This window comes from Burkholderia sp. YIM B11467, assembly GCF_052952715.1.
The window spans coordinates 55128-112798 of sequence record NZ_JBQVSQ010000014.1 but is presented as its reverse complement, the minus strand read 5'-3'; the positions used below and the strand labels follow the sequence as shown (position 1 = coordinate 112798).

51 protein-coding genes, 1 tRNA gene and 3 pseudogenes (2 of these 55 cut by a window edge) are annotated in these 57671 nt (G+C 63.2%); 41 read left to right on the top strand and 14 right to left on the bottom strand.

Annotated elements, in window-relative coordinates; genetic code table 11:
- The 3 genes in view from tatA to tatC are tightly spaced (at most 41 nt apart) and all read left to right on the top strand, a layout consistent with a single transcriptional unit that may run on beyond the window.
- Nucleotides 1-117, top strand: the 3' portion of a protein-coding gene (gene tatA, locus ACTRWB_RS33585) for a Sec-independent protein translocase subunit TatA (protein ID WP_059232563.1). 114 nt of this gene lie to the left of the window's left edge; the window shows 117 of its 231 coding nt (coding positions 115-231); its start codon lies beyond the left edge, outside the window; its stop codon occupies nt 115-117.
- Nucleotides 118-141: 24 nt separating this feature from the next.
- Nucleotides 142-672, top strand: a complete 531-nt coding sequence (gene tatB, locus ACTRWB_RS33580) for a Sec-independent protein translocase protein TatB (protein WP_048251401.1) — start codon at nt 142-144, stop codon at nt 670-672.
- A 41-nt stretch (nt 673-713) separates the two neighbouring features.
- Nucleotides 714-1502: a twin-arginine translocase subunit TatC gene (gene tatC / locus ACTRWB_RS33575; RefSeq protein WP_048251400.1), complete on the top strand. Its 789-nt coding sequence runs from the start codon at nt 714-716 to the stop codon at nt 1500-1502.
- A gap of 208 nt (nt 1503-1710) precedes the next feature.
- On the opposite strand, the gene ACTRWB_RS33570 is transcribed toward tatC, so the two are convergent.
- A complete protein-coding gene (locus ACTRWB_RS33570; protein ID WP_128847719.1) occupies nt 1711-2916 on the bottom strand; it encodes a Do family serine endopeptidase in 1206 nt (401 codons plus the stop codon).
- 21 nt (nt 2917-2937) lie between these two features.
- On the opposite strand from ACTRWB_RS33570, the gene ACTRWB_RS33565 reads away from it, so the two are divergent.
- The 12 genes from ACTRWB_RS33565 to ACTRWB_RS33510 all read left to right on the top strand — a co-directional run bounded on the left by ACTRWB_RS33565 (nt 2938) and on the right by ACTRWB_RS33510 (nt 15742).
- Nucleotides 2938-3684 carry a Nif3-like dinuclear metal center hexameric protein gene (locus ACTRWB_RS33565; protein WP_446904426.1) on the top strand — a complete coding sequence of 249 codons (747 nt, stop codon included), beginning with the start codon at nt 2938-2940 and terminating at the stop codon, nt 3682-3684.
- A 218-nt stretch (nt 3685-3902) separates the two neighbouring features.
- On the top strand, nt 3903-4523 hold the full coding sequence (gene petA / locus ACTRWB_RS33560; protein ID WP_129514728.1) for a ubiquinol-cytochrome c reductase iron-sulfur subunit: 621 nt from the start codon (nt 3903-3905) through the stop codon (nt 4521-4523).
- The gene (locus ACTRWB_RS33555; RefSeq protein ID WP_129513560.1) at nt 4523-5905 is read left to right on the top strand and encodes a cytochrome b; all 1383 of its coding nucleotides are present in this window, start codon (nt 4523-4525) and stop codon (nt 5903-5905) included. The genes petA and ACTRWB_RS33555 overlap by 1 nt, the downstream gene beginning before the upstream one ends.
- Nucleotides 5906-5926: 21 nt before the next feature.
- A complete protein-coding gene (locus tag ACTRWB_RS33550) occupies nt 5927-6685 on the top strand; it encodes a cytochrome c1 (protein ID WP_129513561.1) in 759 nt (252 codons plus the stop codon).
- A 94-nt stretch (nt 6686-6779) separates the two neighbouring features.
- A complete protein-coding gene (locus tag ACTRWB_RS33545; RefSeq protein ID WP_014898290.1) occupies nt 6780-7391 on the top strand; it encodes a glutathione S-transferase N-terminal domain-containing protein in 612 nt (203 codons plus the stop codon).
- 60 nt (nt 7392-7451) lie between these two features.
- A complete protein-coding gene (locus ACTRWB_RS33540) occupies nt 7452-7973 on the top strand; it encodes a ClpXP protease specificity-enhancing factor (protein ID WP_193097516.1) in 522 nt (173 codons plus the stop codon).
- A gap of 19 nt (nt 7974-7992) precedes the next feature.
- Nucleotides 7993-8068: transfer RNA gene (locus ACTRWB_RS33535), tRNA-Thr, on the top strand.
- Between the two features lie 248 nt (nt 8069-8316).
- Nucleotides 8317-8604 carry a pyridoxal-phosphate dependent enzyme gene (locus tag ACTRWB_RS33530; RefSeq protein WP_446904449.1) on the top strand — a complete coding sequence of 96 codons (288 nt, stop codon included), beginning with the start codon at nt 8317-8319 and terminating at the stop codon, nt 8602-8604.
- 308 nt (nt 8605-8912) lie between these two features.
- Nucleotides 8913-11663, top strand: coding sequence for a type VI secretion system Vgr family protein (locus ACTRWB_RS33525; RefSeq protein ID WP_446904425.1), 2751 nt, complete (start codon nt 8913-8915; stop codon nt 11661-11663).
- A 19-nt stretch (nt 11664-11682) separates the two neighbouring features.
- Entirely contained in the window at nt 11683-13992 is a 2310-nt protein-coding gene (locus tag ACTRWB_RS33520; RefSeq protein WP_446904424.1) for a T6SS effector phospholipase Tle3 domain-containing protein, read from the top strand.
- Entirely contained in the window at nt 13989-15470 is a 1482-nt protein-coding gene (locus ACTRWB_RS33515) for a virulence factor (protein ID WP_446904423.1), read from the top strand. Before ACTRWB_RS33520 ends, ACTRWB_RS33515 begins: the two co-directional genes overlap by 4 nt.
- Before the next feature lie 14 nt (nt 15471-15484).
- Nucleotides 15485-15742 (top strand): PAAR domain-containing protein, encoded by a 258-nt coding sequence (locus tag ACTRWB_RS33510; RefSeq protein WP_446904422.1) that lies wholly within the window; start codon nt 15485-15487, stop codon nt 15740-15742.
- 77 nt (nt 15743-15819) lie between these two features.
- Here ACTRWB_RS33510 and ACTRWB_RS33505 read toward each other — a convergent pair whose 3' ends face one another.
- The 3 genes and pseudogenes from ACTRWB_RS33505 to ACTRWB_RS33495 form a co-directional block, all read right to left on the bottom strand.
- Nucleotides 15820-16407, bottom strand: coding sequence for a hypothetical protein (locus ACTRWB_RS33505; RefSeq protein WP_446904421.1), 588 nt, complete (start codon nt 16405-16407; stop codon nt 15820-15822).
- A gap of 41 nt (nt 16408-16448) precedes the next feature.
- Nucleotides 16449-16700, bottom strand: a pseudogene (locus tag ACTRWB_RS33500) (LytR/AlgR family response regulator transcription factor); the annotation flags it as partial.
- A gap of 1 nt (nt 16701) precedes the next feature.
- Nucleotides 16702-16836, bottom strand: a pseudogene (locus ACTRWB_RS33495) (histidine kinase); the annotation flags it as partial.
- Nucleotides 16837-17363: 527 nt separating this feature from the next.
- Here ACTRWB_RS33495 and ACTRWB_RS33490 point away from each other — a divergent pair.
- A complete protein-coding gene (locus ACTRWB_RS33490) occupies nt 17364-17567 on the top strand; it encodes a hypothetical protein (protein ID WP_048251442.1) in 204 nt (67 codons plus the stop codon).
- 58 nt (nt 17568-17625) lie between these two features.
- Here the strand turns inward: ACTRWB_RS33490 and ACTRWB_RS33485 are convergent, their stop codons facing one another.
- The gene (locus ACTRWB_RS33485) at nt 17626-18426 is read right to left on the bottom strand and encodes a transporter substrate-binding domain-containing protein (protein ID WP_129513568.1); all 801 of its coding nucleotides are present in this window, start codon (nt 18424-18426) and stop codon (nt 17626-17628) included.
- 327 nt (nt 18427-18753) lie between these two features.
- On the opposite strand from ACTRWB_RS33485, the gene tssI reads away from it, so the two are divergent.
- The 13 genes and pseudogenes from tssI (at nt 18754) to ACTRWB_RS33420 (ending at nt 32817) form a co-directional block, all read left to right on the top strand.
- The gene (tssI, locus tag ACTRWB_RS33480) at nt 18754-21933 is read left to right on the top strand and encodes a type VI secretion system tip protein TssI/VgrG (RefSeq protein WP_446904420.1); all 3180 of its coding nucleotides are present in this window, start codon (nt 18754-18756) and stop codon (nt 21931-21933) included.
- A 57-nt stretch (nt 21934-21990) separates the two neighbouring features.
- Nucleotides 21991-26658, top strand: a complete 4668-nt coding sequence (locus tag ACTRWB_RS33475) for an RHS repeat-associated core domain-containing protein (protein ID WP_446904419.1) — start codon at nt 21991-21993, stop codon at nt 26656-26658.
- 1 nt (nt 26659) lies between these two features.
- Nucleotides 26660-27046 (top strand): hypothetical protein, encoded by a 387-nt coding sequence (locus ACTRWB_RS33470; RefSeq protein WP_446904418.1) that lies wholly within the window; start codon nt 26660-26662, stop codon nt 27044-27046.
- Between the two features lie 31 nt (nt 27047-27077).
- Complete coding sequence (locus ACTRWB_RS33465; RefSeq protein WP_446904417.1) at nt 27078-27656, top strand: hypothetical protein; 579 nt, start codon at nt 27078-27080, stop codon at nt 27654-27656.
- 288 nt (nt 27657-27944) lie between these two features.
- Nucleotides 27945-28603 (top strand): annotated as a pseudogene (locus ACTRWB_RS33460) (RHS repeat-associated core domain-containing protein).
- A gap of 47 nt (nt 28604-28650) precedes the next feature.
- Nucleotides 28651-28977 carry a hypothetical protein gene (locus ACTRWB_RS33455; protein WP_446904416.1) on the top strand — a complete coding sequence of 109 codons (327 nt, stop codon included), beginning with the start codon at nt 28651-28653 and terminating at the stop codon, nt 28975-28977.
- A complete protein-coding gene (locus ACTRWB_RS33450; protein WP_446904415.1) occupies nt 28977-29705 on the top strand; it encodes a hypothetical protein in 729 nt (242 codons plus the stop codon). Before ACTRWB_RS33455 ends, ACTRWB_RS33450 begins: the two co-directional genes overlap by 1 nt.
- Nucleotides 29706-29768: 63 nt before the next feature.
- Nucleotides 29769-30365 (top strand): hypothetical protein, encoded by a 597-nt coding sequence (locus ACTRWB_RS33445; protein ID WP_446904414.1) that lies wholly within the window; start codon nt 29769-29771, stop codon nt 30363-30365.
- A gap of 15 nt (nt 30366-30380) precedes the next feature.
- Complete coding sequence (locus ACTRWB_RS33440; protein ID WP_446904413.1) at nt 30381-30719, top strand: hypothetical protein; 339 nt, start codon at nt 30381-30383, stop codon at nt 30717-30719.
- A 167-nt stretch (nt 30720-30886) separates the two neighbouring features.
- Nucleotides 30887-31210, top strand: coding sequence for a DUF7716 domain-containing protein (locus ACTRWB_RS33435; protein WP_446904412.1), 324 nt, complete (start codon nt 30887-30889; stop codon nt 31208-31210).
- 104 nt (nt 31211-31314) lie between these two features.
- Complete coding sequence (locus ACTRWB_RS33430; protein WP_446904411.1) at nt 31315-31752, top strand: hypothetical protein; 438 nt, start codon at nt 31315-31317, stop codon at nt 31750-31752.
- Between the two features lie 106 nt (nt 31753-31858).
- Nucleotides 31859-32344, top strand: coding sequence for a DUF4265 domain-containing protein (locus ACTRWB_RS33425; protein ID WP_446904410.1), 486 nt, complete (start codon nt 31859-31861; stop codon nt 32342-32344).
- A gap of 104 nt (nt 32345-32448) precedes the next feature.
- Nucleotides 32449-32817: an immunity protein Imm33 domain-containing protein gene (locus ACTRWB_RS33420; protein WP_446904409.1), complete on the top strand. Its 369-nt coding sequence runs from the start codon at nt 32449-32451 to the stop codon at nt 32815-32817.
- An 81-nt stretch (nt 32818-32898) separates the two neighbouring features.
- On the opposite strand, the gene icmH is transcribed toward ACTRWB_RS33420, so the two are convergent.
- The 3 genes from icmH to tssJ all read right to left on the bottom strand — a co-directional run bounded on the left by icmH (nt 32899) and on the right by tssJ (nt 35738).
- Nucleotides 32899-33681, bottom strand: coding sequence for a type IVB secretion system protein IcmH/DotU (icmH, locus tag ACTRWB_RS33415; protein WP_048251034.1), 783 nt, complete (start codon nt 33679-33681; stop codon nt 32899-32901).
- The gene (tssK, locus tag ACTRWB_RS33410; RefSeq protein WP_343494127.1) at nt 33678-35024 is read right to left on the bottom strand and encodes a type VI secretion system baseplate subunit TssK; all 1347 of its coding nucleotides are present in this window, start codon (nt 35022-35024) and stop codon (nt 33678-33680) included. The genes icmH and tssK overlap by 4 nt, the downstream gene beginning before the upstream one ends.
- Nucleotides 35025-35126: 102 nt before the next feature.
- Nucleotides 35127-35738: a type VI secretion system lipoprotein TssJ gene (gene tssJ, locus ACTRWB_RS33405; RefSeq protein ID WP_048251032.1), complete on the bottom strand. Its 612-nt coding sequence runs from the start codon at nt 35736-35738 to the stop codon at nt 35127-35129.
- Between the two features lie 373 nt (nt 35739-36111).
- Between tssJ and ACTRWB_RS33400 the strand changes: the two genes are divergently transcribed.
- From ACTRWB_RS33400 to tssA, 9 genes are all read left to right on the top strand, one after another.
- Nucleotides 36112-36741, top strand: a complete 630-nt coding sequence (locus tag ACTRWB_RS33400; RefSeq protein WP_419686043.1) for a tetratricopeptide repeat protein — start codon at nt 36112-36114, stop codon at nt 36739-36741.
- A gap of 32 nt (nt 36742-36773) precedes the next feature.
- Nucleotides 36774-37289 carry a type VI secretion system contractile sheath small subunit gene (tssB, locus tag ACTRWB_RS33395; protein ID WP_006484395.1) on the top strand — a complete coding sequence of 172 codons (516 nt, stop codon included), beginning with the start codon at nt 36774-36776 and terminating at the stop codon, nt 37287-37289.
- 15 nt (nt 37290-37304) lie between these two features.
- Entirely contained in the window at nt 37305-38795 is a 1491-nt protein-coding gene (gene tssC / locus ACTRWB_RS33390; RefSeq protein ID WP_048251030.1) for a type VI secretion system contractile sheath large subunit, read from the top strand.
- Between the two features lie 71 nt (nt 38796-38866).
- Nucleotides 38867-39370, top strand: a complete 504-nt coding sequence (locus ACTRWB_RS33385; RefSeq protein WP_048251029.1) for an Hcp family type VI secretion system effector — start codon at nt 38867-38869, stop codon at nt 39368-39370.
- A 62-nt stretch (nt 39371-39432) separates the two neighbouring features.
- Nucleotides 39433-39918, top strand: coding sequence for a type VI secretion system baseplate subunit TssE (gene tssE / locus ACTRWB_RS33380; RefSeq protein ID WP_048251028.1), 486 nt, complete (start codon nt 39433-39435; stop codon nt 39916-39918).
- Nucleotides 39919-39994: 76 nt separating this feature from the next.
- A complete protein-coding gene (gene tssF / locus ACTRWB_RS33375; protein WP_129513577.1) occupies nt 39995-41830 on the top strand; it encodes a type VI secretion system baseplate subunit TssF in 1836 nt (611 codons plus the stop codon).
- Nucleotides 41794-42894 carry a type VI secretion system baseplate subunit TssG gene (gene tssG, locus ACTRWB_RS33370; RefSeq protein ID WP_412022574.1) on the top strand — a complete coding sequence of 367 codons (1101 nt, stop codon included), beginning with the start codon at nt 41794-41796 and terminating at the stop codon, nt 42892-42894. The genes tssF and tssG overlap by 37 nt, the downstream gene beginning before the upstream one ends.
- Before the next feature lie 43 nt (nt 42895-42937).
- A complete protein-coding gene (gene tssH, locus ACTRWB_RS33365; RefSeq protein WP_446904408.1) occupies nt 42938-45607 on the top strand; it encodes a type VI secretion system ATPase TssH in 2670 nt (889 codons plus the stop codon).
- Between the two features lie 41 nt (nt 45608-45648).
- Complete coding sequence (gene tssA, locus ACTRWB_RS33360) at nt 45649-46770, top strand: type VI secretion system protein TssA (RefSeq protein ID WP_129513580.1); 1122 nt, start codon at nt 45649-45651, stop codon at nt 46768-46770.
- Between the two features lie 79 nt (nt 46771-46849).
- Here the strand turns inward: tssA and ACTRWB_RS33355 are convergent, their stop codons facing one another.
- The 4 genes from ACTRWB_RS33355 to ACTRWB_RS33340 all read right to left on the bottom strand — a co-directional run bounded on the left by ACTRWB_RS33355 (nt 46850) and on the right by ACTRWB_RS33340 (nt 53885).
- Nucleotides 46850-47800, bottom strand: a complete 951-nt coding sequence (locus ACTRWB_RS33355; RefSeq protein WP_446904407.1) for an OmpA family protein — start codon at nt 47798-47800, stop codon at nt 46850-46852.
- A gap of 4 nt (nt 47801-47804) precedes the next feature.
- Nucleotides 47805-48794 (bottom strand): type VI secretion system-associated protein TagF, encoded by a 990-nt coding sequence (gene tagF / locus ACTRWB_RS33350; protein WP_048251022.1) that lies wholly within the window; start codon nt 48792-48794, stop codon nt 47805-47807.
- Entirely contained in the window at nt 48791-52735 is a 3945-nt protein-coding gene (gene tssM, locus ACTRWB_RS33345; protein ID WP_419686052.1) for a type VI secretion system membrane subunit TssM, read from the bottom strand. The genes tagF and tssM overlap by 4 nt, the downstream gene beginning before the upstream one ends.
- A 304-nt stretch (nt 52736-53039) precedes the next feature.
- Nucleotides 53040-53885, bottom strand: coding sequence for a M15 family metallopeptidase (locus ACTRWB_RS33340; protein ID WP_129513586.1), 846 nt, complete (start codon nt 53883-53885; stop codon nt 53040-53042).
- 121 nt (nt 53886-54006) lie between these two features.
- On the opposite strand from ACTRWB_RS33340, the gene ACTRWB_RS33335 reads away from it, so the two are divergent.
- Together ACTRWB_RS33335 and ACTRWB_RS33330 are read left to right on the top strand one after the other, a co-directional pair.
- A complete protein-coding gene (locus ACTRWB_RS33335; RefSeq protein ID WP_446904406.1) occupies nt 54007-54960 on the top strand; it encodes a phage tail protein in 954 nt (317 codons plus the stop codon).
- 206 nt (nt 54961-55166) lie between these two features.
- Nucleotides 55167-56195 carry a transporter gene (locus tag ACTRWB_RS33330; protein WP_446904405.1) on the top strand — a complete coding sequence of 343 codons (1029 nt, stop codon included), beginning with the start codon at nt 55167-55169 and terminating at the stop codon, nt 56193-56195.
- A 21-nt stretch (nt 56196-56216) separates the two neighbouring features.
- Here ACTRWB_RS33330 and ACTRWB_RS33325 read toward each other — a convergent pair whose 3' ends face one another.
- A complete protein-coding gene (locus ACTRWB_RS33325) occupies nt 56217-56369 on the bottom strand; it encodes a DUF1427 family protein (protein WP_446904404.1) in 153 nt (50 codons plus the stop codon).
- A 24-nt stretch (nt 56370-56393) separates the two neighbouring features.
- A complete protein-coding gene (locus ACTRWB_RS33320) occupies nt 56394-57371 on the bottom strand; it encodes a quinone oxidoreductase family protein (protein ID WP_446904403.1) in 978 nt (325 codons plus the stop codon).
- Between the two features lie 160 nt (nt 57372-57531).
- Between ACTRWB_RS33320 and ACTRWB_RS33315 the strand changes: the two genes are divergently transcribed.
- A protein-coding gene (locus ACTRWB_RS33315; protein ID WP_446904402.1) for a LysR family transcriptional regulator crosses the window boundary here: on the top strand, nt 57532-57671 show its beginning. It continues 781 nt past the right edge of the window; 140 of the gene's 921 nt are visible here — the first part of the coding sequence; its start codon is at nt 57532-57534; the stop codon falls past the right edge of the window.

Below are 57671 nucleotides of genomic sequence, written 5' to 3'. Positions count from 1 at the left end.
TTCAAGGACGGCATGAAGGAAGGCGAGACGCCGGCGGACGCGCAGCAACTGCCGCGCACGGGCTCGGTCGACGTCAACGCGAAGGAAACGACGCGTTCCGATTCGAACAAGGCGTAACGCCCGTACGCTGACAGGCTCGCGATGCTGGATCTCGGTCTTTCGAAGATGGCGCTGATCGGCGTCGTCGCGCTCGTGGTGCTCGGCCCCGAGCGCCTGCCGCGCGTCGCGCGTACGGCAGGCGCATTGTTCGGCCGCGCGCAGCGGTACATCAACGACGTGAAGGCCGAGGTCTCGCGCGAAATCGAACTCGACGCGCTGCGGACGATGAAGACCGATTTCGAGTCGGCCGCGCGCAATGTCGAGACGACGATTCACGACAACCTGCGCGAGCACGAAAAGGAACTGAACGACACGTGGCATTCCGCGGTCGGCGGTCTTAACGAAGGCTCCGGCGATGCCGGGTCCTACGGTTCCGACACACCCGCGGCGCCGTCGTGGCGCGGCAGCATGACCGCACTTGCGCCGAAGCGCCGCAACTGGCGCGTCAAGCAGGCGGCGACGCCTGTCTGGTACAAGCGCGCGACCACCCGCCGCACGCACGTGCAGTCGGGCGCCGCGCGTGTCGCGCGCCACCAGCCGGCCAGCCTGCGCCGGCCGACGCGCTTCTTCTGAGCCGAGCGCATGCTCGCACGTTTATCCTACCGAGGGCCGGCGTGAGCGACCCCCAGCAGAACCCGGGCGACGCCCCGGAAGAAACCTTCATTTCCCATCTCGTCGAGCTTCGCGATCGCATCATTCGCGCGGGGCTGGCCGTGATCGTCGTGTTCCTCGGGCTCGTCTACTGGGCGCCCGACATCTTCAAGCTGCTCGCGCGGCCGTTGATGCAGAACCTGCCGAAGGACGGCAAGATGATCGTGACCGACGTCACCGGCTCGTTCTTCGTGCCGATGAAGGTCACGATGCTCGTCGCGCTCGTGATCGCGCTGCCGGTCGTGCTGTACCAGATCTGGGCGTTCGTCGCGCCGGGGCTGTACCAGCACGAGAAGAAGCTCGTCGTGCCGCTCGTCGGCAGCAGCTACTTCCTGTTCCTGTGCGGGATGGCGTTCGCGTACTTCCTCGTGTTCCCGACGATCTTCCGCGTGATGGCGCACTACAACGCGCCGCTCGGCGCCGAGATGACGACCGACATCGACAACTACCTGAGCTTCGTGCTCGGGATGTTCATCGCATTCGGGGTCACGTTCGAGGTGCCGATCGTCGTCGTGCTGCTCGTCCGGATGGGCGTGCTGACGGTGAAGAAGCTGAAGGAGATCCGCCCGTACGTGATCGTCGGCGCGTTCGTCGTCGCGGCGGTCGTCACGCCGCCGGACGTGTTCTCGCAACTGATGCTCGCGCTGCCGCTCATCGTGCTGTACGAGGCCGGGATCCTGGCCGCGCGGTTCTTCGTGCCGAAGAAGCCGGCCGAAGAGGGCGAGGCGGGGAACGGCGAAGCCGCGAGCTGACGACGGTGCGCCGGGCGGCGCGCGGCGGCTGGCCTTGCGGCCAGAGGCGTGATGCGGCCCGGTGGCGTTGCCGGCGGAAAGCGGGTCGAGGCCACGTCACCGGCCAACACCACACGGTCTCCGATGCAAAACAAAAGGGCAGCCCCGGCTGCCCTTTTTCATTCCCGTTCACAGCCGGCACGCAGCGGCGTGCCGCCCGCCCCGAACGTCATTCGGTATCGCTGTCCTGCTCGTCGAGCGTCTGCTTCGGCGGCGGCGGGCGCTTGCCGATCACGACGTTCACGTCGAACTCCTTGCCCTTGCGCACGACGTGCACCTTCGTCGGCGTGCCCGGCTTGATCTGCGCGACGACGTTCAGCAGCTTCGTCGTGTCGGTGATTTCCTCGCCGTTGACCGTGACCAGGATGTCGCCCGGCTTGATACCGGCCTTGTCGGCCGGGCCACCCTGCAGCACGCCCGCAACGATCGCGCCCGATTTCTGCTGCAGCCCGAACGACTCGGCGATTTCCGGCGTGACGTCCTGCGGCTCGACGCCGATCCAGCCGCGCGTGACCGAGCCCGACGTGATGATGCTTTCAAGCACCGTGCGCGCGGTCGATACGGGAATCGCGAAGCCGATGCCGAGCGAGCCGCCCGAGCGCGAGTAGATCGCCGTGTTGATGCCGAGCAGGTTGCCGTTCACGTCGACCAGCGCGCCGCCCGAGTTGCCGGGGTTGATCGGCGCGTCGGTCTGGATGAAGTTCTCGAACGTGTTGATGCCGAGGTGGTTGCGGCCGAGCGCGCTGATGATCCCCATCGTGACCGTCTGGCCGACGCCGAACGGGTTGCCGATCGCGAGCACGACGTCGCCGACCCGCGACTGGTCGGAGCGGCCGAGCGTGATCGTCGGCAGGTTCGTCATGTTGATCTTCAGCACGGCCAGGTCGGTCTCGGGATCGCTGCCGATCACCTTCGCGGTGCCCGTGCGGCCGTCGGCGAGCGCGACTTCGATCTGGTCGGCGCCGTCCACGACGTGCTGGTTCGTTAGAATGTAACCTTCAGGGCTCACGATAACGCCCGAGCCAAGGTTGGCTGCCGGTTCGTCCTGCTGCTTGCGAGCGTTGCGGTCGCCGAAGAAGTAGCGGAACAGCGGATCTTTCGCGCGCGGGTCGGGCGGCAGCGAGCCGTCCTTGCTGGAGAAGACGTTGACGACGGCCGGCATCGCCTTCTGCGCGGCTTCCGCGTACGACGTGGTCGCCGGCGCGCCGCCGATGCCCGGTGCGACTTCCCGCAGCGCAACGATCGGCGTGGCGAGCTGCTTGCCGAGCTGTCCTTGCCGTTGCAGCCATTGCGGCTTGAGCGTCACGACGATGAACATCAGCGCGAGCAGCACGGTAACCGCCTGCGCGAAGAACAGCCAGAAGCGTCTAAGCATCTGAATGGATTAGAGGTTTATATGGATCGGATCGAACTTGAATTGTACTTGAACAATACCCTTGAAACCGCCCGCTTCAAGGACTATTGCCCGAACGGCCTCCAGGTCGAGGGGCGCCGCAAGGTCGAAAAGATCGCCACCGGCGTGACCGCGTCGGTCGCGTTCCTGGAGGCCGCGCTCGAATGGGGGGCGGATGCCGTGCTCGTTCATCACGGCTATTTCTGGCGCAACGAGGCGCCGCAGATCACGGGCCGCAAGTACCAGCGCCTGAAGCTGCTGCTCGCGAACGACCTGAACCTGTTCGCGTTCCACCTGCCGCTCGACGCGCATCCCGAATTCGGCAACAACGCGCAGCTCGGCGCGAAGCTCGGGCTGATCGGCGAGCAGCGGTTCGGCGACGGCGACCTCGGCTGGATGGCCACGCTGCCGATGCCCGTCACGCTCGAGCACTTCGTCGCGAAGGTCGAGCGCGTGCTCGGCCGCACGCCGCTCGTGCTCGGCGATTCGGACATGCAGCTGCGCCGCATCGCGTGGTGCACGGGCGCCGCGCAGAGCTATTTCGATGCGGCGATCGATGCCGGCGCGGACGTGTTCCTGACCGGCGAGGTGTCCGAATACGTGACGCACACGGCGGCCGAGAGCGGCGTCGCGTTCGTTGCGGCAGGGCACCATGCGACCGAACGCTACGGAATCCAGGCGCTCGGCGCCCATTTATCCGAAGAATTCGATCTCGAACACCTTTTTATCGATATTCATAATCCGGTCTGAACGACGGATTTGCGGCGGCGCATCGAAATTTCGCAATGAAGCAGGTGCTTAAAAGTGAAATGATTTAATCGCTCCGGTAGTGGGGGAAAACCCTTAACTATCAATCACTTCGAAGGGATTTTCATCTCCGGGCCTTGTAAATGACGACTCCATTCGAGCAAACTAGCGGCGGAATGGAAAGTCGTGACGGAAAATCCAACTCAGAAGTGGGGCGTGTGATGCGAGACAAGGAAGAGAAACGCGTCGACAGCGGCCGCCGTACCTGGCTGATTGCGACATCCGTAGCAGGTGGCGTGGGAGGCGTAGCCACCGTCATACCTTTCGCGGCGTCGCTTGCGCCGTCCGAGAAAGCGAAAGCGGCCGGTGCGCCGGTCGAGGTCGACATCAGCGGCCTGAAGCCCGGCGAGATGGTCACCGTGCCGTGGCGCGGCAAGCCCGTCTGGATCCTGAATCGCACCGATTCGATGCTGGCCGACGTGGTCAAGGCCGACAAGGAAGTGGCCGACCCAACCACGAAATCCCCGTATTCGATGCCGTTGCCCGCGTATTGCGCCAACGAATATCGCTCGCGGGCCGATCGCAAGAACATTCTCGTCGTGATGGCCGTGTGTACGCACCTCGGCTGCACGCCTAGCCAACGCTTCACGCCGGGTCCGCAGCCGAACCTGCCGGACGACTGGCCGGGTGGTTTCCTGTGCCCGTGCCACGGTTCGACCTACGACCTCGCCGGCCGTGTGTTCAAGAACAAGCCGGCGCCTCAGAATCTCGACATCCCGCCCTATATGTTCACGTCGGCGACGTCCCTCGTGATCGGCAAGGACGAGAAAGGAGAAGCGTGATGGCTGGCGACAACAAAGAAGTCTCCACGACAGGTCTCACCGGCTGGATCGACCAGCGCTTCCCGCTCACGTCCACCTGGAAGAAGCACGTTTCCGAGTACTACGCGCCGAAGAACTTCAACTTCTGGTACTTCTTCGGCTCCCTCGCGCTGCTGGTGCTCGTCAACCAGATCGTCACGGGCATCTTCCTGACGATGAACTACAAGCCCGACTCGACGCTCGCGTTCGCGTCGGTCGAGTACATCATGCGCGAGGTGCCGTGGGGCTGGCTGATCCGCTACATGCACTCCACGGGTGCGTCGCTGTTCTTTGTCGTCGTCTACCTGCACATGTTTCGCGGGCTGATGTACGGTTCGTACCGCAAGCCGCGCGAACTCGTGTGGATCTTCGGCTGCGCGATCTTCCTGTGCCTGATGGCCGAAGCGTTCTTCGGCTATCTGCTGCCGTGGGGCCAGATGTCGTTCTGGGGCGCGCAAGTGATCGTGAACCTGTTCTCGGCGATCCCGTTCGTCGGTCCGGACCTGTCGCTGTGGATTCGCGGCGACTACGTGGTGTCGGACGTCACGCTGAACCGCTTCTTCGCGTTCCACGTGATCGCGATTCCGCTCGTGCTGGTCGGCCTCGTGATCGCGCACCTCGTCGCACTGCACGAAGTGGGGTCAAATAACCCGGACGGCATCGAGATCAAGGCGAAGAAGGACGAGAACGGCATTCCGCTCGACGGCATCCCGTTCCACCCGTACTACTCGGTGCACGATTTCTTCGGCGTGTGCGTGTTCCTGATGGTGTTCGCGCTGATCGTGTTCTTCTCGCCGGAAATGGGCGGCTACTTCCTCGAGGCGAACAACTTCGTCCCGGCGAACCCGCTGCAGACGCCGCCCGAGATCGCGCCGGTCTGGTATTTCACCGCGTTCTACGCGATGCTGCGCGCCACCACCGACCCGTTCAAGATCGTGCTGATGATCGTGATCGCGCTGCTCGGCGTGCTTGCGCTGATCCGCGCGCGCGGCAAGTGGAAGGCCGGGCTGCCGGTGCTGGCTGCGGCGATCGTCGTGTTCATGTTCCTGACGGAGTCGAAGTTCTGGGGCGTGGTCGTGATGGGTTCGGCGGTGATCACGCTGTTCTTCCTGCCGTGGCTCGACCGCAGCCCGGTGAAGTCGATCCGCTACCGGCCGCTGTTCCACAAGGTGTTCCTCGGGATCTTCATCGCGGCGTTCCTGATCCTCGCGTTTCTCGGCACGCGGCCGCCATCGCCGGCTTCGACGCTGATCGCGCAGGTTTGTGCGCTGATTTATTTCGCGTTCTTCCTCGGCATGCCCGTCTGGACGCCGCTTGGCACGTTCAAGCAGCCGCCGGAGCGGGTGCGCTTCAAGCCCCATTAACGAGAGCGAGGAGAGAACGACATGAAGAAACTGCTTTCGACACTCGCGCTGATCGGGGCGACCGCGTGTGCGCTGCTGGCGGCGCCGGCCGTGCGGGCGGAAGGTAATTTTCCGCTCGACCGGGCGCCCGATAACACGGAAAATCTCGTTTCGCTTCAGCACGGCGCGCAATTGTTTGTAAACTATTGCCTGAACTGCCACAGCGCGAACCTGATGCGCTACAACCGTCTGACGGATCTGGGCATATCCCAGAAGGAGATCGAAACGAATCTCCTGTTCACGACCGACAAGGTCGGGAACACGATGTCCGTCGCGATGCGGCCCGAAGACGCGAAGAACTGGCTCGGCACCTCGCCGCCCGACCTGTCGGTCGAGGAGCGGGCGCGCGGCCGCGACTGGCTGTATACGTATCTGCGGAGTTTCTACCGCGACGATACGCGACCGACCGGCTGGAACAACGCGGTGTTCGAGAACGTCGGCATGCCCCATGTGTTGTGGCAGCTGCAGGGGCAGCGCACCGCCAGATTCGAAGACAAGACGGACGAGGAGACGGGCGAGAAGGTCCACACGCTCGTCGGCTTCCAGCAGGTCACGCCGGGGACGCTGTCGTCACCGGATTATGATGCTGCGGTTGCCGACCTGGTGGCCTATATGACGTGGATGTCCGAGCCGGCCCAGCAGACCCGCAAGCGCCTCGGCGTGTGGGTGCTGATTTTTCTCGGGGTCCTGACTTTCCTGGCCTGGCGGCTCAATGCCGCGTACTGGAAAGATATCAAGTAATCACGCCTGACCGGCGTGGGGCCGGCGCAAGGCGGAACCCGTGAAAGGGGTTGCGCCGCGTGTCGGCCCTCGGCTTTTTTGAGGAAATGTAAATATGATGGTTCTGTATTCCGGCACAACTTGCCCGTTCTCCCAGCGTTGCCGGCTGGTGCTGTTCGAGAAGGGCATGGACTTCGAGATCCGCGACGTCGACCTGTTCAACAAGCCGGAAGATATTTCGGTGATGAACCCGTATGGCCAGGTGCCGATCCTGGTCGAGCGCGACTTGATCCTGTACGAATCGAACATCATCAACGAGTACATCGACGAGCGCTTCCCGCATCCGCAACTGATGCCGGCCGACCCGGTGCAGCGCGCGCGTGCGCGCCTGTTCCTGCTCAACTTCGAGAAGGAACTGTTCGTTCACGTCAGCACGCTCGAGAACGAGAAGGGCAAGGCTGCGGAGAAGAACCACGAGAAGGCACGCCTCGCGATCCGCGATCGCCTGACGCAGCTCGCGCCGATCTTCCTGAAGAACAAGTACATGCTCGGCGAAGAGTTCTCGATGCTCGACGTCGCGATCGCACCGCTGCTGTGGCGTCTGGATCACTACGGCATCGAGCTGTCGAAGAACGCCGCGCCGCTGATGAAGTACGCCGAACGGATCTTCAGCCGTCCGGCCTATATCGAAGCACTGACGCCGTCCGAAAAGGTCATGCGTCGTTAATGGCATGACGGAGAGGGTGACGCGGCGTGCCGCGCGCCCGCTCCGGGTTCGAGGATTGTGATGCAAGAGATTTCAACGAAGCCTTATCTGCTGCGCGCGTTGTACGAGTGGTGCACCGATAACGGTTACACGCCGCATATCGCGGTGAGAGTCGACAACTCGACGCGCGTGCCGCGTCAGTTCGTGCGTGACGGCGAGATCGTGCTCAACATCAGCTTCGAGGCGACGAGCCAGTTGCAGATGGGCAACGAGTGGATCGAGTTCACGGCCCGGTTCTCCGGGAAGGCGCACAAGATCGAGATTCCGGTTGCCAACGTGCTCGCGATCTATGCGCGCGAGAACGGGCAGGGGATGGCGTTCCAGGTCGATGCGGTTGCGGGTGAAGGCGAGGATTCGGGCACATTCGACGAAGAGGCTGTGCAGGCGGATGATGCGCAGCGCGACGAGCCGCCGTCACCGCTGACGCCGGTTGCCGACAGCGGCGCGAACGAGGAACCGTCCGAAGGTGCCGACGAACCGCCGAAAACTGATGGCGATGGTTCGAAAGGCGGCAGCAGACCTCGCCTCAAGATCGTGAAATGAGGTAGAATCTCGCGCTTACGCCGGCTTAGCTCATCTGGTAGAGCAGTTGATTTGTAATCATCAGGTGGCGGGTTCGAGTCCTGCAGCCGGCACCATATTGAACGAAGGGCCGGGAGATTGATTCTCCCGGCCCTTTGTCGTTTCAGTGTTCGCTTTTCCGGTCGGGGGGGCGTGTGTCCCGGGCCGCGACACGCAGCTTACTGTTTCGACTTCGACCGATACGTCGAGCGAATCTCCATCGCAAGAACATACAAGCGTCGCTTCGGCACGCTGGCTACAGTCCGTCGCTCACGATTAATGCACCTCCGGATCAGGAGGCCATCATGAGCAAAGTGCTTGATTCATCGTCGACGCAATCGACGCGACACCACTCGTTCGTTTCGACCGGCTGACGAAAGCGCGCGGCCTTGAAGAAACCATTCTCGCGAAACTCGACTTGAACCACGGATTTTCCAAGAAGGGGCGCGCGGCGCAGGGCATCATCGACGGCACCGAACGCGGCGGCGCGTTGCGACCGGACCAGTACGTCGTCGAACTGACGTCGGGCAACATCGGTGTCGGCCTGGCGATCATCGGCGACGTGAAGGGCTATCCGTTCGTCTCGGTGATGTCGAAGGGCAACTCCGCCTAATGATCGGGAATTTAGCTGCGAGAGACGTCATTTTCCCGAGCGCGTATCTCTCGAAGCAACCCATGGTGAGGGTTTGAAAATAGACACAACGTAACTCGCCGCTGCCGCCGATGTGCATCGTCTGATTTCAGAATCGATTTACGGGTGTATCGCCGACCGTTTTGTGGGCTAGAGCAAGTGCTCTGTGGAATATTGTCAATTTCGAGAGGTGGCGAACGTATTTTTATGACAGTTTGATAAAATCGCGCGAAACAGCGACAGCGCGCCGGAAGTCAGCGTGCCATAACGAATCAAACTGAGAGACCGTCGTGAATATCCGAGAAGCGTTCCGCAATTTCGTATCGGGGATTGATACGAATCGGCGCCCCGTGACACTGAACTGGGGCGCTTCACAAAAAGACCTGGGCGCGCAGCTTGCGTTGCAGCATGTGAGTATCCGCGAAAGCATGATGACCGGCATCGATGGCCGCCTGACTTGCGTTTCGCAAAACGGAAACCTCTCGCCCAAGCTTTTTATCGGTACACCCGTTTCGGTCGGGCTGGTTACCGATCGTGGCGGTAAGCACGCGATCAACGCAATCATCAGTGCGGTTCAGGTCGGACGATCCGATGGTGAGCTCACGATTTACCAATTCACCGTGACCGATGCGGTGAATCTGCTCCACAAGCGCACCAATTCCCGGATTTTTCGCAACGTCAACGTGATCGACGTGCTCAACGTCGTGCTCAACGAATGGCGGCAGCGTAGCCAGACGCTCGCCCGTGCATTCGAGTTCGATCTGTCGGGACTGAATCTGTCCCGGTATCCGAAACGTTCGTATATGCGCCAGGTCAACGAGTCGGATGCGCGCTTCGTGTCGCGACTCTTGCGCCGCGATGGCATCACGATGTTCGTCCGTCCCGGACGCGCGAGCGGCCAGTCGAAAGACGGTGAGCCGCCCGTGCATACGATGGTGTTCTGCGACGACCCGCACAAATTGTCCGAAGGGCCGTCGGGTACGGTGCGGTTGCATCCGCGCGATGCGGGCACCGAAGAGCGCGATACGATCACGGTACTGACCATGCGCCAGGAACTGATCTCGGGCGAAGCAAGCCGGCCGACATGGGACTACCGTAAGGCGAACGTGGACCAATCGAGCCGACCGGCCGGCCTCGACCAGGGAGAGGCCGGCAACGACCTGGCTCAGTTGCTGACCGATATCGTGATCGAGAGCCCGCACGCGGCAGACTCGTGGTCGGATCTCGATCGGATCACCGAAGACCGGATCCTGGCGCGCGAAGCGCATGCAGTGCGTTACGACGGCAAGAGTGGAATCCGCGATCTCCAGATCGGCACCTGGGTGACGATCGCGGGTGATTCGGACTGGAATGCACGGTCCGCCGAGCAGCGACAGTTCGTGATTACGTCGCTGCATCACAACGTGTGGAACAACCTGCCGAAGGAGCTGAGCGAACGGGCGCGGTCGTTGTTCTCGACCAGTCACTCGCTCGAGCAGCCGCCCGTGACGGGCAACGAGAATCCGGCCGATCAGGATACGCGCTATGAGAACCAGTTCACATGTGTGCCGCGAGGCACGCCGCTGACGCCGATCTACGACACGAAGATCGATTTACCGCTCACGCCGTTGATCACGGGGCGCGTGGTCGGGAGCGGGTCGGACGAAGTCACTTGCGACGAGACGGGCTGCGTGTACGTGATGATCCTGGGCCAGGACTCGGCGGATCACAAACATGCGCAAGGTGCGGGAACGAACGGGAACCTGGGTGACAGCGCGCCAATCCGTGTCGCATCGAGCCTGGCGGGGCCGACCTTCGGCCAGACCATTCTGCCGCGTGTCAATACCGAGGTGCTGCTGGGCTGCCTGGGCGGTGATCCCGATCGCCTGATCATCCTCGGGGTCCTGCCGAACGGCGCCAACATGCCGGCGGCATTCAGTCATACCGGCAGTCTCCCCGGTAATCGCTACCTGACCGGGATCAAGACGAAAGAGATCAGCGGGCAACGGTATAACCAGCTTCGACTCGACGATACGCCAAAGCAGATCAGTGCCCAATTGGCGTCCGAGCACGCTCATTCCCAGTTGAATCTCGGGTATTTGACCCAGCCGCGCGATAACGGTCAGGGCGCCGATCGTGGTCAGGGCGCAGAACTTCGGACCGATGCCGCTGCGGCATTGCGCGCGGCGCAGGGAATGTTGCTGACGACTTACGCGCGTACCCAGGCGAGCGGCGGCCAGCTCGATCGTGACGAGCTGATCCAGTTGCTCCAGCAGTGCACGGACCTGTTCAAATCGCTTGGCGACTATGCGGGACAGCACGGCGGGCAGGCGACCGACACGGCGGGGCAGTCGACGCTCTCTGCCGCGTTCAAGGACTGGGGGCCGGGAGCCGGTGGCAACGGTGCGTCGCAGGCGTTGATGGCATTCGGCGCGCAGGCCGGTTCGTTGAACATTACGCCGAAAACGCATGTGACCTACGCGGGCGAGAACATCGATCAGGTTGCCGCCAACCATCTGCAATTCACGAGCGGCCAGAAGCTGAACATGCAGGCCGGTAACGGGCTTTGGCTGTTCGCACAAAGCGCCGGCATCACAACGATCGCGAATCAAGGCAAGTTGCTGATGCAAAGTCAGAACGACGATACGCAGATCGATTCCGCGAAGAATTTCCAGGTAACGGCGGCGGGCGGCAAGGCATCGGTGCTGGGCAAGGACCAGGTCGTGCTGATGACGTCCGGCGGGGCGTACCTGAAGCTGGACGGCGCGAATATCGAATTGGGCTGCCCCGGAACGTTCACGGTGAAGTCTGCCGGCCACTCGTGGCAGGGCCCCGCCAGCATGAGCGGCGAATTGCCGGCGTTCAGCCACTCACCGCTCGGGCGGGTGCCGAAGCTGGTGCGAGCGACGGATGGGCAGCCCGCACCGGGATTCGATGCCGAGGTCAAGAAGATTTCTGGAGACTTGCTGGACCAGAAAACCGATTCGGCAGGCAAGCTGCCGCCAATCAACGGCAACCAGTTCGAGCAACTGACCGTGCAATTCGTCAAGAAAAATATCTGAGCATTCCGGGGAGTAACGCATGACCGATTCATTTCTGAATCCGCTGGGTCCCTCGTCGCCCAGTGCGCCGCCGGCTGCGGGTGGCAATGCTGCCGCAAACGCGGGCGAACCACCAAGTATCGTGATCGGTGAAGGCCAGGGGCCGACGCTCTTCGATCTGGAAAACGAACTGATCTGCGTGAAGCAGCAGCCGTTGCCCGGCGTGATCATTTTCGTGCACGGCGTGAACTCGGAGGGGGAATGGTACAAGGGCGCGGAAGATGGTCTGTGCAAGGGGTTGAACCGGCGGCTCGCCCGGCTCGATGATCAGTTGAATCATAAGGGCGTGATTGGCGGTCAGATGAGTCCCGTCGAGTATACGGATGGTCTGACGCCTGATGGTTTTATCAATCCCGCGCTTCTACCGGATACCTACATCAAGCCAGATCCTTCGTTTTCTCCGGTGATCCATTTCCGTTGGGGCTATAAGGCTAACAAGGAAGAGTTGAAGGAATACGGGGACAAGATTTTCCTGAACGAACAGAACTACTGGGGCGGCGGCCCGTTTGCGAACGGCTGTTCGAGCTTGCCGGATCTGTGGCACGAGGGGCTCGACGACCGGATCTTCGGGTGGATTTCTGTCCAGGCGCTGAATCCGACGACGCGCCCACTGTATCGAACTCCGCCTCGTACTTACGGGGTGCTCGCCGCGCTGCGTCTGGCCAAACTGGTGGAATCGATTCGCAAGAAGCAGGCGAACGTGCCGATCACGATCGTGTGCCACAGTCAGGGGAACATGGTTGGTTTGACGGCGGCGTTCTTCGGCGACCAGTTGGAGGCGGTGACAGACCGCTGGGGCAACACGGGGCGTTGCGTCGCCGATGCCTATGTGCTGGCGAATCCTCCCTATAGCGTCGCCAATACCGACACGGGAATGGATACCTGGGCTCAGCGGGATATCAAGGATTCCAAACACCGGCGTGGCCGCGAGACTTATGAGGCCCGCACAAAGACACTACGCGCGTTTCTCGACATCATCCGTGCCCGCTCCGCGTTCGAAATGTCTGCGGACAAACTCGATAGAGAGATGGGCAATTGCCGGACATCGGAGAAAGGCAAGCCGTATTCGGCCGATGCCGATCGGAAGTCACACGGCTTGAACGGCTACACCCATGGTCGCGTGACGCTGTATTGCTGCCCTCACGACCAGGTGATTTCCGCCGTAACGGTTCAGGGAATAGGATGGCGCGGGCTCGGGTATATCGACGATGACAAGAAAGAGCCGTCGAAGGAGCTGATCGATATCGGAGCAGAAGGCGTGCTGACGCAGCGGGTATTTGCGACGCACTGGAAGGTGGGTGAAATCCGCGACTACCACTATTGGGAAGACGACTGGCGTCACGGGAAGGAGGGCACGACCCCCGGTTTCTGGTTTCCGCCTTCCCCGCCGGCAAAATTTGGTCTGGTCCGCGCGTGGAGCGGAAACGAGAATCCGATCGCCAAGCTCTTCACCACGGCTTCCGCACCGGTTTTCTATCTGGTGACGCTGGTGACATCGAGTTTCAAGATGTTTCCTGTCAATGCGGATCCTCCGAAATACTGGACGGTGACTGCAAACGCGCCAGCGCTCGACGAGCCGTTCGCGCCGCAGACGTTCCGAAGTAGTGATCCGCACAACCCGATCCTGATAAAGGATGGCAATGCCGAGAGTGATTTCAACGATGGCTACGATACACCCGCTGCGGCTCGGAACGCCGGAAAGGCGGACAAGAAATCCGATGATCCCTACGATACTTACCAATCGCAGTCGCCCGAAGATGTAGCGAAAGGTGATGTCAAGAGTGAAGCGGCGCAGCGTTACGAGGATCACGCGATCCTGCGGATGCGTGCGCGTCGTGACGGTCGCAAGGCTTGGGTAGACGACAACGGCAACGTGATCGGCGAGGATGGCAAGAGCGACGCACCGGAAGGCTACAAGGACTGGCATAACGAGCAGGTGGTCGAGATTCTCGATGGCGGAAAATTAAACAACCCGACCAACCATTCGACCACGATGACGAATCCGGATCATGCGCAGAAAGCATTGGCGTACGACGTGGCAATCGGGTTGTGCTACTTGTCGCCCAAGGATTTGACCGAATTGCGGATCGAGGCGGATTGGCGATTTGGGAGTGCGATGGCGGATAATCATCCAAGCTACAAATATTCGAAGTACTTCGAGTTGGGAAAGTTGGAGAAAAAGTTCCTGTCCGAATGGGTTGCAGAAAAAAATAGCGAGGCAAAGCGTCCGGAGAAGATCGTTGATGAGCGCGAAAATGAGCTGTTCCTGAAGATCGGAGGGGTGGTATGAGCCAACTGATCTCGACCTTGCACCGTAGATTGGTTGTCGCCATCGTGGTGTTGATTGTCACAATGGGTATCATGTGTGGCTTGAGTGTCTTCGCCGGGCATGCGCATATTGGCGAATTGAGTGCGGGAGATTGGATGAAGCGACTGTTGATAGTGCCGTCCCTGGCAGCGATTCTGACGTTCGTGGTGTCGACCGTCATGATGGCGACACCCGCGCAAGCGGCTACCGTGAAACAGAATGATGCCGTTGTGTTGAGTGCGGGTGAAAGTGCCTCACCGTTCGTGGCACAGGTGGTCGGCCTGGAATGGCTAAACCCGTTACAGCGGCGCGACTATCCAACCGAATGGCAGATTCTTTGGACCATGGGGCTTGTTCAGCCGAACAAGGGCGACGATATGGTACGGACGATGCCGCAGAAATTTTCGAAACTTCAGCCAATTGGTGCGCTTGTATACGGTAACCAAGGATCGGAAACGTTCAAAGGCTTCTATCACAAATACGTCAGTAAATTGCTTGGGCTCTTCGGTGATCGCTATGTGATGAACGCCAAATATTTCTACACGGTCAAGTCAAAGAGCAGGAGCGACTGGCGTGAACTGGCTGGAATGCGTGTCGAGTTCGCCATCCCGGAGCGACTTGATCCGGTGGAGGCGAAGACATACTTCCAAGGCGAATTCGTCGACAACTACGAGATCGGAAATCCCTCAGCAAAGGATCTCTGGAGCCGTGATGCGCCCCCCGACGTTCACGTCAACCAAGGCGGAGCGAACGCCGGTTTCACGTCGCTGAACCGCGCGCTGGATTACCTGCAGGCCAATCCGGACAAGAGCGCATGGGTGATGAACTGGGACGCGCCGAGCTTCCCGCCGAAGGACGCGCAGATCAACGAGAACATGGTGGTGCTGTTTCTGGTCGGGCCGAACTTCAAGACGGAGCGTGAGCCGCTTGCATGGATCGGTCGCGCGGCGACGGGCAACGTCAAGGACTTCGAGGCGAAGGCCGGCACCACGCGCACCGTGCAGGCATGGAAAGCCGTGATCGACAGCGCTGCCCGCAACGCGGGGGTGACGGTGCCGTCGCTGAACTACGTGGTGCATGACGCCGGCCGCGGAGGCGACGCGGCATCGGAACGGATCGGTGCGCTGTCGCAGACGTTGACCGAAGTGCTGCCGGACTACAACTTCAGCAAGCAGACGTTCAATACGCCAGCGTTGCTGGGCGCTATGGGAGCGGGTACGGCATTGACGGACGTGGTGCTGGCGATCGGGCGAGCGAATCACCTAGGCGAGAAGGTGCTGGTGGCGGGGGCGACGGATGCGCAGCACCCGACGGCGGTGGTGGTTGTGCCGCCGTCGAAAGTCACACCGATCGATCCGGACAAGGACTGGTTCCGCGCGCGGGGCGAGAACAATGCCTATCTGCCGTGGTGGGGCCGTCGCCACGATACGGACTACGGCATGCAGGGCTATTCCTACTGATCGGATGGTCGACCATGCGAGGGATCATTCGAGTGGGTGACGTCCATAGTCACGGCGGCTTTGTCGAGACGGGCGCGGCAAACAGTGATGTCATGGGGCGCGCGCCTGCGCGTGTCGGTGATCGCTGTACGTGTCCGTTACATGGCCCGTGCGTTGTCGTCGAGGGAGATGGCCAGTTCGACATCGAGGGTGCGCATGCAGCATTTGACGGCCACAAGACGTCATGCGGCGCCGTTCTGATCTCTTCGTTGCCGACGTCGGGACGCTCGTAATTCGAACTGTCCGGACAATCGTCGTCCGCGGCGACGGACGGGCCGGGGTGGTACCCACCACGGTCTCCAACGAAGGGCTACGCGATGCCTGCGTAGCCCTTCTTCGTTTTCACGCCGATTTTCAGTCGGTCGATTGACCGTGAGTCCCGGCCCCGATCTGCATCACATGCGCGGCACTTCTTCGCGAGACTGTCCGAATCGAGACATGTCTCCCCATCGGCGCGCGCCTTGTAGATCGGCTTGATCGTGTAACGGGTGCCGGCCGGCTTGTCGTTGGTCGCCGGGACAGCGGTGGTCGTTACATTCGATACTTCCATCTGCCACGTCGCGCTGATGGGCGTACCGTAACGCACCATGTCGGACTCCGTGAACAGGCGGATCGTGTGACTTGGTCGCATGGCTTGCAGTGCCAACGGTAACGGATTCACGAACTTCATCATGTCCAGTTCGACGACTTTCGTCGACACGTCGGCCATTGCGTCCTGGATGCCTTTGCCGAGTCCGGCGAGATACGCGCGACCTTCGCTGCCGAATGCCGGTGCGTCGAAAATTTTGCCGTCCACGACGATCAGGATCGCGTCTGCTTTGGTCGGTGCGATACCCGCGGTGCCCTCGCCGATGAGATTCGGCGTTGCGACGCAGCCGCTCACGAGCGCTGCAACCACGCACGCTCCGATTCCACGCATTGTTTTCATTACCGGCCTGATTCGTCGTAGGCCGTGACGAACACGACATGCACGTCGGGTACCAGTGCAGCGAGCTTCAACCCGTCGACGCTGGGCATCCGGATGTCGAGAAACGCGATGTCCGGGCGCGGCGACGCATTCAACGCGGCCAGCGTTCCGACGCCGTTGCGCGGCATCGCGACGACCTCAAGTTCCGGCCAGAGCTGTTGAAGCCGCTGTGTGAGCGACGCGGGCAGGTTTGGTTCGTCGTCGGCGATGAGGGCGGTCGGCATGTCAGTCGATCGGAATCAACAGGGTGGCGGTGACGCCGTGCGCGGCGCTGGTGTTCGTGCCGACGGTGACGCGGCCGCGCTCGCCGTGCAGCGTCCTGATGCGCGCGGCGACGTTGGCGAGCCCGACGCCGCCGTGCCGCGCGCGAGCCGCGGGCGGCCGCAAACAGCTTCGTGATGCCGCCGTTCGCGATATGGGGCGTGCTCGTCGGGATGCCGCTCGGGCGTGCGATGAACGTGGTCGTGCGCGGCATGCGTCATGCAAGCGGACCGGGACGTAACGGGTTTCCGTATTCGGCCGATCCGCGATGACGAGGGCGAAACAGCAAGCGAGGAAGCTCAGCATGTGACTGCGAACGCGATGCGGCTTATCGTCGTCAATCCGGTCGGCATCGAATGGAAACGGCGTGTAACGCGCGCTGTTGCGCCCCCGTTTCGCTGTCACGGTCGCGTCACGGTGCGCCCCTAAGGTTGCACGTTCCCGTCGCGGCGGCATCGCCGGATCGGGAACGTACGCAATCCGCTCGCGACGCCGTGCCCGCGTCGCAGGTGGGCAACCGGGATCTCGCTCCCGGAGGCGCAGCAGTCATGCATCGCGCCAATTCATTCGAAAACAGGATCGACGCCGATTCGGACCGGATCGCGGACGATCAGGAGACAGGGACCATGCTGAGTCCGCACGAATTCTCGATGCTGTTGCGCATTGCACGTGCGCCGGACAGCGTCGATCAATCGAATCCGGCTTTCGCCGTGCTGGTTGAGAAGCGGTTGGTCGACGCCGCGCAGGCGCGCATGAACGCGGTGGCCGCGCGGCCGGCGCTGACGCCGATCGGCCAGATGTTGCTGGCGCGCTTCGACGAAGCCGCTTGAGGGGGGCGTCACGCCTTCATCGGGACGAAGGGCGTGACGCGTTGCAACACCGCGCCGCTTACTGCGCGACCGGCACCGTCACGTCGCTGCCGAACCAGTGCATCGAGATCTTCTTCAGCGTGCCGTCCTTGTGCAGCGATTCCAGCGCGTCGTTGATCGCCTTCTCGAACTTCGGATTGCCCTTGCGGAACGGGATCGCCATTTCCTGCTTGCCGCCGTTCAGCACCGCACCCGCGCGCAGCGGCAGATTCGACGTCTTGATCATGTACGGCAGCATCAGACGGTCGTCGAGCGTCGCCTCGATCCGGCCCGCGGCGAGGTCGCGCAGCTTCTCCGGTGCGCCCGGGTACGTCTGCACCTCGATGCCCGGCACGGTGCGCGCCATCTGGTCGTAGTTGGTGCCGAGCGTCACGCCGAGCTTCTTGCCCTTGAAATCGTCGAGCGACTTGAAGTTGCGCGTGTCGTCCTTGCGCTGGATCAGCTGTGCGGCCGAGTACGTGTACGGCTGGCTGAAGTCGAGCGCTTCCTTGCGCTGCGGCGTGATCGTGACCTGGTTGACGATCACATCGAACTTGCCGGCCTGCAGGCCCGCGATGATGCCGCTCCACTCGGTCGGGATGAACTGCGTCTTCACGCCGAGCTTGCCGGCGACCGCGTTCGCGACGTCGACGTCGAAGCCTTCGAGCTGGCCCGACGTGCCGCGCGAGTTGAACGGCGGATAGGTGCCTTCGAGGCCGACGCGCAGCACGCCGGCTTGCTTCACCGAATCGAGCAGATCGTCCGCGTGCGCGGCGACGGCCGTGAAGCCGAGGGCCGACGCGAGCAGCAGGCCCGACAGCAGGAACTTCGAACGTTTCATCTCAGATCTCCAGGGTTCAGTGTTGTGTGTGGTGAGCGCAGGGCGCCGGTCGGGCCCGGCGGGCCGCAATACGGGCACATAGACACTACTCGCAACCAAGCCGCGCCGGAAGTCGAATTGGCCCTGATTGCAATCGATTTCAGGCGGCCGCGACGGGTGAACGGGTTGGCCGGCGTCGGTGCGTGCGGCGTGCGGGCGGAACGAATGACGCGTCTTTAATTCCGGTGAGTTTTCAGGGACTGACGTAATTTCTCTGTAAAATCGCGCGAGCGAAATCCAATGCTCGCGCCATCCGAGGGCGCGCCAAAAGAAGAAAAGGCCGTTGCCATGAACATGCAGAACACAGTTGCCGCATTGCGCGGCGGGTTGCTTCAGCAGGACCGGCTGTTGAAGCTCGATACGCCGTTGGGGGCCAATGTCCTGACCGTGCAGCGGGCAGTCGGCCGTTCGCGCATCGGGCGCGCGTACGGGTTCACGCTCGACGTGCTGTCGACCGATAGCGATCTGGAACTTAAAAAGCTGATCGCGCAGCCCGTCACGTTGTGGATCCAGCAGAGCGACCGCAGCTACCGGCCGATCAACGGATACGTGCATACCGCGCGCCGGCTGGGCGCCGACGGCGGGCTCACGACCTATCAGCTCGAGTTCGCCGATTTCACCCATTTCCTGAAGTTCCGTCGCGATCAGCGGCTCTGGAACGACACGACCGTCGACCAGATCATCAGCGACGTGCTGAACAAGCATCCGCAGGCGCAGGGCCATTTCCGCTTTGCGCTGTCGAAGCCGCTGCCGAACCGCTCGTACACACGCCAGCACGACACCGACTGGCATTTCGTGCATCGGCTGATGGAGAACGAAGGGCTCTACTGCACATGGCAGCAGGCCGACGACGGCAAATCGCATACGCTCGTCATCACCGATAACCTGCAGGCGTTCACGCCGCTGTCGCCGGAAACCGTGCGCTTTTATCACGGTGGCGTGGCCGGCGAGGCTGACGCGTTCACGCAATGGTCGGGCACGCGCACGCTGCAGAGCGTCACGCGTTCGACGCGCACGTTCGACTACAAGAATCCTTCGCAGCCGTCGAACCCGAAGGGCACGTCGCTGCCGACGATGGGCGGCCAGGGCGAGTTGCCGGACCAGCTCGAAGTCTACGAGTACACGGGCGCTTACACGTATCTGGACCAGACGCGCGGCGACCATCTGACGAAGGTCAAGATGGAGGAGTGGGAGTCGCAGGCAAAGCGCTTCCATGGTGCGGGCGGTGTGCGCGCGATCGACGCTGGACGGCGTTTCACGCTGGCCGATCATCCCGAGCACGATCGCGATCCCGCCGATCAGCGCGAGTTCGCCGCGATCGAGGTGGCGTGGTGGATCGAGAACAACCTGCCCGTCGCGAGCGACAGCGCCGACTTCCCGTACAGCCTGCGTGAGGCGTTGACGCAGGCACAGGACGGCTATGGCGCCGATCCCGCGTTTCGCGTGCCGCACGACGATGGGTCGGCCGGCTTCTATCTCGTCGAAGTCGAAGCGCAACGCGTGAACGTGCCGTATCGCAGCCCGTTCGAACATCACAAGCCCGAGATGCATCTCGAGACGGCGATCGTCGTCGGGCCGCAGGGCGAGGAAGTCTATACCGATGAACTTAACCGGATTCGCGTGCAGTTCGTGTGGGACCGCCTGAATCCGGGCAACGAGAACGCATCGTGCTGGGTGCGCGTCGTGCAGTCGGATACGGGCGGCGGCTACGGCGGCGTGCACGTGCCGCGCATCGGCGAGGAAGTGCTGATCGACTACGTCGGCGGCGACTGCGACCGGCCGCTGGCGGTCGGGCGCGTGTACAACGGCGCGAACCAGCCGCAGTGGCATACCGACGGGATCCTGTCCGGATATCGGTCGAAAGAGTATTCGGGCGGCGGCTACAACCAGCTCGTGATGGACGACGCGACCGGTCAGAACCGCGTGCAGCTGATGAGCAGCAGCGCGAACAGCCTGCTGCACCTCGGCTACATCATCGACCACAGCGGCAATTCGCGCGGGTCGTATCTCGGCAGCGGGTTCGACTTGCGCTCCGATGCATATGGCGCGGTGCGGGCGAGCCAGGGTCTGTACGTGACGACGCATCCGAAGGCGGCCAATAGCCAGCCTCTCGATGTGAAGGAAGCGCAACAGCAGCTCGTGACGGGCGAAAGCCTCGTCGAGGCGATGTCGGGCGTGAGCGAACAGCATCAGGCAGAAAGCCTGAAGGACGCGCAGGACACGATGCGCGCGTTCACCGATGCGACGCAGGACAGCAAGTCGGGTAGCGCGTCCGGCGGACGCACGGCCGGCGGCGGCACCGGCAACGCGAACGCGTTCAAGGAACCGGTGATGCTGTTCGGCAGCCCGTCGGGGATCGGGATGTCGACGCAGCAGTCGGTGCACGTGGTTGCGAACGATCACGTGAACGTTGCGAGCGGGCAGAGCGTGCACGTTGCCGCGGGCAAGTCGCTGCTGGCGAGTATCGGGCAGAAGCTGAGCCTGTTCGCGCAGAACGCGGGGATGAAGCTGTTCGCGGGCAAGGGCAAGGTCGAGATCCAGGCGCAGTCGGACAACGTCGAGGTGACCGCGCAGAAGGCGGTGAAGATCGTGTCGGCAACGGGGCAGATCGAGATCGCGGCCGATCAGGGGATTCTGCTGACGAGCGGCGGCGGGTATATCCGCATTCAAGGCGGGAACATCGAGATTCATACGCCGGGTGCGGTGGATGTGAAGGGCGCGTCACATACGTTCGCGGGACCGGCGAGCATGGGGTATCCGTTGCCGAGTCCGCGGCCGGATCAGCCGGGGCAGTTGGAGTTGTTGCACAAGTACGTGAACGGCGAGGCGGTCAAGGGCGGGTTGTTCACGGTGAGAGACGTGAACGGCGCCGTGTTGAAGAAGGGCGCGCTCGACAACAGCGGCCATACGGTCGTGAGCGGCTTGCCGCCCGGCGCGGTGCGCGTCGAGTTCGGGAAGGACCCGCGCGAGTCGGATCAGCCGGCGAACTATTTCAAGCAGGCGAAGTGGCCGGCCGAGCCCGTCGAGCCGTCGCCGGAAGCCGCGCAGGCAGCGGCAACGGGGCAGCTTGCCAGCCAGTTGCAGGGCATGGCGCCTGCCGCGGCGACGGCTGCCATGGGGCTCGTGAGCGGTGGTGGTGCAGGCGCAGCGCTGGGCGGGCTGGCGAGCTCGGCGTTGCCGGCTGCGGCGGGCGCGCTGGGTGGCGCGGGCGCGGTGTCCGCGTTGCAGACGGCTTCGAGCCTGGGCAGCGCCGCGAAACAGGTGGCCGGAATGGTGCAGGCCGCACGCCAGGGCGGACTCGCGGCGTTGGCCGCGCCGGCTGCGAACGCGGCATCCGGGGCACTGCAGGGCGCATTGCCCGGTGTCGCCGGGATCGCGGGCAAGGGCGCGACGACGGTGGCGTCGGCGGCCGGTGCCACCGGCATGAAGCTGCCGACGAGCGGGTTTGGCGGACCGCTGAAATCCTGAGAGGGCGGCGCGTCAGCCGTCAAGAACAACTAAATCACGATTTGAACGAATAACGACATGGCACAACAACTTCCGCCGGACGCCGAGAAGGAACAGGCCGTTACCTGGCTCAGTGATGTTTCGCCCAAGGACGTTGCCGCCGTCGGCAACCGCTTCGACGCATGGTTGCGCCGGATCAGCGGCAACCACATCACGTTCGAGGACGTGAAGACGTTTGCCGGTGCCGTGCCGATCGTCGGCAACATCATGGCGATGGTCGACGCGCTTGGCGATATTGCCGAAATTGTGGAAAAGCGTGGCGGTCAAGTGCTCGATTACATGAGCCTCGCGATCAACCTGCTCGGCATCATTCCGATTCCGCCGACGCTCGCGCCGTTCCGGATGTCAGCGCGCCCCCTGCTTGCGCTCGTTCGTCACGAATTGCTGATGACGCGCAACAATCTCGGCGCGGCGATCATCTCCGTGCTGGTCACGCATATCAACGCGACCTGCGCGACCGAGATAGAGGATTTTCTCAACAAGCTGAAGGCCGGTCTCGTCGAGTTGCTCAACGGATGCGCGTCGAAATCCGAGGAGCTCATGATTGCGCTGGCGACCGGCATGGACAAAGCGCTGCACGGGCAGCTCTTCGATGCCAACGCCAATCTGAAACGCCAGCAACAGCTGGCGAAGAAGATGGCGGACAACCGACCGTGGTACAGCCCGGGTCGGGTCGGTGACGGCATCCAGTTCGCGTACGAGGGCACCAAGGCGCTCGGCAAGAAGGTCGCTAACAAGACTGCGGGCACGATGGCGAAGCTCGCGCCCGATGCTTGGCTCGAGCCGTTTCGCAGCACGGTGACATTCCTTCGGACCGAGGCACCGAAGATCGCGACGTCGATTCGTTCGCTCGCCGGCAGCGAAGAAGGCAAGATGATGTGGCTGGTCTTGCAACTGATTGAGGCTGTTGGGCGCGTCAAAGCACGCGCGAAGCTTCATGAGCAGAGTGCGGACGTCAAGGCGAGCGGGAAGAGTCAGGCGAAGAAGACGCGGGGGCAGGAAGGGCTTGAGAAGACCGAAGGGCAGGCGCCGGCCGAGGGGCCGGGAAGGAGCGCTTGCAAGGCATGCGGGCTCGGGGCATCGCAGGCATCGATCGATTTCGCATTCGGTGACGAGACGTTCTCGCACGTTGATTTCGACCTGCCGGGCGCGCTTCCGCTCGTTTGGGAGCGTACGTATCGCTCCCGGCTGTCCGCGTATGATAACGGCGAGTTGGGTGCGCGATGGATCACGCCATATACGACGCGAATCGACATCAAGAACGGTCACTGGATCTATCGCGATGCGGATGGGCGCAGCATCGATTATCCGGCGCTCGTGGCCGGCGCTGTGCACGACGATCTGTCGGAGAACCTGACGTTGTCGCGGCTCGACAATACGTGGGTGACGATCGCATACGGCCATGACGTGCTGCATGTGTACGAGCGCCGTGGCGACGTGTTCCGGCTCGCGATGCAGAAAGATCGAGCCGGGAACACGATCACTTTCGACTACGATGCGCTTGATCGCATTGCGCGCCTGATCGATGCGAGCGGCAATGTGCTTGCGTTCGAGCACGACAAGCATGGCCGGATCGTACAGATCGAGCACGTGCTCAAGGACGGCGAGCGACGCACGTTGGCGGGCTATGAATACGATGCGGACGGCGATCTCGTGCGTGCGGTCGATCGTCACGGCAATGCACGGACGTATCAATATCGCCGCCACCTTGTGACGCACTATACCGATCGCACGGGCCGCGGGATGACGCTCGAATGGGATGGTGCGGATGCCGACGACAATGCAGACGCGAAGTGCATCCGCGAATATGCAGATGACGGCAGCCTCGATCTCCGGCTCGCGTGGAATCCGAATATCCGTCTGACCTACGTGACCGACGCGCTCGGTCAGATGACGCGGTACTACTTCAACATCCACGGTTACGTATACCGGATCGTGTATCCGGACAGTAACCAGGAGTGGTTCCGGCGCGATGCCCATCACAATCTGGTGCTGCATATCCGGCAAGACGGCAGCATCGAACGGAGTGAATACGACGCGGGCGGCAATCTGGTTCAGCAGGAGCGGGCGGACGGCAGCGTCATCGAAATGGCGTATGACAACAAGGATCAGTTGATCCGGCTCGTCGATCCGAGCGGGCATGTCTGGCAGCGCAAGTACGACGACGCGGGCAACCTCGTCGAGGAAATCGATCCGCTCGAGCACGCGACGAAGTACAGTTACAACGACAAGGGATTGCCGACGCAGATCACCGACGCGAAGGGCGGCTCGAAGGCGCTTGAGTACAACGACGACGGGCAGTTGACAAGCTACACGGACTGCTCCGGAAAGAAGACGGAGTGGCGCTACGACGCTATTGGGCGCGTGATCGAGACAAAGGACGCATCGGGTGGTGTGGTCGCGTACGACTATGGTCCGAATGGCCAATTGACGTCGATTCGTTCGCCGGCCGGTGTCGTGCACATGCAATACGACGCTGAAGGTCGCTTGTTGCGGCGTACCGATCAACTCAATCGATCGACGCGATACGGCTATGACGCGGTTGGCCGTATTGCGAGCCGCGTGGATGCGCTCGGCCGGACGCTTGCGTATCGCTATGACCGTCTCGGTCGCTTGACTGCGTTGACCGATGCGAACTTTGCAACGTACCAGTTTTACTACGATCCAGCGGGGCGGCTGATCGAGGAAATCGGCTTTGACGGCAAGTCGACGCGCTATGAGTACGACAAGGAAAGCGGCAGCCTTGTTTCGGTTGACGAAGCGGGTTGGGTGACGTCGATTGACGTTGACGCGAACGGCCGTCTGATGAAGCGTGTCGCGGGGGAAAGCGAGGAGCGGTTTGCCTACGACCTGAGTGGCAGGTTGATCGACGCGGTGAACCGATACAGTCGCGTGCAGTTCTTCTTCGATCCGGTCGGCAATCTCGTGCGTGAACATCACGCTCATGATCTGTTTGGCGAGCGGCGCAGCTACGTGTGGCATCACGAATACGACGAACTCGGCAACCGGCGACGTACCGTGCGGCCAGACGGTCATGCGGTCGACTGGTTGATGTACGGTTCCGGGCATGTGCACGGGATGCTGCTCGATGGCAAGGAGCGTGTGCAATTCGAGCGTGATGACCTTCACCGCGAGACGATGCGCGTTCTGTCGAGCAAGGTCGGGCAGCGCACGCACTACGATCCGGCGGGACGCGTACTGCAGCAGACGATCCAGCGGTCGATGGCTCCGGCGCCGCTCGCCGAGCGGCGGTATCGCTATGATGCGGCAGGACAATTGTCACGGATCGAGGACAGCCGCAAGGGTGGGACTGACTATCGATATGATCCGATCGGGCAGTTGATCGAAGCAATCAGCCCAGTTGCGAAGGAATGGTTCGCGTTCGATCCGGCGAGCAACATCATCGATCCGGTGCGGTCTATGGAGGCGCCTGTATCCCGTCCGAGCCCGGTGCGGCCCGAAAGCACGTCGGCGGTCGAGGTGCAGAAGGTGACGGGTAACCTGCTGAAGACGTATGCGGGGATGCACTTCGAGTACGACGCACGCGGGAATCTGGTGCGCAAGCGTACGCCGGCGGGTGAGCAGGAGTATGAGTGGGACGGGTTCAATCGTTTGTTGTCGGCGCGGGTTGAGGAGGCGTCGCGGCGGAGTCAGTCACGGTACTTTTACGACGCGTTCGGTCGCCGGATCGCGAAGGAGGTGAACGGCGAGCGCACGGTGTTCGGGTGGGACGGTGACACGCTGGCGTATGAGAGTGATGGCGAGCGCGGCACGCACTATATTTATGAACCGGGGACGTTTGTGCCGCTGGTGCAGTACGTGGCGGAATCGGTAGAGGGAATCGAAACGCCGGAGCGGAAGAGTACCGAACGCTATGTGCCAGAGGAAGATCCGCTGCAGAAGATGCCGCAGCGGCGAGGCGACGCGACACTGTTCTATTACCACTGCGACCAGATCGGTACGCCTCGGTTGCTGACGGATGGCGACGGTGACATCGTGTGGGAGGCGTCGTACAAGGCGTGGGGCGAAGCGCGCGAGATTATTGCGCGTGCATCGACGGCAGCAGGAATCGCGCTGAGGAATCCGCTGCGGTTTCAGGGGCAGCAGGTTGATGAGGAGACAGGGCTACATTACAACCGGTATCGGTATTACGATCCCTATTCCGGGCGATTCATCGCGAAGGATCCGATCAGGCTGGCTGGAGGCATCAATGTCTATCAGTATGTTCCTGCTCCAACGGGATGGGTTGATCCTCTCGGGTTGGCAAAGTGCCGTCCTTGTCCCGAGGATTGCGAAAAAATCTTGACGGAAGCTGGTCGAGGTTACGGCAGGTATGACAAAGTGGACGCGGACTCGCATCACGTCATACAGAACGCTGCTATGAAGGGATCCGTATCGGACTACAACGAGATGGGCGCGCCTGCAGTGCAATTGGAAGGCCCGCCAAATAAGGTTGGAACCGAGCACTACATTGCCACTCAGTCCCAACGCCAGAAAGGGGTCGGTGGGAATTACGCAGCGGAGCGTCGTGTCGCATATAGGGCTCTTCGGCGAGCAGGTCTGTCCGAGAGCGAGACGCGTTGCCATATCATGCGGAGCGATGCGCACTTTGCCAACTTGGGCGTGACAGGTGATACGCCGACCCGAATGCCGGGAAATCGAAACAGTTCGACTCGGAGGTGGTAGCGTGAACGGATGGATTACGTCGGCGATGGTTTTGGAAATCATCAAAATATGTGCTCTGATTTCAAAGGATGATTTTGTTCGCTTGGAGGTAGATGGAAACTTCGAAGTTAGCACGTCATCCGAAATAAAGGCTGGGATTTTGGAGTACCTGGGAGGGGATTTTCAGAATGAGATCGACTTGGCGCGAATCGGAGTCCCGGATGAGAATTATGTTCTCAATCATTCTGCCTTGTACGAAATAAACCCCAGTTCACCATCGGGTCGTGATAAGCGAATTCAAATTAATTTGATAATTGATGGTGTTGAGAGCGATCTGACTCTGATTTTGCGTGCTCACAAGCGAGAAAGTGGTGATGAGGTCCGCATTTACGGTGCTCTTACACTTTAGATCTGCACGGGCCACGTGCGCATGACTGGAAATGAAAAATGTCGATAGTGATTTCAACAAGATACGCAAAATTCTCAATGTTGATGCAACTGCCGTAGGTCACGCAACTTCGGCGGTGGCGTTGACGCTGCCCTCGAATAAGGACGTTGCGACTTGGCTATCGGCACTGAGAGGGAGTGATTTACATATCCCCTGGTCGGCTGAGGAGCTTCATCTATACGGGAGCGAAGCGACCCTAGAGGGAGGGCAGATCGGATACCGCGTTGATCAGGCTGGGAGGCGCTTGCCAAACTGGCAGGATGATTGGGTAGTCCTCGGGGAGATAAGCGGTGACCCGATCATCGGACGGGTCGAGGAGAGCAGTTGTGCTGTCCTGTTTGCCCGACATGGAGCGGGGACGTGGAAAGCGAATTTGGTTTCAGATAACACGGCGGTATTTGCCAAAGTGTTGCGCGTTTGGTGCGACCTATTTATAGGGCAGTACTCGAAGAATATTCGTGACAACATGCTAGCTGTACGACCCGATTTCCTGGCTGATCTCCGGCAGCATATTAACCAAACGTTATCTGATGCCGGTGCCGAGGTGTTTATGGCCATGGTTGATGGCTAGGACGAGGCTGCATTACAACCGCCTTTCGTATTATGGTCCAGCAGTTGGGAGGTTCATCTCAGTAGATCTGATTGGACTGGCGGACTGCTCTCAGTCAATCCGGTCGATCAGGGAAGCGGGAGCCTCATTTCTGTCGACGACAGGTTGCATGAGTTCGATGGTCTTGATGCAATTGGCTACCCGTTGAAGCGTGTGTCGGGTGAAAGCGAGGAGCGGTTTGCCTACGATCCGAGCGGGTGGCTGGTTGACACGGTGAACCGATACAGTCGCGTCCAGTTCTTCGTCGATATGATTCAATCTCGTGCTCGGACATCAGGACTACGATCTGTTCGGGGAGCGGCGCAGCTACGCCTGGCATTACGGATACGATGAAAACTCGGCAATCGGCGGCGAACCGTTCGACCGGATGGCCATGCGATCGACTGGCTGATGTACGGTTCGGGGTATGTACACGGGATGCTGCTGGATGGCGAGGAGCGCATACAGTTCGAGCGCGAGATTTGTGCCGCGAGAGGGCGCGGACGCAATCCAGCAAGATCGGCCAGCGCACGACGTATGACCTGGCTGGCCGTGTGTTGCAACAAACCGTCCAGCGAACGATTTCCCCAGCGCCTTTGTTCGAGCGGCGGTATCTCTATGACGCGGTGGGACAACTGCTGCGTATCGAGGATAGCCGCAAGGGCGGGACCGACTAACGTTACGATCCAGTCGGGCGGTAGTTCGAAGCGATTAGTCCGATTGCGAAGGCGCGATTCGCGTTCGATCCCGTGAGTAATCGCATCGATCAGGTATTTCAGGGACAATTGATCGACGACGAGACAGGATTACATTACAACCGAAATCGCTATTATGATCCCGGCACTGGGCGATTTGTCTCCAAGGATCCGATCGGGCTGAGAGGCGGGCTCAATGTCTATCTAACCCTATCGAGTGGGTCGATCCGCTAGGGTTGTCGCCTTGCGACTGCCTGACTAAGACTGAATGCAAACTCCTTTTGGCCAAGATATATCTTAAGGCCTTAGGTCAGAAGAAATCCGACGGTAGCCGAGGGCTACAGGAAAGAATCGATCATCTGAAGAAGGATGCGTATAAGCTTTACGATTTTGCGCCGAAGATGGGTGATAAGCGAGATTATGGTGCGCTCGCAGGAAAAGGAACTTATGAGGGGCACGTAAAGGCGGCGCAGCAATTGCAGAGTGGACTCAGGCGGAACATCAAAGATTTTGACGAGGGTGGGTGCTCTAATTTTTATACAATCCCTCAAAAAATCCGCACCGTTGCGTTTGATGTCGACATTCCTACTGCTCTGGAGGGTAGATAGTGGATTTTAATGATGTGATCTTCGCGGTCAGTGCGGATTGTTATTCAAGTGTGCTCATCCCGGAAGCGAGTTGCGAGGAACGGGATAAGTTGAAAATGGTCGCTCGCGAGGCGGTGGGCGTTGTTCTTGATGGAGCCCGCGATTATTATATGGAGGCAAATTTATCTCCCGCAAAGCTCTTGAAGAACAAAGAGTTTTTTTGGGAGTTAATGGGTGAGAAAGATGTCGCGGATGATGTGGCCTTGAGGTTGCATTTTTTTGAAGCGGTCATTGTCAATCGTGACGAAGTTCGCGAATCGGCGGTGGCACTTATCGGTAGCGTGTCTGCTCGATTGAGGTGGTTGCACACAGACAGTTTCTCGATTGAGATCGATGATGATCTAATAGAAGCGGTCGCCGCAATACAGGATGAGACGTTCGATCAGAATGAGGTCGGCCAGATTGGTTGGCGTGAAATAAACAGAATCTGGGATAACGCGGACTCAGAGTGGGATCGGTATTTGGTTGGTGTTATGTGCGATGTGCCGGACTCAATCTGCGTGACTGTTAATGGTTTGCTTAATTCTGAAAATTCCCTGAGCTATCTGCTGAAATGGAAGCGAGGGGTTTCGAATGTGGATTTCTTGCTGTTAATTGATGCTGTCGAGCGTCAGGCGATAAGCGAGTTGCCAACAAATAAAAATGTGGCAAGTCGGGTTGTGGAAATATTGAGGTTATTGGGAAAATAGATCGAATGCGTGATGCATTGTGGCTTATTCCTATAATTTGAAAATTGACTTGGGTGTGATCTGATGAGTCCATCAGTGCGAATTGCGTTTGCCTCCTTTATCCTCCTCGCGCTTTCGGCAACATCATACGCCGACGATTTTCGACCAAGAGCCGCGGCAGCCCCTGATCTGGCTCATTTGAAGCTCTTTAAAGCCAACGGTCTGAGCTTCCAGCTCCCGGCAGATTGGCGGGTCACGGCAAACGATCGACTTCAGGATACCGACGGCCGAGGAATCAGCATCGAAGCCGACAAATCCGCATTCGAAGTACTGAATCTGGACGTCGTTGTTCAGGTGCTGCGAACCAAGGTCGCACCTTCATTCGAAGGTACAGCGCAGTACCTCTACGAGAGCCAGGTGGACGACAAACCCGCTCAGTACACGAAGCCGGACTTTGCGCCTTTCATGCTGAACGACAAGTATCCGGCGCTTGCTTCACGCTATACGCACAACATCTTCAAGCAAGACGAACTCTATGCACATCGTCTCGATCTCGTTACGAGCAAGGTCTGCGGCAACGGATGGACCTGCGTTGTCTTCTCGTCGGGATTGGCTGCGAACGAGAATGCCGCGAAGCAGGGCATGGCCAAGATCTATGAAACGATCCGCTACCAACCCTGACTTTCGGCGTCGGCGATGGTCCACTACTCGTCTCTTGACGCTGCGTTTCGGGCACATCCGATCCGGATCGCAGACTGGGGATACATGCTCTGCCGAGAGGTTGAACTCGCTGCATCGGGCGCAGTGTTTTTCGACGACGTCGAAGATCCTGGGTACTGCCGGCGCGCCGCGTTTGCGGGAAGGGCCGGCAACCTGATCGTGTTGACCATTGACGCCGCTTCAACGTGTGGCAGCGTGCTGTTCGCATGCGACAGACGAATTGACACCGACAGGATCTGGCGTGATGTGCTGCCAGACGAATTCTCGGGCTGGATCGATGCATTCGACATCGTGTATTTCGGGCAACCGACCTAGCGGATTGCGGTTCGTCTGGAATGCGCTGTGGAGCATCGGGCAACGTGCAATGTCCGTGACCAAAGACAGCCGGCCAAGCCCACCAGCGTGGAATTGGCATAATCACGGCTTGCCGCCGCGATTTCTCGGCCACCCCGACGATTCACCCAGTTACAACTGCAATACCCATGTCGATCTCCACCGCGACCGAAGTGTCGCTGAAGCACATTCTTGAACACCCTGGCGATTTCTCAGGATGGCTCTGCCTGCCACCGATGCCGTGGACGCTCGATACCGAGGGCATCTTCTCCGAAGACACGAAGGACGCAGACACCGACGAAAACACGGCGCCCGTCATCGCGACCCAACCCGGCTGGCAAGTCACTCTGGACAGCGCGACAATCGCGGACATCGTGATCAATGCGCACGACCAGGTCGACGAGCCGAGCGTTACGCAATTGCTCGACGCGTTCGTCTTCTATGTCGAGAACGACGCATTTATCCTGTTCTGACGATGCACTAGTCGCACGATGGCAGGCCGCTGCATTGCCATGCTTCGTCCGGCGTGTAGTTGTCCAACAGAATCTGTAACGAGCGAGCTTTTGGCGAAAACGTGATGACGATCCCCGACGATGTGCATGCCCATTTGTCGAAACAGACCGGTAATGTAGAGCGCGACGATCCGGAAGCTGTACTCGACGCACTCGACCGTCTCCGCATCTCTCGCGACACCGAATTCGCCGCCTTCTATCTCGCGTACCAAGGGCCTTTTATCAGCCGTCGCCCAATTGCCGAGTTATGGGATCTGCTCGACTACTCTGGCATCGTCGCGTCGCTCGACTACGTGCGGGATCGCTATGAGTTTCCGGATCACCTGTTGCCGCTGACATCGGATGAAAGCGAAGGAATGTACCTGTACGATGCGCTGTCTGGTGCGGTCCACGACTACGATTTGAGCCGGCATACGCGATTCATGGCCGGAGAAATCGATGCGCGCTGGGTCACGTTCTCGGCGTTCCTGACGTGGTATTTCGACGAAGAGGCTGGAAGTTAGGCCGGTAGCGGTTGAGTGCATGCGAGTATCGCGATGAAACGCGCTGACCAATACGCTTCTGACGCGCTTCTGACCGGAACAAGATTTCACACATGGTGCGAATGACATGCGCGACCACGAATTCGAAGTGATCTACGTCTACGCAGGCCACTCCAGCGACGGGCATCCGGTTCACGAAGAACTCCCCGCGCGCGAGATCGCCCCAGGCCACTACGAACTGCTGGCGTCCCCCGGGCTCACGCTGAATCTCGCCAAAGGCGACGTCATCCGCATCGACGATCCGGATCACCCGGCGACCGTGTTGAAGCGCGGCGGCAACTACTGTATCCAGGTCTACGGCGACACCATTCCACGCGACGAAATCGACCGGCTCGCACACGAAGTGGAGATCGAACTTGGCGGCACGCTCGACGGTCGCTACGGCGGCTCGCTTGCGCTATCGGTGCCGTCGAAGGCCGGTGACGAGCGAATTCGCGCAGTATTCGATGGCTTTACCGCGAGATCCGGTCTCGCGTGGTACTACGCGAACATCTACCTGAACTTCGAAGATCCCGACGACGAGACGTTGCTCGATTGGTGGATCGACCGATAACGGAACAGCACCGATCGAGCGACCGGAACGAACACGCGTCGGGCGCCGGCGTGCTTATCATTCGGGCTAACTCGTCGCACGACAGGAAAAGGAATGGAGTGCACATGACAGACGATCCGTCGGCACTGCTTGCGTATCAGGAAGCCATCTGCACGCGATACGGCCTATCCGCCGTCGACCCCGAAGACATGGTCGCCGTCGCGATGTCGACGCTTGGGCAGATGCCTGTCTATGGCACGCGCATCGTGCTATCGGAAGGCGACAACATCGGCTGGTTTTTTCATTGCGGCGAATTTTCCGACGCCGCCGATTTTTACCAGCCGCTGCACGCCGCGCATCTGTCGACGTACTTGCCGTTGGTTCGACCGTACCTGAGGTTACCGCCAGGCGCGCGCTTCATCATCGACGGCGCCGGCTACGAAGATGTCTGGATGGATTTGCCTGCCGATGAGGCATCGCGGGTAAGGCCTTGACGCCCCACCGCACGCCGCAACAAAAAAGGACCGCTCAGCGGTCCTTTTTTCATGAAGCGTTGCCCCAACAACCGGCACCCCTCAAGGCAACGAAATCGTCAAATTAGCCGACTCCGGCCCGACCTTGATCACCTGCGAATAAGGCGCCAGCGCCTGCAGCGTCTTGTCCTTCAGATACGTGTTGAGCCCGAGGAACCCGAGCAACGCAACCAGCGCGAACACCGCTCCGATCGCCCACACCGGCACCTCACGCTTCAGCCGATGCGCAATCTGATCCGGCAACGGCCAGTGCGGTGCAAACGGCGCGCGCTTGCCCTTCATATGCGCGATCTCATCCCCGAGCCGCGCCGTCAGATAAGCGAGCTTCTCCGGCCCCTCGAGCAGATACTTGCCCTGGAACCCGAGCAGCAGGCACATATGAAACACCTCGAGCGACTGCAGCCGCGCCGCACCCTGCGCACGACATTCCTCGAGATACTGGAAGAACTTCTCGCCCGCGAGCTGTTCGCCGAACAGCACGAGCTGCAGCGGCCGCCGTTCCCAGTCTGCACGGATCTTGAACTGCGACGACAGCACCATCTCGTCGATGGCCGCACAGAAGGCGAACTTCGCGCCGTACACGTCCTCGGCGGCAATATTCAGCTTCTTCGCACCGCGCTCGAAATCCGACAGGAATTCCTGGATCTTCGTGCTGAACTCGCTCGCGCTGTCCGGCTCGCGGCCGTTCTTGAGCAGGAACAGCATGAAGAACCCGTCGTACAGCAGGTCAACCAGGGAACGGGCCTGGAACGCGGAATCCGTCGACGCCGGGGTATGCATGGGGGCCGGCGCGTTGTCGCCGAACAGGGAAGGCGCGTAGCTCATGATGTGACCGCGATCAGTTCGAATTTCAGGTCATTGATGCCAGTCGGCGCGTAGATCATCGCGGACTGGGCCTGCAGCATGCGCTCGTACAGCGCGCCGCGCGAATCGAGCGAGAAGTAGCAGGCGCCGGGTCGCACGGGGATCGCGGGCGGTACCTGCGGCGTGTACGAGAGCCGCACGCCGGGCATCGCCGACAGCACGAGCTTGTCGACGTCGTCGGGCGCGCCGACCTTGAAGCGGGCCGGCACGGCATCGACGAGCTCGACGCTCGGCATGTCCGCGGACACCGCCAGATAGAACTCGGTCTTGTCGTCGATCTTGCCCGAATCGAGGCGCCCGAGGTGGAACGACGGACGCACTTCGTCGAGCGTGATCGAGAAGTAGCGCGTCGAGATCACGGTGTCGAGCAGCTCGCGCAGTATCAGGTCGAGACGCGCAAAGCTCGGGCCCGGATCGTCGTGGCGGTACACGGGCAGGTCGGCTAGCGTATAGCCCTTCGAGAACGTCATCAGCTGGCCCGCGAGGCGCAACAGTTCCTGGTACAGCCGCTCGGGATGCAGCGCCGCGTGCTGGTGCAGGTGCGCGAGCGTCGCGAACGCGGCGTTCGCGGTGTGCAGCAGCCAGAACGACGCGATGTCTCCCGAACGGAACTCGATGATGTTCTTCGACGGCTCGCGGTGGAAACCGTACAGCGCGTTCACCTTCGCCTGCAACGCGTCGACCAGCTGGCGCAGCCGCTGGTGCAGGATCGGCGAGGCCTCGATCGCGAGGCACGGCGGTACGAAGCTGTCGTCGATCTCGAACCCGGACGTCGCGGTGCGGCGCACGCGCACGAGCGGCACCGACAGCAACTGGTCGCGCGGTTCGCTATGCGCGATCAGCTTGACCTGCGTCTTCAGGAACGTGATGTCGGCTTCGGCCGCGTCGGTGAAATTGTCGGCGACGCTCGTCTGCTCGCTGACGAAACGCGTCATGAAGCCGGCGGCCGGATCGTCGCTGTAATTGGTGCCGTTCTCGCGCAGCGGGTGCAGCGCGAGATAGAACACGAATTCGTTGATGCCCTCGGGCAGCGTGTCCAGCGCGATCGGCGGCGGCAGTTCGTCGGCCTGCGGCCCGGCGTATAACGCGCCGTCCGGGAACACGAGCGCGAGTTCGGCAACCCGCAGCACGTTGCTGCCGAGCGCGTCGCGGTCGATGCGCACCGAGCGCACGCCCCAGTTGTAAGGCTGGATCGCCTGGATCGATTCGAACAGGCGCGCTTCGTGGTACGCGTCCTGTCGCTGAAAGTGTTGAGGCCGGAGGAACAGCCCTTCCCCCCACAGCACCTTGGCCGAATAACTCATGTCAAATCCGGTTAATGTCGCGTTGCGAAGTAATCGATTTGTTCGTGCCCGAATTAAATCGCCAATTGTTAACTCTTGTTAATTGACATTCGTGCGTCATGCTTAACCGCAAGAGACCGAAGACAGCATATTCAGCGGTTGCGAAGGCGCACCTTGTTGCGGTGCGATGACGGTGCCGTCGGTGACCGTCATCGCGCAATTATGCAGGCCGATAATTATGCCGGATTTCTCCGACTTTACCGGATCGAACGTCAGTTTCCATCGTTGTAGTGCGGGATCGCGGAACAGCGCAACGATGCCGAATGCCTGCGCTTCGCGCGAAACCTTCTCGGTCGCCGTGTAGCGCTGGCCCGGAATCAGCGTGATTTCACGCACGTTCAGCAGGTCGGCGCCGAGCGCGGCCTTTTCCTTGGTCGGATCGGTAAATGCGTCGAACGGCGCCTGCTGGAACGACGTCGGGTCCTTCAGCGCATAGAGCCGCACGACGAGCGCGAGCGGTTTGTTGTCGGTCGCGGCATTCAGGTTCGGCGCGGCGGCCAGCGTGAGCCCGATATTGCGCGGCGGTTTCTGCGCGTCCGGCAGGTCGGGCTTGCCGACGCCGGCAGCCTGCAGCACGGCGCTCGCGGCCGAGCCGAGCAGCGGGGCGGCCGCGCATCCGGCCAGAAGGGCGCAGGCAACCAGCGGCAGCGCGTAGCGAATCATGGACGATCTCATCGTGTTTCCGGCGTGCCGCCTTTATCCCTGTCAGAACTGCCGGGTATTTCCGCGTTCAATGCGTATCCCCGGCATTGCACTGTTCAACTATTAAGCACGCCCGCGTCGTGGCAAGCGCTCGGAAATTTTTTCCGCCACCCGGGCGGCGCGTCGCGCAACCAGTAAAACTTGCGCATTCCGGCCGAAAGAAAAACCGCTGCGAGCCTGCAGCGAGAGGCCATTCGAGGGGGTAGCGCCCGGATTTAAAAGGAATTACTCTTCACACGACGATTGAATTATGAAAAATTGATCGGTACTATACCCGCGCGCTTCTTGCAAAGCAAAAGAACCAGATTCTCAACGATTTAAAACTCACGCGCCGGTGGATATAACGATGAAAGACCGTCTCTTCGCAAAACTGTCTGGGGTAGTAGTGGCTTGCGGCGTGATCGCCGGCTGTGCGAGCCAGCCTCCCGCGCCGCCGACTGCCGAGGTGTTCAACAAGTCGCTGGCCGATGCGGACGCGGTTGCGAAGGCGGGTGACCAGGACAAGGCTCTCGGCCTGTATCAGCAGCTCGCGAAGTCGGATCCGACGCGCGAGGAACCGTGGTCGCGCATCGCGCAAATCCAGTTCGCCCAGAACCATTACGGCCAGGCAATCGTTGCCGCGCAGGAAGCACTGCAGCGCGACGCGACCGACCGTCAGGCGAAGAGCGTGCTGGCCGTCGCCGGCCTGCGGATCGCGACGCAGTCGCTCGGCGAGCTGCGCCAGGATTCGTCGCTCGCGGGCGACGCGAAGTCCGATGCGCAGGCGCTCGCGAAGCAGCTGCGCGACACGTTGGGCGAATCGGCGCTGTTCCCGCCTGAAACGAAGGTCGTGAAGCCGCGCCCGCCGCGCCGGATCGTCCATCGTCCGAAGGGCGCTGCCGCACCGGCAGCCGAAGCAGCGGCGACCACCGCGCCGACGCCGCCCGCCACACCGCAAAAGGGCGGCGGTGACCCGTTCGGCGCACTGCGCAACTGACGCGACAACTACAACCAACCTGGGAGCCGTCGATGGCCAAGAAAGAAAGCATTCAGAAAAGCTTGCAGAAAATACGGCCGCCGCGCGTCCAGCTGACCTACGAGGTCGAGAAGGGCGACGCGATCGAGGTGAAGGAACTGCCGTTCGTCGTCGGGGTTGTCGGCGATCTGGCGGGCCAGTCCGAGATCGAGCAGCCGAAGCTGCGCGACCGCAAGTTCGTCAATATCGACCGCGACAATTTTGACGACGTGATGAAGGCGATCGAGCCGCGTGCCGCGTTTCAGGTGGAAAACCGCCTGAGCCCGGAAGGCGGCAAGTTCGCGGTCGACCTGAAGTTCCGCTCGCTGTCGGATTTCAGCCCGGACGAAGTCGTCGAACAGGTCGAGCCGCTGCGCCGCCTGCTCGAGGCACGCTCGAAGCTCGCCGACCTGCGCAACAAGCTCGCCGGCAACGACAAGCTCGAGGATCTGCTGTCCGAGGTGCTGAAGAACACGCAGCAGCTGCAGGAGCTCGCCAAGGGCACCGGCGGCGACAAAGACGGCGAATGACGACGGAGTGTTGAGATGAACCAGCAAACGGCTGCGGCCCAAGCCAGCGGCGCGGAATACGCCGCCGGGACCTCGCTGCTCGACGACATCGTCGAGAAGAGCAAGGTCGCGAAATCCGATTCCGAGCATGCACGTGCGAAGGACCTGATCGGCGAACTCGTGCACCAGGTGCTCGACGGCACGGTGATCGTGTCGGACAACCTGTCGGCGACGATCGACGCGCGCGTCGCGGAACTCGACCGCCTGATCTCCACGCAGCTTTCCGCGGTGATGCATGCGCCGGAATTCCAGCGCCTCGAAAGCACGTGGCGCGGCATGGATTACCTGGTCAAGGAAAGCAACACCGGCCAGACGATCAAGATCAAGGCGCTGCACGCACCGAAGCGCGACCTCGTGCGCGATTTCAAGGGCGCGAGCGAGTTCGACCAGAGCGCGCTGTTCAAGAAGGTCTACGAAGAAGAGTTCGGCACGTTCGGCGGCTCGCCGTTCGGTGCGCTGATCGGCGATTACGAGATCTCGCGCCAGCCGGAAGACTTCTACTTCATCGAGCAGATGTCGCGCGTCGCGGCGGCCGCGCACGCGCCGTTCATCGCGTCGGCGTCGCCGGAGCTGCTCGGCCTCGAGACGTTCTCCGATCTCGGCAAGCCGCGCGACCTGGCCAAGGTGTTCGACACGGTCGAATACGCGAAGTGGAAGTCGTTCCGCGACTCCGAGGATTCGCGCTACGTCGGTCTGACGCTGCCGCGCTTCCTCGGCCGCCTGCCGTTCAATCCGAAGGACGGCCAGACCGCGGAACGCTTCAATTTCGTCGAGGACGTCGACGGCACCGAGCACGACAAGTACCTGTGGTGCAACGCCGCGTGGGCATTCGCGGCGCGCCTGACGGCCGCGTTCGACGACTTCGGCTGGTGTGCGGCGATCCGCGGCGTCGAAGGCGGCGGCCTCGTCGAGGACCTGCCGACCCACACGTTCAAGACCGACGACGGTGAAGTCGCGCTGAAGTGCCCGACCGAGATCGCGATCACCGATCGCCGCGAGAAGGAGCTGAGCGACCTCGGCTTCATCCCGCTCGTCCATTGCAAGAATTCCGATTACGCCGCGTTCTTCGCTGCGCAGTCGGTGCAGAAAGCCAAGAAATACAGCACCGACAGCGCGAATGCGAACGCCGTCCTGTCCGCTCAGCTGCAGTACATCTTCTCGGTATCGCGCGTCGCGCACTACCTGAAGGCGATGATGCGGGACAAGATCGGCAGCTTCGCATCGGCGCAGAACGTGGAGACTTTCCTCAACCGGTGGATTTCGCAGTACGTCCTGCTCGACGACAACGCCTCGCAGGAACAGAAAGCGCAATTCCCGCTGCGCGAGGCATCCATACAAGTGTCGGAGATTCCGGGCAAGCCGGGCTCGTATCGTTCGGTCGCGTTCCTGCGCCCGCACTTTCAGCTCGACGAACTCTCGATTTCTCTGCGACTTGTCGCTGATCTGCCCAAATCGGCAAATTCATAAGCGAGCAAAATCGCCCGGGCGGGCCGCCTGGGTAGGACGTTAAAACCACCTCTTTGGGGAGTAGAAGGACCATGTTACACATTCACTTGCAGTTTGGTAGCCCGGCAGTCAAGGGCGAGTCCGCGGACAAGGACCATCAGGGCTGGCTCGAGCTGAAGTCGTGGGATCACTCGATCCTGCAGCCGCGCTCGGCGACTGCTTCGTCGGCCGGCGGCCTGACGCAGACGCGTTGCGAACACGGCGACATGGTGTTCTCGAAGGAAATCGATTCGGCGAGCCCGCTGCTGTACCAGCACGCGTCGGGCGGCACGACGTTCGACGAGGTGACGATCCATTTCTCGCGCGCGGACGGTGAAGGCAAGCGCGTGCAGTATCTGGAAGTCAAGCTCAAGTACGTGATCATCTCGAGCATCGCGCCGAGCGTCCGCGAGGAAGGCCTGCCGATCGAGACGTTCTCGCTGAAGTACGCTGCCGTGCAGTGGAAGCAGACCCAGCAGAAGATCGGCGGCAACCAGGGCGGCAACACGCAGGGCGCCTGGAGCCTGACGAAGAACGACAAGACCTACGCGGTCTAAGGTCGGTTGCGGCAACGGGGCGCGCGGCGTCCCGTTGCCGCTTTAGCAGTGCATGCCGGCCGATGAAACGATTCGAACCCAGTTTTCTCGACAAGCTGTTCGACGACGAACCGCACCTGCCGGCCTCGGCAGCGATGCGGCAATTGTCGCTGGACGAGCTCAAGAACACGGTCGCCCGCGACGTCGAGGCGATCCTCAACACCCGTATCGCGCACACCGAGAACGAACTGGCCGCGCTGCCGGAATGCCAGAAATCGGTGCTGACCTACGGGCTGAACGATTTCGCGGGGCTGAGCCTCGCGAGTCACTACGACCGCGCGTTCATCTGCAAGTCGATCCAGCAGGCCATCGCGCGCCATGAGCCGCGCCTGCAGCAGGTCCAGGTGGCGTTCGAACTGAACGAGCAGGCGACCAACGCGCTCTACTTCGCGATCCAGGCGCTGCTCGTCGTGCACCCGGCCGAGGAGCCGGTGAGTTTCGACGCGATGCTGCAGCCGTCGACGCTGCAGTATTCGGTCACGCGCGCACGCGCCGCGAGAATGCAGTAAATCAAGCCGCCGAGCGGGCCGGACCGCCCGGTGGTTGATCAGGTCCGGCAGGAAATATTGAGGTTCGGGGTCGTCGATGGAAGAATTGCTGCCGTATTACGAGCGCGAATTATCGTTTTTGCGGCGCTATTCGCGAGATTTCGCCGAACGCTATCCGAAAATCGCGGCACGGCTCGCGCTGTCCGGCGAGCATTGCGAGGATCCGCACGTCGAGCGGATGATCGAGTCGTTCGCGCTGCTCGGCGCGCGCATCAACAAGAAGCTCGACGACGACTACCCCGAATTCACCGAAGCGCTGCTGGAAGTGCTGTATCCGCACTACCTGCGGCCGTTTCCGTCGTGTTCGATCGCGCAGTTCACGCCGGCGTCGCCTGGCCAGCAGACCGAACCGGTCGTGATCGATCGCGGCACCGAGCTGAAGAGCCGCCCGATCCGCGGTGTGCAGTGCCGGTTCCGCACCGCCTACGACGTGACGCTCGCGCCGATCCGCATCTCGGAAGCCCGCTACACGCCGGTCGCGCTCGCGCCGAGCGCGACGGTGCTGCCGTCCAATGCGACGGGCGTGATCTCGATCACGTTCGAATCGCTCGCCGCGCAGCTCGATCTCGGCGCGCTGAAGGTGCCGACGCTGCGCGCGCACCTGCACGGCGAGCAGTCGTTCGTCGCCGCGCTCACTGATTGCCTGTTCGTCAACGTGCTCGGCGCGTATGTCGAGCCCGAACGCAACGGCCGCTGGACCGCGCTGCGCAAGCTGCCGATCGCGCAGGCCGGCTTCGGCGAGGACGACGCGCTGATCGACTACCCGGCGAAATCGCATCCCGCGTACCGCCTGCTCACCGAATACTTCGCGTTCCCCGACAAGTTCGATTTCGTCGACTTCGACCTCGCGGCGATCGCGCGTGCGTCGGGCCGCTGCCAGCGCGCGACGCTGCACCTGGTGCTGCAGGACGTACGAAGCGATTCGCACGTCGCGCGGCTGCTCGAACTGCTGACGGCGAGCCACTTCCGGCTGTTCTGCACGCCGATCGTCAACCTGTTCCGCCAGCACGGCGAGCCGATCCGCATCACGCACCGCGCGGTGTCGTACCCGGTGATTGCCGAGGCGCGCCGCGCGTTCGCGTACGAGGTGTACTCGATCGACTCGGTGAAGCTCGTGCGGCAGCAGGCCCATGAAGAATCGGTGATCGAGTTCCGGCCGTTCTATTCGCTGCATCACGGCGAATCGGCGCGGATCGGTCATTACTGGTTCGCGCGCCGCAACGACTGGGTCGCGCAGAAGAGCCCCGGCTACGAAACGGAGATCTCGATCGTCGACATCGACTTCGAGCCGACGTCGCCGCAAACCGACACGCTGAGCCTCGACCTCACTTGCACGAACCGCGACCTGCCGGCGATGCTCGCGTTCGGACTCGAGGGCGGCGACCTGTTCCAGGAAGGCGGTGCGCAGACGAGCGGCATCTCGCTGCTGCGCCGCCCGACGCAGAGCGTGCGCTTCGAGCGCGGCCGCGCCGCGCACTGGCGGCTCGTGTCGCACCTCGCGCTCAATCACGTGTCGCTGGTCGCGCACGGCCTCGCGCCGCTGAAGGAAATGCTGACGCTGTACGACCTGCGGCGCACCGCGGTGTCGATGCGCCAGATCGACGGCCTGGCCGGCATCGAGCAGCGCGGCGCCGTGCAGTGGCTGCCCGGCAAACCGTTCGCGACCTTCGTGCGCGGCATCGAGATCCGCCTGACGATCGACGAGGAACACTTCGTCGGCGCGAGCCTTGCGTCGTTCGTGCGCGTGCTCGACAGCTTCTTCGGGCTTTACGTCCACCTCAACAGTTTCGTTCAACTAGTCGTCGTGTCGAAGCGCACCGGCGAGGAGATCATCCGATGCAAGCCCCGGACCGGCGAGTCGATCCTGGCGTAGTCGACGCGCTGCTCGACGAACCGCACCGCTTCGAATTCTTCCAGGCGGTGCGTGTGCTCGAAGGACTGTTCGCGCGGCAGGCGTCGGATGCGCCCGGCGCATGGCGACAGGGCGACGTGGTCGCGCAGCGCATCGAATTCCGCAACACGCTGTCGCTCGGCTTTCCGCCGAGCGAGATCGAGGGCGTGCGCTCGTTCGACGACGACGGCGCGCTGCTCGACTCGGGCGAGCAGCGTAAAGCCGCGCTCGCGTCCGGCGAACTCGGCCACGTCGAGCTGACGCCTGCGTTCTTCGGGCTGCTCGGCGCGCAGGGCGCGCTGCCGCTGCATTACACCGAGCAGATCGTCGCACGCGAGCACCATAAGCGTGACCACGCGGCGCGCGCGTTTTTCGATGTGTTTTCGAACCGCGCGACCGCGCTGTTCTATGCGGCGTGGAAGAAGTACCGGTTGCCGTTCCATTACGAGCTCGACCGCGACGAGCGCTACCTGCCGCTGCTGCTCGCGATCGCGGGCGTGCCGAGCGACGAAGTGCGCGACAGCCTTGCGGCGGGCGTCGGCGGCGTGCTCGACGAGGCCGTTGCAGGTTACGCGCTGGCCGCTCGGCACCGGCCGATGTCGGCCGCGTACCTGCAGCGCACGCTGTCCGACTATTTCCGCGTGCCGGTGAAGATCGACCAGTTCGTCGGCAAGTGGTACGACGTGCCGCCCGACCAGCTGAGCGTGCTCGGCGAGGTCAACGCGGTGCTCGGCGCGACGGCGCTGGTCGGCGAGCGCGTGTGGCAGCGCGACATGCGCGCGCGGATCGTCGTCGGCCCGTTGTCCAAGCGCGACTACGAGGCGTTCCTGCCCGGCGGCGCGCAGGCCATCGCGCTCGAACGGATGTTGACGCTGCTCGCCGGCGTCACGCTCGAGTACGAGGTGAAGCTGGTACTGAAGCGCACCGAGGTCGGCGCGAGCGTGCTCGGCGCGGGTTCGCGGCTCGGCTGGGACGCATTCCTCTGCACGCGCGACGCGATCGACGACCGCTCGGACGCACGCTACGAACTGCACGTGATTCACTGATTCCGAACGACAACAACACACAATCGAACCTGAGATCGACGCCATGAGCACGCCTCTGAAGACCCTGATCACGAAACTGAACCCGCTGAGCCGGCACGCGACCGAGCGTGCGGCGAGCGCGTGCCTGGCGCGCGGCCACTACGAGGTCGATCTGGAGCACCTGTTCCTCGCGCTGCTCGAGGAGCCGGCGGGCGACCTGCCGCTCGCGCTGCGCGCGAGCCGTGTCGATCCGCATGCGCTGCGCGCCGATCTGGAGCGCGAACTGACGCGCCTGAAGACCGGCAATACGCGCACGCCGGTGTTTTCCGTGCACCTGATCGCGCTGTTCGAGCAGGCCTGGCTGATCGCGTCGCTCGATTCGCATCTCGGCCGCATCCGTTCGGGGCACCTGCTGCTCGCACTGCTGACCGCGCCGGATCTCGCGCAGTTCGCGCAGCGGATGTCGTCGCAGTTCGCGGAAGTGAACGTGACGGACCTGAAGCACAAGTTCGACGAGATCGTGGCCGGGTCGAGCGAAGCCGAACCGCGCCAGGCCGATACCGACGACGGCGGCGTGGCGCCGGCCGCCGATGGCACGGCGCCCGCGGCCGGCCCGTCGAAGACGCCCGCGCTCGACACGTACACGACCAACCTCACGCAGCGCGCACGCGACGGCAAGATCGATCCGGTGATCGGCCGCGAAGCCGAGATCCGCCAGGCGATCGACATCCTGATGCGCCGCCGCCAGAACAACCCGATCATGACCGGCGAGGCCGGTGTCGGTAAAACGGCGGTCGTCGAAGGGCTCGCGCTGCGCATCGCGGCCGACGACGTGCCGCCGCCGCTGCGTGGCGTCGCGCTGCACGTGCTCGACATGGGGCTGCTGCAGGCCGGCGCGAGCGTGAAGGGCGAGTTCGAGAACCGCCTGAAGAGCGTGATCGACGAGGTGAAGAAGAGCGCGCACCCGATCATCCTGTTCATCGACGAAGCGCATACGATCATCGGCGCGGGCGGCCAGGCCGGCCAGAACGACGCGGCGAACCTGCTGAAGCCGGCGCTTGCGCGCGGCGAGCTGCGCACGATCGCCGCGACGACGTGGAGCGAATACAAGAAGTATTTCGAGAAGGACGCGGCGCTCGCGCGGCGCTTCCAGGTCGTGAAGGTCGAGGAGCCGAGCGAACCGCTCGCGGCCGCGATGCTGCGCGGGATGTCCGGCCTGATGGAGAAGCACTTCAACGTGCGGATCCTCGACGATGCGATCACCGAGGCCGTGCGCCTGTCGCACCGCTACATCAGCGGCCGCCAGCTGCCCGACAAGGCGATCAGCGTGCTCGACACCGCATGCGCGAAGGTCGCGCTCGCGCACAGCGCGACGCCGGCCGCGATCGACGACACGAAGAAGCGCATCGAGCGGATCGACGCGGAAATCGCGTCGCTGGAGCGCGAGGCGGCCGGCGGCGCGCCGCACGACGAGCGGCTCGCCGAGTTGCGCACCACGCGCGACACGGCGCTGGAGCAACTCGCGAAGGACGAAGCGCGTTACGAAGCCGAGCGTGTGATCGTCGCCGAGATCACCGAACTGCGCGACACGCTCGACAAGGCGCGCGGCCCGTCGGAAGACGGCCAGCCGGTCGACGTGCAGGCGACGCGCGACCGGCTCGCCGAACGCGTCGTGGCGCTGCATGCGCTGCAGGGCGCCGAGCCGATGGTGCCGCTGCAGGTCGACGGCCACGTCGTCGCCGAGATCGTCGCCGCGTGGACGGGCATTCCGCTCGGCCGCATGGTGAAGGACGAGATCGATACCGTGCTGAACCTGCAGCCGCTGCTCACCGCGCGCGTGATCGGCCAGGACCATGCGCTCGACGCGATCGCGCAGCGCGTGCGCACCGCGACCGCGAACCTCGAGGATCCGAACAAGCCGCGCGGCGTGTTCATGTTCGTCGGGCCGTCGGGCGTCGGCAAGACCGAAACCGCGCTCGCGCTGGCCGACATCCTGTACGGCGGCGAGCGCAAGATGGTCACGATCAACATGAGCGAGTATCAGGAAGCGCACAGCGTGTCGGGCCTGAAGGGATCGCCGCCCGGCTACGTCGGTTACGGCGAAGGCGGCGTGCTGACCGAGGCCGTGCGCCGCAACCCGTATTCGGTCGTGCTGCTCGACGAGGTCGAGAAGGCGCACCCCGACGTGCTCGAGATGTTCTTCCAGGTGTTCGACAAGGGCACGATGGACGATGCGGAAGGGCGCGAGATCGATTTCCGCAACACGCTGATCATCCTGACGTCGAACGTCGGGTCGACCGCGGTGATGCAGGCCTGCCTGAACAAGCCGGCCGAGGAGCTGCCCGATCCGGACGCGCTCGCCGAGGCACTGCGCCCGCAGCTGTACAAGACGTTCAAGCCCGCGTTCCTCGGGCGGATGAAGGTCGTGCCGTACTATCCGATTTCCGACGACGTGCTGGCCGAGATCATCGAGTTGAAGCTCGAGCGGATCCGCCGCCGGATCGAGGCGAACCACAAGGCCGCGTTCGAATGGGACGAGTCGCTCGTCGATGCGGTGCTGGCGCGCTGCACCGAGGTCGATTCGGGCGCCCGCAACGTCGACCATATCCTGAACGGCACGCTGCTGCCGGAGATCGCGGGCCACGTGCTCGGCCGGATCGCCGACGGCGCGGCCATCGCGCGCATCGCGGTGCGTGCGGACGAGGCCGGCGAATTTGCGTACACCGTCGAATGAGCGCGGCCGCGCAACGCAAGCATTGATGAACTGACCGAACCATGCCGATCAATCTCCCCGAGCTGCTGACGCCGATCAGCGATGCGTCGCCCAGCGGCGACGACATGCTGTTTTCAAACGAATTCGACGCGATCCAGGACGCGCGGCGCTACGACGATCCGACGCTCGACCAGGGCGAATGGGTGACCGAGATCAAGGAAGCCGACTGGGGCTTCGTCGTCGACCATGCGGGCGAGCTGCTGCGGACCCGCACCAAGGACCTGCGGCTCGGCGTGTGGCTGACCGAGGCGCTCGCGCTCGAGGACGGCCTCACCGGCCTCACCGAAGGTTATGCGCTGCTCGAGGGCCTGTGCCGCGAGTTCTGGGACACCGTGCACCCGCTGCCCGAAGGCGACGACACCGAGTACCGGCTCGGCAACGTCGCGTGGCTCTCCGGCCGCACGGCCGAGCTGCTGCGCGCGGTGCCGATGACGGACGGCGCGTCGAACGCGTTCAGCACGCTCGACTGGGAAGTGGCGCAGCACGTCGCGCAGTCCATCAAGCGCGACCCCGAGCACGCGGACGACATCGCGCGCGGCAAGCCGACGGTCGACCAGATCGATTCGTCGCGGCGCGTGACGCCGATCGCGTTCTACACGGCGCTGCTGGCGAACCTGAAGGCGTTCGAATTCGCGCTCGATGCATTCGAGGAGCGGCTCGTCGAGCGCGCCGGCGATTCGGCACCGAGCTTCCGGCAGGCGCGCGACGCGTTCGAGACCGTGTACCGGCTCGCCGAGCGTTTCGCGCGCGAGCAGGGTTATACGGGCAGCGCGCCGCACGCGCCATCGGCGCCGCAAGCGCAGCCCGAGCGTATCGAGCCGGTTTTCGGCAATTCGATCCAGACCGAGGAGACTCACGTGCAGTCGCAGACCGCTCCGCGTCCTCCGATGACGCAAATGATCGCCGGCATCCAGAACCGTGCGCAGGCCGTCGACCAGCTGCGTGCGGTGGCGCGTTATTTCCGCCAGACCGAGCCGCACAGCCCGGTCGCGTATCTCGCCGACAAGGCGGCCGAATGGGCTGACATGCCGCTGCACAAGTGGCTCGAGAGCGTCGTCAAGGACGACGGCTCGCTGTCGCATATTCGCGAGTTGCTGGGTGTGAGGCCGGACGAGCAGTCGTAAACGCCCAACGGGCGGTGCATGACTGCCGCCGCCCGTTGCCTGCCGGGCCGCTCCACGCGAAGGGGCCCGTGTCGATCTCTTACTGCCCCACCCGGAACTCGATCCTCCGATTCCGCGCCCGTCCATCCGCCGTATCATTCGGCGCGATCGGCTGATCCGGCCCGACACCCGTCGTCGTCATCTGCTGCGGCGGGATGCTCTTCGTGATCAGGTAACCCTTCACCGCATCCGCGCGCGCCTGGCTCAGCGCGATGTTCGACGTCCGGTTCCCCGAGTTGTCGGTGTGGCCGATGATGTCGACCGTGCGGTTCTGCATCTTCGAGAGCGCGGCCGCCATCTGGTCGAGGATCAGCTTGCCCTGCGGCGTCAGCGTCGCGCTGCCCGTCTCGAACTCGATCGTCCGGTTCGCGAGCGTCTGGTCGAGCACGCCTTGCTCGGACGCCGACACACGCAGCCCGTTCTTGATCGTGTAGGTCGGGTTCAGCGTGTTCGCCATGTCGCTCGCGAGCTGCTGGCGCTGCGCCTCGTTGTGCACCTCGCCCTTCATCTCGATCTGCGTGCCGTTGATCTTCAGCTGCCCCTTGCTGATCTGCTTGAGCTGCGCGCCGAGCAGCTTCTGCACGTTCGCGCTCCAGTTCGGCGGCGTCGCGACGTCGCCGACTTCGATCTGGTCGACGACGTTCGTCGCGCCGTAGGTGTCGCGCAGCTTCTGCAGCACGGCGGCCTTGGTCGCCTCGTCGGGCACCTTGCCGCCGACGACCACCTGGCCGGGCGCCGCGTTCGCGGGCGGCGGCGTGATGGTGCCGGCCGTGCCGCGCACCACCGTGCCGGACGCGGTTGCTGGCGCGGTGCCGGGGTTCGTGTTCGCAGACGGCAGCGCGGTCGTCGTGACCGTGCCGTTGCCGACCGGCGTGACGGTCGCGCCGGTGTTCTGCGCGAAGCTCGCGCCGCTGGCAACGAGGCCGGCGGCGAGCAGGGCGGCGAGGGCGGGCGAGAAGCGTGCGCGCCGGACGTGAATCGTGCGATGCATCCCGTCAGCCTCCGATGAACGCTTCGCGGAACGCGTCGATGGCGACCCGCAGCGAGAGTTGCGGTTGGTCGAGGTAGCTGACGAGCTTGCTGATCTGATGATCGTTTTGCGCATGGGCGTCGATCCACTCGGGATCGTCGATGTCGATGTTGTGGGCGGCGTAGGTCTGCGGGTCGACAACGCTCAGCAGCGTCTTCGCCGACGCACCGTTGAAGCCGATGATGAGCCGTTCGCGCTCGGCGATCGTGCCGATGAAGATCGCGAGCTCGAAGTCGGCCTGCGCGACGAACGGCGCGATCAGTTCGAGCCAGAACGCGGCGACGAGGCTGCGGTAGAACGGATCGACCGGCAGCGGCAGCGTCAGGCCGCGCTCGATGTGCGACGAGCCGCTCTGCATCACCGGCCGCAGCAGCGAGCCGAGCGCGAGCATCGCGCCGCGCAGCCGCACCGGGTGCCCGCTTTCGAGCAGCATCTGCTGGAGCCCATACAGCGACTGGTGTTCGACGAAATCGTTGAAGGTGCCGTCATGCGACGTGCCGGGGCCGCCGACGTCGATCGGCACCTGTGTGTCGCCGAGCGCCTGCAGCGCGCCGGGTGGCTCGTCCTTGCCGAGCAGCGGCGGGATCTGCGTGGCGACGCGCGACCACAGCCGTGCGAATGCGAGCGGGCTGCGCGCGAGGAACGCGAGCGGCCGGTCGACCTCGAGCGCGGTTGCGCCGAGGAACGGGAAGCGGCGCATCGACACGTCGTGGCTCGCGACCATGTGGCCCGCGATCGCGAGCTTGCTGCGCGAGCCGAGGAACGCGAAATGCATCGGCTTCGCATCCTCGTAGACGAGCTTCCAGCGCGGATCTTCCGCGAGCAGTTCGAGCGCCTGCGCGATCCAGCGATCGAGCGTCTGCAGCAACTGCGGATTGTGCGGGCTCTTCACGAAGTCGCCGCGCGACGGAATCTTGCCGAAGTAGGCGATTTGCGCCTGTACGGTTTGCGTCATTGCGCCCCCTGTGCATTCGTTGCGTTGGCGGCCGCGACGGCCGGCGCTGCGCCCGGCGTGCCCGTGCCGGACTGGGTCGCGTTCTGCGCGGCGCCCGCGCTCGCGTCGGCGACCGACGACGGCAGCTGCAGGCCGCGCAGGCTCTGCTGCTGCGGTTGGTCGCCGCCACCGCCGGACGGTTGCGACGTGCTGATGATGCGCATCGTCACCGACACGTTCACGCTGCCCTGCACCCACGTCAGGTCGAAGGTGCCGTCCGGACGGCGCTTGCGCTGCGCCGAGTTGATCAGCTTTTCGAGACCGTAGCGGCCCGGCTCGTTGACGAGCTGCACCGTGCGGCCGTCGAAGGTCGTCGCGGACAGCGTCGCGCCCGGCGAGCCCTGCGGGTTCGGCCACACGAAGTTGGTCCACTGCGGCGGCGTGTTGCGGTAGCGCAGTTGCTGGCCGTCGATCGCGATCGTGTATTCGGTCGTGCCCGTGCTCGGCTGCGGCAGGATCTGGAACACGGTCTGCGGCTCGGACGCCGCGGCCGCGCTGCCTGCGGCGCCGCCCGCGAGCGGTGCAACCCAGCGCGCGAAGCCGTTCGTGAAGTCCGGCGTGAGCCCGATGCCCATGTCGCCCCACGTGCGGGCGGCGAGCGTGTCGCCGCGGCGCACCGCGAGCGGCCCGAGCGTCGTGCCGACGAACTTCGCGATCGAACCGTCCGGACCGAACACCTGCGCGATCTCGCCGGCGCCGGCTTCGACCTTCGCGCTCGCCGCGAACGGGTACTTCGTCGCGAGCGAGTTCTGGAACGGCTGGTAGACCTGCGCGTTCCACACCTTGTTGACCTCGGCGCTGGCCGGCTGGATCACGACCGCGAATGCCTGCATCAGCGGCCGCACGAGCAGCGGACGCAGCGACTTGCGTTGCGAATCGGTGAGGCCCGTCAGCATCTGCTCGTCGACGAGCTTCAGCGAATCGGCGAGTTCCGACCCGTTGCCGTCGAGCGTCTGCTGCATCAGCTGACGCGCGCCGGGGCCCGGGTCGCCCTGGTTCTTGATCACGTTGAAGCGGGTACGAACCTTCGACAGCGAATCCATGTAGCCCTTGAGCATCGACGTGCCGTCATGCGTCGCGACGATCCGCGCGAGCCCGATGAACTCCTGGCCGATCGGACCCATCGGCACCTCGGCCGGATTGCCGTTGATGTCGATGTTGGCGGCCGCCACCTGGCCGGCCTGCGAGCGCGAGAACAGTTGCTTGACCCAGTTCACGACGCCGGTCTGCGCCTTCTTGATCGTCACGTTCGCGAGCGACGGGTTGTCCCACGACGTCTGGTCGTACGCGGTTTCGAGGATCTTGCGGATCGGCGAATCCTGCGGGTCGCCGAGGCGGTTCATCCCGTCGACGGCCTGGCCGAAGCTGCTGAAGCCCTGCACCGCGATACCCTGCATGAACTTCTGCCAGTGCTGCGCGTACTCGGTCTTGTACATGCCGACGAGCGTCTTCTGGATCTGCTCGGGGCTGCCCTCGAGCGTCAGGTCGTCCTGCGTCGACGTGTTCAGCACCCAGTCCTTCGCCTGCAGTTCCTTGGTCGCCGCGTCGCGGATCGCCGGCTGCACATAGTCGAACCACGCTTCGCGCGTGAACGTGCCCGGAATCGCGTAGCTGCCTGCAACGAGCCCCTGGTTGCCGTCGCCGACGATGCGCGCGATGGTCATCGGCGCGAAGCGGGTCGACGCGCGTGCCTTGATTTCCTCGTAGACGCGCTGGCGGGCCGGCATGCCGCGCACGACGCGGCGCAGGTTCTCGCGGGTCTGGTCGACGAGCGCGAGGTTCGCGTCGATCATCGGCCAGTCGTCGTCGTTCACGCGCGACAGGTAGAACGAGATCATGCGCTCCGCGCTCTTGATCATCTCGTCACGCGGCATGTTGCCGCGATTCGTCTCGAGCCAGCCGCGCCAGAAGCGGGCGAGCTGGTCGGTCAGGTGTGCCTGCTCGACGTGACGCTTGTCGGACAGCATCAGGTACGTCTTGAGCGCGTTGTACGCGTCCTGCACGTTGGTCGGCGACGCGTCGCTGTAGAGGCCGCCCTGCGGTGCGGCCGCCTGTTGCGGCGCGGCGGCCGGCGCGGTGCCGGACGCGGCCAGTGCGGCACCGGCCAGCGGCGTGGCGCCTGCCGCGTTCGTCGAGACCGGCAGCGCGCCGGCCTGCACGGCGCCCGACTCGGGCGGGCGCGTCATCGGCACGAGCTGTTCGGGGTGCGCGTTCACGTCCTTCATGAACGAGGCCAGGTTCTGCGACACGGGGGCCAGCAGGATCTGGCGCACGCCGTTGTAGTACTCGGTCAGCAAGTGCTGCTCGAGACGGTCGCCCTGGTACAGGCCGAGTGACACCGACAGCGGCTTGTCGCGGCGGAACTGTTCGAGCTGCTCGATCCGGTCTTCCAGGATGTCCATCGCCTGCAGGCGCGACTGCAGGTCGTTACGGCCCTGCTGCAGGCGCGTGACGTTGTCGAGGTCGGCCTGCACGTTCGACACGAGCTGCTGGTTGCCGATCGTCGACCAGGTCCAGCCGCCGAGCGCGATCGCGAGCGCCGCGACGAAGCCGAAGAAGGTCGCGTAGCGCAGCCGCGTCTTGTTCGGGCTGGCGAACTGGCGCACCGTCTGGCGGTCCGCGAAGATCACCTTCGAGAACAGGTCGCGCAGGAAGAAGCCGTTCTTCGAGAACGCGCTGTGCGGCTTCGGCAGCGCGTTCGCGTCGAGGCCGAAGCGGTGCGCGATGCGCTGCGCGGCCGCGCTGTTGGTTTCGCCTTCCTGCAGCGCGCTGGTGAAGTAGAAGCCGCGGAAGATCGGCTTGTACTGGAACGGGTTGTTCTCGAACAGCGTCGCGAGGAACGCGCGCAGCGACGGCTTGATCGTCGAGAATTCGAGCGGGAAGCTCAACTGGCCCGGCGACAGCTGGTTGCCGCGCGACAGCGACAGCTGCGCGACGCTGATCTCCTTCAGCCCTTCATAGAGTTCCTCGAAGTGCGTGTCGAACTGCGCGACCACGTCGCGCTTGTCGTCCGGCTCGTAGGGCAGGGTGGCGCCCCACACGCGGTCGTACTCGTGCTTGTCGTTGCTGCTGAAGAATTCGGTGAAGCCGGTGATCAGGTCGGCCTTCGTGAACATCACGTAGACCGGCGCGAACACCTCGAGTTTTTCCGTCAGCTCCTGAACGCGCTGGCGGAGGTTTTTCGCGAGGTTGATCGCGAATTCGGGGCGGTTGCCGGTGAGTTCGGCGATGCTCGCGGTGACGATGATGCCGTTGATCGGCGCCTTCGGGCGATAGCGCTTGAGCAGGCCGAGGAAGCCGAGCCACTCGCTGCGGTCTTCCTCGTGCACCGAATAGCGGCCGGCCGTGTCGAGCAGGATCCCTTCGGTCGTGAAGAACCAGTCGCAGTTACGCGTGCCGCCGATGCCGTGGATCACGGCGCTGTTCTTGTCCGCGAACGGGAACTGCAGGCCGGAATTGAGCACGGCGCTGCTCTTGCCCGCGGCCGGGTTGCCGATCACGATGTACCACGGCAGTTCGTACAGCGCGGAGCCGCCCGAGACCTGGCCGATCTTCGACGTCTTGATCGTCTTCACCGCGTCCGACAGGCGCGTGCGCAGCACGTCGAGGTCCGCCGTCTTCGCGTCGGGCGCTAGCGCGGCGGCGGCGGGCGCGGTGATCTTGCCGGTTTCCGCCTGCTCTTCCAGCACCTGGCCGAGCTGCTGGTTCGCGCGCTTCACGCGCCAGCGGCGCAACAGCGCGACGACCAGCCACAGCGCGAGGATCGCCGCGAAGGCGATCGCCGCCCACAGGAGCGGCAGCTGCAGCATGTCGGCGACGATGAAGAGGATGGCCGCAAGCGCGACGATCCCGACGATCGAGAGCGTACGCGGATGAGTCAGCACGTTGAGGATGCGTTGCATAGGACGTTCAGGTTCCGGTGCGATTCGGTGAGGCGACGCAGGCGCGCCGAGCGGCAAGGGTGGCGCCGCGATGTGTCGCCACGCTGTCAAACGGGATGAAGAAGGGGGCTGGCATCAATGCGCCCGCGGCATCGGAGAAGGCGCGCGCATTAATGAAAGGACGCTGTGAGATTTAAAACGGAAGTGGCGGCCGAAAGAAATCACGCACCGGAATGCCCGATTCTTTACGCCGCCCATATCGTTTCCTGCCGGGATATTAAAAAGCCCCATGCCGCCCTCATTATTTCCTGTCCGGCAGCCATGGCTAGCTGCCGCGTCCCAGTTTAAAACCGGGTTTATGGTATTCCACGTGCCCGAGATCCATCATTTTCCATCGGCCCCCCCAGGTCAGGCCGACCTGCTCGGCGACCTGGCCGTACAACTGGTAGCCGCGCATCGCCCACGGATCTTTCTCGGAAATGACCAGCTTGCCGTCGCGCAGGAATGCGTTGTCGGCCGCCAGCCCGAATTGGTGATAACTCTGGAAGGCCGCCGCGTTGGTCACGTTGCCGCCCATCTGCGCCAGCCGGTTTTGCCGTTCCGGGCTCCGGTAACCTTCCAGCAGCGCCATTTCATAACCATATTGTTCGTGCATGATCTTGTAGACCAGCAGCAAACGCGTACGGAAATCCGGATCCAGCAGGTTCCAGTCCCGGCTCGCATCCTTCAGCGCCGGGCGCACCTGTTCGACTTCCTTGGTGGCGAAGACTTCCGGCGGCAGCGGCGGCGGCGGCACGAGCTGTTCGCCCTGCAGCAGCGCGGCGATCTTCTCGTCGGGCACGCGCGCCGTGTCGTCGTACTGGAACAATTGCCGGCCGCGTAACGCAATGGCGACCAATGGCGGCGTCGCAAGAATACCTGCCGATACCATAATCATCAAGCGCCGGCGAACCAGTAAATTTTGCACGTCGTTTAAAGCGCCGCGCGTAACGCTTGCCGATTTAACAATCTGACTTCGCGTACGCGTGGCGCGATCGTTCGCACGGCGCGTAAGACGGCCGTGAAACTGGGCAACCGATTCGAAAACGGTCGCGCGGATACCCGGTAAAAGCAACAGTGCCGCAACCGCGACGGCAAGGGCGAAATAGGCGACGAGTGCGACGGCAATCAACGAAATCCCCGGAAATTGGAATTGATTGTGTTTTGCAATGCTTGCTCTTAGAATCAGGCTGCTTCGAGAGGCCGGGCTATATTATCGCGGTGAATTAAACCAGGATTCAATGAGACGCTGAATGAGTGCGCCGGAAAATTCAAATTCGAAAACTCCGCCCAGCCTGCTGTCGGATACTAAACCGGCCAGCGACGGAGGAGCTCAGCAGTCGCGCATTCTCGCGAATCTGGAAGGACGTGTCACGCCGCCGGCCGAATCTCCGCGCCGTTCGCTGAAGGCGCCGATCGCGGCCGTCGTCGCACTGGTGGTTGCCGTCGGCGGCTGGGGCGCGTGGCGCATGCAGCAGCATACGGGCGAGCAGGCCGCCGCCGTCACGGCCGCCGCGCCTGCGGCAGCTGCACCGGCCAAGGCCGTACCGGCCAGCGACGCCGCCGTCCAGGTCGCGCAGAATACCGCGCCCGCCGCGCAGCCGGCCACGATCGTCAACGACGATTCGGCCTCCCAGACCGTTGCATCCGCATCGTCCGCGTCCGCCGCGGACAACAGCCGCCTGTCGCGCGCGCTCGCCAGCGGCGCCGACGACGCATCGGGCGCGGCCACGGCCGGTGCTGCCGCAGCCGCCACGGCCGCCGCGGCCGCGACGACCAAAACCGCGAAAGCCGACGCCGCGAAGAGCGCGAAGGTCGCGGCGCATGGCAAGGCAGAGACGAAGGCCGAAGCCCGCAAGCATCGCAAGGAACAGGAGGCCGAGCTCGCACAGGCGAAGAAGCGCCACGATGCGACGCCGACCCGTACCGCGAGCGCGAAGGCGGGCGGGAAGGACGATCCGGATGCCGATCTGCTCGCGGCGCTCGTCGCGCGCACGAAGCCGGCCGACAAGAAACTCGCCGCGCAGAAGGCGCAGGCCGTGCCGACCAAGACGGCGGCGACGGCCGGCTCGCTCGGGGCGCGCGTGAAGGAGTGTTCGGAGCGCGGTTTCTTCGAGGATCAGCTGTGCCGCTGGCGTGTCTGCGACGGCCACTGGGGCAAGGATCCGGCGTGTCCGAGCGCCGCGCAGTCGGAGACGCGGCAGTAACCCGTCTTGCACGAGCCGTCATGCCGTACCTGCGCCGCCCGTTGGGCGGCGCGTTGCTTTTGGGGCAGGGAAGCAGCCGGTATGATGCCGCGTGACGCTGTCACGCGTGCGTCACGCCCGTCGGGCATACGTCTCCTTTCTTTTCCCGGCGCGGGCCCGCGACCCGCGATGCGCGGCGCGCCGCGCGCCGCACGACCTTCGACACGATGGACCTGATCGTACAGACTTACGGCGCCGATACGTCCGGCATGGTGTGCGGATTCCGCTTCGTTCCGGGCGGATCCGGCGCGCCGCTCGATGCCGGCGCGGCCGCCGAGTGGCTGCACACGTGCCGCGCGCACGATGCAGCCGTGTCGGGCGATTTCGTCTGGCTGCACTTCAATCTGGCGCACGGCGCGAGCGAGCGCTGGATGCGCTCGCATCTCGCGCTGCCCGACAGCTTCTTCGCATTCCTCCACGAAGGTTCGCGCTCGACACGCATCGAGCAGGAGGACGGCGCGTTGCGCGCGGTCGTCAACGACGTGATGTTCAACCTCGAACTGACGCCGTCGGAGATTGCGACGCTGTTCGTCCACGTCGAGCGGCGCATCATGGTCACCGCGCGGCTCAAGCCGCTGCGCTCGGTCGACACGCTGCGCGCGTGCGTGCGCGACGGCGAGCAGTTCCGATCGCCCGCGGAACTGCTCGTGCACCTGCTGCGTGACCAGGCCGACCTGCTGATTCAGATCATGCGGCGCACGAGCGTCGACGTCGACCGCATCGAGGATCGCTTCCTGTCGCAGCGGCTCACGTCGAGCCGCATCGAGCTCGGTGCGATGCGCCGCACGCTGACACGGCTGCAGCGCATGCTCGCGCCCGAGCCCGGGTCGATCTTCCGGTTGCTCGCGAAGCCGCCCGCATGGCTGCACGCGGAAGACGTGCAGGAGCTGCGCGAATCGACCGAAGAGTTCTCGCTGGTGCTCGCCGATCTGTCGGGGCTCAACGAGCGGATCAAGCTGTTGCAGGAAGAGATCGGATCGCGCCTCGACGAGCAGAACAACCGGACGCTGTTCACGCTGACGCTCGTGACCGTGATCGCGCTGCCGATCAACATCGTCGCCGGTTTCTTCGGGATGAACGTCGGCGGTGTGCCGTTCTCGGAGAACAAGCACGGCTTCTGGCTGATGGTGCTGCTCGTCGCGGGTTTCACCGGGCTCGCCGCATGGTGGGCGTTCCGTCGTCGCGACGACCGCTAGCACCGGCGCCGCATCGGCACATCAACGCAGCAGCGCGATCGCGCGCTCGCCGATCACCATCCCGAGCAGGCCGACGAGCGCGACGAACGGCGGGGCCGGCGAGCGCACGTGCAGCAGCGCGTACAGCACGCCGACACCAAGGCCTACCGCGAGCGAGGTCACGTAATCCATCATGGCGGTCTCCCGTGCGGCCAGGTGTCAGGGCTTGAGGATGACGCGCTCGCGCGCACCGGCCAGCACCGCGCGATACGCGTCGTGCGCGCGCTCGAGCGGGTACACGTGATCGTCGCTGATCGGAAACGGGCGCAGCGTGCCGTTGCCGAAGCCGGGCGCGAGCGTGTCGAGGATCTGCGCGACCGCGGCGCCGTCGAGCTGGATCGAGTCGACCCCCACGTACGTGTGCTGGCCGCGATAGAACGCGAAGATGTCGAACGGCACGCTGCGGTCGATCGTCGAGATGAAGATCTGCCGCGCACCGATCGCCATCGACGCGTTCGCGGCTTCGAAATACGGGCTGCCGACCGTGTTGTAGACGATGTCCGCGCCGTGGCCGCCGGTTGCGGCGCGCACCGCATCGGCGACCGGCCCGCTCGACGCGTCGATCATGTGCACGTCGCCCGATGCATGGCCGCGATAGCCGCCGGGTCCGCGCTCGACGCCGATCACGGTCGCGCCGCGCGCGGTCGCGAGCTGGATCGCGGCCTGGCCGACCTTGCCGTTCGCGCCGAACACGAGCACGACGTCGCCGGCGGCCGGCATGCCGGCCCGGCGCAAGCCCTCGTACGCGGTGACGAACGGCACGCCGATACCGGCCGCTTCGTCGAGCGTCAGCACGCCCGGTTTGCGGCGCACCAGTGCCGCGTCGAGCACGAGCCATTCCGCATGCGAGCCGTTGCGCCCCACGCCGAGGTCGCCGCCGGAACCCCACACGGGTGCACCGATCCATTCGGCAGGGCCGCTGCGCACGACGCCGGCCCAGTCGCGCCCGGGCGTGCGCGGCCACACCGCATGCGGCATGCGTCCGAGCGCGGCCTTCACGTCGCTCGGGTTGACGCCGGCCGCGCGCACCTCGATCAGAAGCTGGCCGTCGGCCGGCACGGGCGGGTCGATTTCCCTGACGCGCGCGTCGAGCGACTCGATGTCGGCGGCGGGCGCGTCGAAGCGGATGCTGCGCATGATGATCTCCGTGAAGGTGGTTGCCGTGCGGCCCGGCAGGCCGGCGCGTGCAACGGATGAAAAGGATGACTGCAGTCTAGTCGGCCCGATTTGACGCGGAAACACGCAAAGGCGGATGATTGTTTTGCGATTTGCGCATAGCAAACCCCGAGACCCCCGAATGGACGACTTCCTTTCCCCGCATCTGGCGCTGTTCGTCGACGTGGTCGACCAGCAGAGCTTCTCGGCGGCCGCGCGCCGGCTGGGCGTCGCCGCGTCGTCGGTCACGCGGCGCATCGACCGGCTCGAGGCGCAGCTCGG

Coding starts and splice junctions, on each gene's coding strand:
- tatB (WP_048251401.1), top strand. CDS start 142: ATGCTGGATCTCGGTCTTTCGAAGATGGCGCTGATCGGCGTCGTCGCG.
- ACTRWB_RS33570 (WP_128847719.1), bottom strand. CDS start 2,916: ATGCTTAGACGCTTCTGGCTGTTCTTCGCGCAGGCGGTTACCGTGCTG.
- ACTRWB_RS33565 (WP_446904426.1), top strand. CDS start 2,938: ATGGATCGGATCGAACTTGAATTGTACTTGAACAATACCCTTGAAACC.
- petA (WP_129514728.1), top strand. CDS start 3,903: ATGCGAGACAAGGAAGAGAAACGCGTCGACAGCGGCCGCCGTACCTGG.
- ACTRWB_RS33555 (WP_129513560.1), top strand. CDS start 4,523: ATGGCTGGCGACAACAAAGAAGTCTCCACGACAGGTCTCACCGGCTGG.
- ACTRWB_RS33550 (WP_129513561.1), top strand. CDS start 5,927: ATGAAGAAACTGCTTTCGACACTCGCGCTGATCGGGGCGACCGCGTGT.
- ACTRWB_RS33545 (WP_014898290.1), top strand. CDS start 6,780: ATGATGGTTCTGTATTCCGGCACAACTTGCCCGTTCTCCCAGCGTTGC.
- ACTRWB_RS33540 (WP_193097516.1), top strand. CDS start 7,452: ATGCAAGAGATTTCAACGAAGCCTTATCTGCTGCGCGCGTTGTACGAG.
- ACTRWB_RS33520 (WP_446904424.1), top strand. CDS start 11,683: ATGACCGATTCATTTCTGAATCCGCTGGGTCCCTCGTCGCCCAGTGCG.
- ACTRWB_RS33515 (WP_446904423.1), top strand. CDS start 13,989: ATGAGCCAACTGATCTCGACCTTGCACCGTAGATTGGTTGTCGCCATC.
- ACTRWB_RS33510 (WP_446904422.1), top strand. CDS start 15,485: ATGCGAGGGATCATTCGAGTGGGTGACGTCCATAGTCACGGCGGCTTT.
- ACTRWB_RS33490 (WP_048251442.1), top strand. CDS start 17,364: ATGCTGAGTCCGCACGAATTCTCGATGCTGTTGCGCATTGCACGTGCG.
- ACTRWB_RS33485 (WP_129513568.1), bottom strand. CDS start 18,426: ATGAAACGTTCGAAGTTCCTGCTGTCGGGCCTGCTGCTCGCGTCGGCC.
- tssI (WP_446904420.1), top strand. CDS start 18,754: ATGAACATGCAGAACACAGTTGCCGCATTGCGCGGCGGGTTGCTTCAG.
- ACTRWB_RS33475 (WP_446904419.1), top strand. CDS start 21,991: ATGGCACAACAACTTCCGCCGGACGCCGAGAAGGAACAGGCCGTTACC.
- ACTRWB_RS33465 (WP_446904417.1), top strand. CDS start 27,078: ATGAAAAATGTCGATAGTGATTTCAACAAGATACGCAAAATTCTCAAT.
- ACTRWB_RS33445 (WP_446904414.1), top strand. CDS start 29,769: ATGAGTCCATCAGTGCGAATTGCGTTTGCCTCCTTTATCCTCCTCGCG.
- ACTRWB_RS33440 (WP_446904413.1), top strand. CDS start 30,381: ATGGTCCACTACTCGTCTCTTGACGCTGCGTTTCGGGCACATCCGATC.
- ACTRWB_RS33435 (WP_446904412.1), top strand. CDS start 30,887: ATGTCGATCTCCACCGCGACCGAAGTGTCGCTGAAGCACATTCTTGAA.
- ACTRWB_RS33430 (WP_446904411.1), top strand. CDS start 31,315: ATGACGATCCCCGACGATGTGCATGCCCATTTGTCGAAACAGACCGGT.
- ACTRWB_RS33425 (WP_446904410.1), top strand. CDS start 31,859: ATGCGCGACCACGAATTCGAAGTGATCTACGTCTACGCAGGCCACTCC.
- ACTRWB_RS33420 (WP_446904409.1), top strand. CDS start 32,449: ATGACAGACGATCCGTCGGCACTGCTTGCGTATCAGGAAGCCATCTGC.
- icmH (WP_048251034.1), bottom strand. CDS start 33,681: ATGAGCTACGCGCCTTCCCTGTTCGGCGACAACGCGCCGGCCCCCATG.
- tssK (WP_343494127.1), bottom strand. CDS start 35,024: ATGAGTTATTCGGCCAAGGTGCTGTGGGGGGAAGGGCTGTTCCTCCGG.
- tssJ (WP_048251032.1), bottom strand. CDS start 35,738: ATGAGATCGTCCATGATTCGCTACGCGCTGCCGCTGGTTGCCTGCGCC.
- ACTRWB_RS33400 (WP_419686043.1), top strand. CDS start 36,112: ATGAAAGACCGTCTCTTCGCAAAACTGTCTGGGGTAGTAGTGGCTTGC.
- tssB (WP_006484395.1), top strand. CDS start 36,774: ATGGCCAAGAAAGAAAGCATTCAGAAAAGCTTGCAGAAAATACGGCCG.
- tssC (WP_048251030.1), top strand. CDS start 37,305: ATGAACCAGCAAACGGCTGCGGCCCAAGCCAGCGGCGCGGAATACGCC.
- ACTRWB_RS33385 (WP_048251029.1), top strand. CDS start 38,867: ATGTTACACATTCACTTGCAGTTTGGTAGCCCGGCAGTCAAGGGCGAG.
- tssE (WP_048251028.1), top strand. CDS start 39,433: ATGAAACGATTCGAACCCAGTTTTCTCGACAAGCTGTTCGACGACGAA.
- tssF (WP_129513577.1), top strand. CDS start 39,995: ATGGAAGAATTGCTGCCGTATTACGAGCGCGAATTATCGTTTTTGCGG.
- tssG (WP_412022574.1), top strand. CDS start 41,794: ATGCAAGCCCCGGACCGGCGAGTCGATCCTGGCGTAGTCGACGCGCTG.
- tssH (WP_446904408.1), top strand. CDS start 42,938: ATGAGCACGCCTCTGAAGACCCTGATCACGAAACTGAACCCGCTGAGC.
- tssA (WP_129513580.1), top strand. CDS start 45,649: ATGCCGATCAATCTCCCCGAGCTGCTGACGCCGATCAGCGATGCGTCG.
- ACTRWB_RS33355 (WP_446904407.1), bottom strand. CDS start 47,800: ATGCATCGCACGATTCACGTCCGGCGCGCACGCTTCTCGCCCGCCCTC.
- tagF (WP_048251022.1), bottom strand. CDS start 48,794: ATGACGCAAACCGTACAGGCGCAAATCGCCTACTTCGGCAAGATTCCG.
- tssM (WP_419686052.1), bottom strand. CDS start 52,735: ATGCAACGCATCCTCAACGTGCTGACTCATCCGCGTACGCTCTCGATC.
- ACTRWB_RS33335 (WP_446904406.1), top strand. CDS start 54,007: ATGAGTGCGCCGGAAAATTCAAATTCGAAAACTCCGCCCAGCCTGCTG.
- ACTRWB_RS33330 (WP_446904405.1), top strand. CDS start 55,167: ATGGACCTGATCGTACAGACTTACGGCGCCGATACGTCCGGCATGGTG.
- ACTRWB_RS33325 (WP_446904404.1), bottom strand. CDS start 56,369: ATGATGGATTACGTGACCTCGCTCGCGGTAGGCCTTGGTGTCGGCGTG.
- ACTRWB_RS33320 (WP_446904403.1), bottom strand. CDS start 57,371: ATGCGCAGCATCCGCTTCGACGCGCCCGCCGCCGACATCGAGTCGCTC.